47 protein-coding genes and 1 pseudogene (2 of these 48 only partly in view) are annotated in these 57,671 nt (G+C 71.7%); 23 read left to right on the plus strand and 25 right to left on the minus strand.

Going from position 1 to position 57,671, the window contains the following annotated elements:
- Nucleotides 1–3,368 carry the 3' portion of a glycosyltransferase gene (locus tag ACFC1R_RS11235; RefSeq protein WP_375936261.1) on the plus strand. 1,039 nt of this gene lie to the left of the window's left edge, so only the last 3,368 of its 4,407 coding nucleotides appear in the window; its start codon lies off the left edge, out of view; the stop codon is at nt 3,366–3,368.
- 28 nt (nt 3,369–3,396) lie between these two features.
- On the opposite strand, the gene ACFC1R_RS11240 is transcribed toward ACFC1R_RS11235, so the two are convergent.
- The 10 genes from ACFC1R_RS11240 to ACFC1R_RS11285 all read right to left on the minus strand — a co-directional run bounded on the left by ACFC1R_RS11240 (nt 3,397) and on the right by ACFC1R_RS11285 (nt 15,961).
- Nucleotides 3,397–5,082, minus strand: a complete 1,686-nt coding sequence (locus ACFC1R_RS11240) for an accessory Sec system protein Asp2 (RefSeq protein WP_375936264.1) — start codon at nt 5,080–5,082, stop codon at nt 3,397–3,399.
- 146 nt (nt 5,083–5,228) lie between these two features.
- Nucleotides 5,229–6,536 (minus strand): phosphodiester glycosidase family protein, encoded by a 1,308-nt coding sequence (locus ACFC1R_RS11245; protein WP_375936267.1) that lies wholly within the window; start codon nt 6,534–6,536, stop codon nt 5,229–5,231.
- A 41-nt stretch (nt 6,537–6,577) separates the two neighbouring features.
- Nucleotides 6,578–7,288, minus strand: a complete 711-nt coding sequence (locus ACFC1R_RS11250) for a peptidase inhibitor family I36 protein (protein WP_375936270.1) — start codon at nt 7,286–7,288, stop codon at nt 6,578–6,580.
- 14 nt (nt 7,289–7,302) lie between these two features.
- A complete protein-coding gene (locus tag ACFC1R_RS11255) occupies nt 7,303–8,061 on the minus strand; it encodes an Ig-like domain-containing protein (protein WP_375936273.1) in 759 nt (252 codons plus the stop codon).
- 43 nt (nt 8,062–8,104) lie between these two features.
- Nucleotides 8,105–8,818: a hypothetical protein gene (locus ACFC1R_RS11260; RefSeq protein ID WP_375936276.1), complete on the minus strand. Its 714-nt coding sequence runs from the start codon at nt 8,816–8,818 to the stop codon at nt 8,105–8,107.
- Between the two features lie 301 nt (nt 8,819–9,119).
- The gene (locus ACFC1R_RS11265; RefSeq protein WP_375936279.1) at nt 9,120–11,249 is read right to left on the minus strand and encodes a 3-hydroxyacyl-CoA dehydrogenase NAD-binding domain-containing protein; all 2,130 of its coding nucleotides are present in this window, start codon (nt 11,247–11,249) and stop codon (nt 9,120–9,122) included.
- A gap of 2 nt (nt 11,250–11,251) precedes the next feature.
- The gene (locus ACFC1R_RS11270; RefSeq protein ID WP_375936282.1) at nt 11,252–12,469 is read right to left on the minus strand and encodes a thiolase family protein; all 1,218 of its coding nucleotides are present in this window, start codon (nt 12,467–12,469) and stop codon (nt 11,252–11,254) included.
- 319 nt (nt 12,470–12,788) lie between these two features.
- Nucleotides 12,789–14,039, minus strand: a complete 1,251-nt coding sequence (locus ACFC1R_RS11275; protein WP_375936286.1) for a ribonuclease D — start codon at nt 14,037–14,039, stop codon at nt 12,789–12,791.
- Between the two features lie 237 nt (nt 14,040–14,276).
- The gene (locus ACFC1R_RS11280) at nt 14,277–14,993 is read right to left on the minus strand and encodes a LuxR C-terminal-related transcriptional regulator (RefSeq protein ID WP_375936289.1); all 717 of its coding nucleotides are present in this window, start codon (nt 14,991–14,993) and stop codon (nt 14,277–14,279) included.
- A gap of 323 nt (nt 14,994–15,316) precedes the next feature.
- A complete protein-coding gene (locus ACFC1R_RS11285; RefSeq protein WP_375936292.1) occupies nt 15,317–15,961 on the minus strand; it encodes a DUF3000 domain-containing protein in 645 nt (214 codons plus the stop codon).
- Between the two features lie 145 nt (nt 15,962–16,106).
- Between ACFC1R_RS11285 and hemE the strand changes: the two genes are divergently transcribed.
- Nucleotides 16,107–17,207: a uroporphyrinogen decarboxylase gene (gene hemE / locus ACFC1R_RS11290; RefSeq protein WP_375936294.1), complete on the plus strand. Its 1,101-nt coding sequence runs from the start codon at nt 16,107–16,109 to the stop codon at nt 17,205–17,207.
- 135 nt (nt 17,208–17,342) lie between these two features.
- Here hemE and ACFC1R_RS11295 read toward each other — a convergent pair whose 3' ends face one another.
- Nucleotides 17,343–18,116: an SDR family oxidoreductase gene (locus ACFC1R_RS11295; RefSeq protein WP_375936297.1), complete on the minus strand. Its 774-nt coding sequence runs from the start codon at nt 18,114–18,116 to the stop codon at nt 17,343–17,345.
- A 271-nt stretch (nt 18,117–18,387) separates the two neighbouring features.
- Here ACFC1R_RS11295 and hemG point away from each other — a divergent pair, with 271 nt between their 5' ends.
- Together hemG and hemQ are read left to right on the plus strand one after the other, a co-directional pair.
- Entirely contained in the window at nt 18,388–19,791 is a 1,404-nt protein-coding gene (hemG, locus tag ACFC1R_RS11300) for a protoporphyrinogen oxidase (protein WP_375936300.1), read from the plus strand.
- On the plus strand, nt 19,788–20,501 hold the full coding sequence (gene hemQ, locus ACFC1R_RS11305) for a hydrogen peroxide-dependent heme synthase (protein ID WP_375936303.1): 714 nt from the start codon (nt 19,788–19,790) through the stop codon (nt 20,499–20,501). The genes hemG and hemQ overlap by 4 nt, the downstream gene beginning before the upstream one ends.
- 122 nt (nt 20,502–20,623) lie before the next feature.
- Here the strand turns inward: hemQ and ACFC1R_RS11310 are convergent, their stop codons facing one another.
- The 3 genes and pseudogenes from ACFC1R_RS11310 to ACFC1R_RS11320 all read right to left on the minus strand — a co-directional run bounded on the left by ACFC1R_RS11310 (nt 20,624) and on the right by ACFC1R_RS11320 (nt 23,980).
- Nucleotides 20,624–21,379 carry a TIGR04222 domain-containing membrane protein gene (locus tag ACFC1R_RS11310; protein ID WP_375936306.1) on the minus strand — a complete coding sequence of 252 codons (756 nt, stop codon included), beginning with the start codon at nt 21,377–21,379 and terminating at the stop codon, nt 20,624–20,626.
- A gap of 80 nt (nt 21,380–21,459) precedes the next feature.
- Nucleotides 21,460–22,542: a TIGR04222 domain-containing membrane protein gene (locus ACFC1R_RS11315; RefSeq protein WP_375936309.1), complete on the minus strand. Its 1,083-nt coding sequence runs from the start codon at nt 22,540–22,542 to the stop codon at nt 21,460–21,462.
- Nucleotides 22,543–22,704: 162 nt separating this feature from the next.
- Nucleotides 22,705–23,980, minus strand: a pseudogene (locus tag ACFC1R_RS11320) (DUF692 domain-containing protein).
- 214 nt (nt 23,981–24,194) lie between these two features.
- Between ACFC1R_RS11320 and ACFC1R_RS11325 the strand changes: the two are divergent.
- Nucleotides 24,195–24,317 (plus strand): hypothetical protein, encoded by a 123-nt coding sequence (locus ACFC1R_RS11325; RefSeq protein ID WP_375936312.1) that lies wholly within the window; start codon nt 24,195–24,197, stop codon nt 24,315–24,317.
- Nucleotides 24,318–24,451: 134 nt separating this feature from the next.
- On the opposite strand, the gene ACFC1R_RS11330 is transcribed toward ACFC1R_RS11325, so the two are convergent.
- From ACFC1R_RS11330 to ACFC1R_RS11350, 5 genes are all read right to left on the minus strand, one after another.
- Nucleotides 24,452–26,632, minus strand: coding sequence for a restriction endonuclease (locus ACFC1R_RS11330; RefSeq protein ID WP_375936315.1), 2,181 nt, complete (start codon nt 26,630–26,632; stop codon nt 24,452–24,454).
- Between the two features lie 124 nt (nt 26,633–26,756).
- Entirely contained in the window at nt 26,757–27,161 is a 405-nt protein-coding gene (gene msrB, locus ACFC1R_RS11335; protein WP_375936318.1) for a peptide-methionine (R)-S-oxide reductase MsrB, read from the minus strand.
- Nucleotides 27,162–27,192: 31 nt separating this feature from the next.
- Nucleotides 27,193–28,596 carry a UDP-N-acetylmuramate--L-alanine ligase gene (gene murC, locus ACFC1R_RS11340; RefSeq protein WP_375936321.1) on the minus strand — a complete coding sequence of 468 codons (1,404 nt, stop codon included), beginning with the start codon at nt 28,594–28,596 and terminating at the stop codon, nt 27,193–27,195.
- A gap of 124 nt (nt 28,597–28,720) precedes the next feature.
- Nucleotides 28,721–29,179, minus strand: coding sequence for an indole-3-glycerol phosphate synthase (locus ACFC1R_RS11345; RefSeq protein WP_375936324.1), 459 nt, complete (start codon nt 29,177–29,179; stop codon nt 28,721–28,723).
- Between the two features lie 112 nt (nt 29,180–29,291).
- Nucleotides 29,292–30,089, minus strand: a complete 798-nt coding sequence (locus ACFC1R_RS11350) for a pyrimidine reductase family protein (protein WP_375936327.1) — start codon at nt 30,087–30,089, stop codon at nt 29,292–29,294.
- Here ACFC1R_RS11350 and zapE point away from each other — a divergent pair.
- From zapE to ACFC1R_RS11370, 4 genes are all read left to right on the plus strand, one after another.
- Nucleotides 30,088–31,218 carry a cell division protein ZapE gene (gene zapE / locus ACFC1R_RS11355; RefSeq protein WP_375936330.1) on the plus strand — a complete coding sequence of 377 codons (1,131 nt, stop codon included), beginning with the start codon at nt 30,088–30,090 and terminating at the stop codon, nt 31,216–31,218. The genes ACFC1R_RS11350 and zapE overlap by 2 nt on opposite strands.
- A 171-nt stretch (nt 31,219–31,389) precedes the next feature.
- The gene (gene uvrB, locus ACFC1R_RS11360; protein ID WP_375936333.1) at nt 31,390–33,483 is read left to right on the plus strand and encodes an excinuclease ABC subunit UvrB; all 2,094 of its coding nucleotides are present in this window, start codon (nt 31,390–31,392) and stop codon (nt 33,481–33,483) included.
- Nucleotides 33,484–33,728: 245 nt separating this feature from the next.
- Nucleotides 33,729–34,310, plus strand: coding sequence for a TerD family protein (locus tag ACFC1R_RS11365; RefSeq protein WP_375936336.1), 582 nt, complete (start codon nt 33,729–33,731; stop codon nt 34,308–34,310).
- 243 nt (nt 34,311–34,553) lie between these two features.
- A complete protein-coding gene (locus ACFC1R_RS11370; protein ID WP_375936339.1) occupies nt 34,554–35,528 on the plus strand; it encodes a TerC family protein in 975 nt (324 codons plus the stop codon).
- Nucleotides 35,529–35,603: 75 nt separating this feature from the next.
- Here the strand turns inward: ACFC1R_RS11370 and ACFC1R_RS11375 are convergent, their stop codons facing one another.
- Both ACFC1R_RS11375 and ACFC1R_RS11380 read right to left on the minus strand, forming a co-directional pair.
- Nucleotides 35,604–36,257 carry an MBL fold metallo-hydrolase gene (locus tag ACFC1R_RS11375; protein ID WP_375936342.1) on the minus strand — a complete coding sequence of 218 codons (654 nt, stop codon included), beginning with the start codon at nt 36,255–36,257 and terminating at the stop codon, nt 35,604–35,606.
- Between the two features lie 101 nt (nt 36,258–36,358).
- Nucleotides 36,359–37,111 (minus strand): maleylpyruvate isomerase family mycothiol-dependent enzyme, encoded by a 753-nt coding sequence (locus tag ACFC1R_RS11380; RefSeq protein WP_375936345.1) that lies wholly within the window; start codon nt 37,109–37,111, stop codon nt 36,359–36,361.
- Nucleotides 37,112–37,459: 348 nt separating this feature from the next.
- Here ACFC1R_RS11380 and uvrA point away from each other — a divergent pair, with 348 nt between their 5' ends.
- The 14 genes from uvrA (at nt 37,460) to ACFC1R_RS11450 (ending at nt 53,271) form a co-directional block, all read left to right on the plus strand.
- Nucleotides 37,460–40,372, plus strand: a complete 2,913-nt coding sequence (gene uvrA / locus ACFC1R_RS11385; protein ID WP_375936347.1) for an excinuclease ABC subunit UvrA — start codon at nt 37,460–37,462, stop codon at nt 40,370–40,372.
- Nucleotides 40,373–40,672: 300 nt separating this feature from the next.
- Nucleotides 40,673–41,176 carry a Rieske (2Fe-2S) protein gene (locus ACFC1R_RS11390; RefSeq protein ID WP_375936350.1) on the plus strand — a complete coding sequence of 168 codons (504 nt, stop codon included), beginning with the start codon at nt 40,673–40,675 and terminating at the stop codon, nt 41,174–41,176.
- 95 nt (nt 41,177–41,271) lie between these two features.
- Entirely contained in the window at nt 41,272–43,269 is a 1,998-nt protein-coding gene (uvrC, locus tag ACFC1R_RS11395) for an excinuclease ABC subunit UvrC (protein WP_375936353.1), read from the plus strand.
- Between the two features lie 124 nt (nt 43,270–43,393).
- The gene (gene rapZ, locus ACFC1R_RS11400) at nt 43,394–44,299 is read left to right on the plus strand and encodes an RNase adapter RapZ (RefSeq protein WP_375936356.1); all 906 of its coding nucleotides are present in this window, start codon (nt 43,394–43,396) and stop codon (nt 44,297–44,299) included.
- Nucleotides 44,300–44,344: 45 nt separating this feature from the next.
- A complete protein-coding gene (yvcK, locus tag ACFC1R_RS11405; RefSeq protein ID WP_375936359.1) occupies nt 44,345–45,436 on the plus strand; it encodes a uridine diphosphate-N-acetylglucosamine-binding protein YvcK in 1,092 nt (363 codons plus the stop codon).
- Nucleotides 45,427–46,407, plus strand: coding sequence for a DNA-binding protein WhiA (whiA, locus tag ACFC1R_RS11410; protein ID WP_045300574.1), 981 nt, complete (start codon nt 45,427–45,429; stop codon nt 46,405–46,407). The genes yvcK and whiA overlap by 10 nt, the downstream gene beginning before the upstream one ends.
- A gap of 337 nt (nt 46,408–46,744) precedes the next feature.
- On the plus strand, nt 46,745–47,749 hold the full coding sequence (gene gap / locus ACFC1R_RS11415; protein ID WP_375936363.1) for a type I glyceraldehyde-3-phosphate dehydrogenase: 1,005 nt from the start codon (nt 46,745–46,747) through the stop codon (nt 47,747–47,749).
- A gap of 142 nt (nt 47,750–47,891) precedes the next feature.
- Nucleotides 47,892–49,097 (plus strand): phosphoglycerate kinase, encoded by a 1,206-nt coding sequence (locus ACFC1R_RS11420; protein ID WP_375936366.1) that lies wholly within the window; start codon nt 47,892–47,894, stop codon nt 49,095–49,097.
- Between the two features lie 4 nt (nt 49,098–49,101).
- Nucleotides 49,102–49,887: a triose-phosphate isomerase gene (gene tpiA / locus ACFC1R_RS11425; protein ID WP_375936369.1), complete on the plus strand. Its 786-nt coding sequence runs from the start codon at nt 49,102–49,104 to the stop codon at nt 49,885–49,887.
- An 88-nt stretch (nt 49,888–49,975) separates the two neighbouring features.
- The gene (gene secG / locus ACFC1R_RS11430; protein WP_045300667.1) at nt 49,976–50,209 is read left to right on the plus strand and encodes a preprotein translocase subunit SecG; all 234 of its coding nucleotides are present in this window, start codon (nt 49,976–49,978) and stop codon (nt 50,207–50,209) included.
- A gap of 203 nt (nt 50,210–50,412) precedes the next feature.
- The gene (locus tag ACFC1R_RS11435; protein ID WP_082119361.1) at nt 50,413–50,748 is read left to right on the plus strand and encodes an RNA polymerase-binding protein RbpA; all 336 of its coding nucleotides are present in this window, start codon (nt 50,413–50,415) and stop codon (nt 50,746–50,748) included.
- Between the two features lie 134 nt (nt 50,749–50,882).
- The gene (locus tag ACFC1R_RS11440) at nt 50,883–51,317 is read left to right on the plus strand and encodes a GntR family transcriptional regulator (protein WP_375936374.1); all 435 of its coding nucleotides are present in this window, start codon (nt 50,883–50,885) and stop codon (nt 51,315–51,317) included.
- Nucleotides 51,314–52,267 carry an ABC transporter ATP-binding protein gene (locus tag ACFC1R_RS11445; RefSeq protein ID WP_375936377.1) on the plus strand — a complete coding sequence of 318 codons (954 nt, stop codon included), beginning with the start codon at nt 51,314–51,316 and terminating at the stop codon, nt 52,265–52,267. The genes ACFC1R_RS11440 and ACFC1R_RS11445 overlap by 4 nt, the downstream gene beginning before the upstream one ends.
- Nucleotides 52,264–53,271 carry an ABC transporter permease gene (locus tag ACFC1R_RS11450; protein WP_375936380.1) on the plus strand — a complete coding sequence of 336 codons (1,008 nt, stop codon included), beginning with the start codon at nt 52,264–52,266 and terminating at the stop codon, nt 53,269–53,271. The genes ACFC1R_RS11445 and ACFC1R_RS11450 overlap by 4 nt, the downstream gene beginning before the upstream one ends.
- Before the next feature lie 78 nt (nt 53,272–53,349).
- On the opposite strand, the gene pgl is transcribed toward ACFC1R_RS11450, so the two are convergent.
- The 4 genes in view from pgl to tal are tightly spaced (at most 39 nt apart) and all read right to left on the minus strand, a layout consistent with a single transcriptional unit that may run on beyond the window.
- Entirely contained in the window at nt 53,350–54,135 is a 786-nt protein-coding gene (gene pgl / locus ACFC1R_RS11455) for a 6-phosphogluconolactonase (protein WP_375936383.1), read from the minus strand.
- Nucleotides 54,132–55,238, minus strand: coding sequence for a glucose-6-phosphate dehydrogenase assembly protein OpcA (gene opcA / locus ACFC1R_RS11460; protein ID WP_375936386.1), 1,107 nt, complete (start codon nt 55,236–55,238; stop codon nt 54,132–54,134). Before opcA ends, pgl begins: the two co-directional genes overlap by 4 nt.
- Complete coding sequence (gene zwf, locus ACFC1R_RS11465) at nt 55,235–56,800, minus strand: glucose-6-phosphate dehydrogenase (RefSeq protein ID WP_375936389.1); 1,566 nt, start codon at nt 56,798–56,800, stop codon at nt 55,235–55,237. Before zwf ends, opcA begins: the two co-directional genes overlap by 4 nt.
- A 39-nt stretch (nt 56,801–56,839) precedes the next feature.
- A protein-coding gene (gene tal / locus ACFC1R_RS11470) for a transaldolase (RefSeq protein ID WP_375936392.1) crosses the window boundary here: on the minus strand, nt 56,840–57,671 show its 3' portion. 284 nt of this gene lie beyond the right edge of the window; the window shows 832 of its 1,116 coding nt (coding positions 285–1,116); the start codon falls outside the window, past its right edge; its stop codon occupies nt 56,840–56,842.

The raw sequence follows: 57,671 nt of genomic DNA on the forward strand, positions 1-57,671 counted from the left end.
CCAGCGACGTGGTCGAGCGCGACGGCAGGGTCTACTGGACCGCCGCCGGGCTGCACCTGCCGGGGGCCGAACAGCAGCTGGACGCCACCCTGCTCGGCCTGCACACCGCCGCGTTCGCCGACGCGAAGCTGTTCAACCGGGTGACGCGCCTGGAGGTGGACGGCCAGCGGGTCGAGCTGGAGGGGGAGATCCTCAACCAGTTCGGCCGGATCGGCGCCAAGGACCAGCTGAGCCTCAAGGGCGTGGTCCGCAAGGGCAAGAGCGTCGCGCACGAGTACCCGGTCGAGCTGGTCTCGGTCGACCCCCGGGTGATCCGCTACCGGGCCGTCGTCGACATCGACGCCGTCGGCAGGGCACTCAAGGCCGGCGGCCGGTGGAACTTCCTGATGCAGGTGCTCTGGAACGGCAAGCGCCACACCACCGCGCTGTGCATCCGCGGACACGAGGTCGACGAGTACCGCTTCGAGGTCGGCAAGGCGCTCTTCGAGGCGTACGAGACGGTCAGCGGCAACCTCTGCATGCGCACCGCCGCCGAGCACCTGGAGCTGGTCGCGGCACGCAAGCGCTCCACCGTCGACTGGCAGTGGTTCACCCGCGAGCCGGGCGTCCCCGCGGTGCCGGAGGAGCCGGCGAAGTACACCGCGGCCATCGTGGTGCCCTGCCACAACGCCGAGGCCACCCTGCTGGACTGCCTCTGGTCGATCGGCGTGCAGCGCGGAATCGAACGGGCCCAGGTGATCCTGGTCGACGACGGCTCCACCGACGGCACGGCCGGACTGCTGCACGCCTTCGCCGCCTACCGGTCCAACGTCACCGTCGTCACCCAGGCCCGCCAGGGCGCCGGCGCGGCCCGCAACGCGGGCCTCGGCAAGGTCAGCGCGCCCTGGGTGATGTTCGTGGACGCCGACGACATCCTCGCCAGGAACGCCCTGCACACCCTGTTGATGGCCGCCCGCCAGGACGTCGCCGACGTGATCGTGGGCGATGTCGCGCAGTTCCCGGTGCAGTCCACCACCCAGGCGCCCTGGCAGCGCTACTTCGGCAACGGCGACCGGGTGATCCGGAGCCTCACCGACACCCCCTTCCTGCTCTTCGCCGACGGCATCGGCGGCAAGCTCTTCAAGACCCTCAAGCTGGCCGAGTACGGGCTGCGCTTCGGGGAGGGCCTGCACTTCGACGAGGCGTGGCTGGCCCTGCCCGCCCTGCTGCGGGCCCGCAAGATCAGCCTGGTGGACCGGGTGGTGCACCTGGAGCGGGTGGAGGAGAAGCGCGGGTCCTTCCTCGACTCACCGTGGAACCACCCGCAGCGCTCCCGCGACCTGCTCCAACTCCACCTGGGGCTGCTGGCGTTCACCGACCAGGACGAGCCGAAGGTCCGCGAGACGGTCTTCCGGATGGTGGTCCGCAACTACCAGCCGTACCTGCGCAGCCTGCACCGGATCATGAGCCGTCAGGCGCTCGCCGAGATCTTCCCCGCCGTCTGCGCCCAGTACGCGCCGATCCCCGACGAGCTGATCAGGCAGTACGCGCTCCAGCCGCAGTCCAGGCTGCTGCACTACGCCGCCAAGACCGGCAGCCTGGAGGTCTTCTGCGACCCGACCGAGCCGCCGAAGGACCGTCCGCAGCTCTACGCGGACGAGCACGGGCTCTACCGGCAGCTGTCCGGGACCGGTACCGAGTGCGCCCTGCTGCGGGTCGACAAGCAGAGCGCGATCCTGGAGGCCGCCGAATCCGTCGACGGGGTCCTGCACTTCGAGGGCCTGCTGTCGATGACCGGCGTGGACCTCGCCGAGCCCCTGCTCAACCGCCTGGAACTGGTGCTGCGTTCGGCGCGCGGCGAGGTCACCGCCCCGCTGGAGCAGGACTACCGGCGCGACCGCTGGCACGTCCGCAAGGAGAAGGACCTCTACGCGGGCTTCCACGCCCGGGTGCGGGACAGCCACCTGGCCCAGGCGGGCACGGGCCGGCAGGAGCTCTTCGTCCGGATCGACGACGGCGAGCACCGGGTGGACATCCCGGTCACCGCGCGCATGTCGCTGTACCGCTACAAGGGCGTCCACCGGGTGGGCCGGCGCAAGTACGAACTGACCGTGGACGCGCACGGCACCGTCCGCCTCGACGTCCTCGCCGGTTCGGCCTTCGGCCGCGTGCCGGGCGCCCTGAGGCGCGGGGCGAGCCAGCTGCGCAGGAGCCTGCCGGGACGCAAGGGCTGGCGCACCAGGCTCGGCTACTGGCTGACCTACCCGCTGCTGCACCACCGCAACATCTGGATCATCGGCGAGCGCCAGGACACCGCGCAGGACAACGGCCTGCACTTCTTCCGCTGGATGCGCAGCAACAAGAAGCGCCGCAACGCCTACTACGTGATCGAGCGGACCAGTCCGGACTGGGGCAAGGTCAAGCGGTACGGCAAGGTGCTGGCCCACGGGTCCACCCGGCACCGGCTCTACATGCTGCACGCCACCAACCTGATCAGCCCGTACGACCTGGAGGCCTACCTCACCCCGCGCGGCACCCACAAGCGCGCCTACCTGTCCACCTACGGCGACCTGCTGCGCTACAAGCGGGTCTTCCTGCAGCACGGCGTCATCTACAACGACGTCTCGCAGTCCGCCCAGCGGCACGTCACCAGCGTGGACATGTTCGTCACCTCGGCCGCCGCCGAGAACCGCTACATCGCCGAGGAGTTCGGCTACGGCACGAAGCGGGTGGCGCAGACCGGTCTGCCGCGCTTCGACGCGCTGGAGCAGGTGCGCAAGGACCGGCGGATCCTGCTGATGCCCACCTGGCGCCGGGACATCGTGGCACCCTCCTACAACCGGGCGGCCCAGCCGAAGATCCCGTTCGCCTCCTCGGAGTACTACCGCTTCTTCTCCGAGTTCATCAAGCACCCGCGCCTGCTCGCGGCGCTCGAACACTTCGGCGTGACGCTGGAGTTCTTCCCGCACTACGAGATCCGGCCGTACCTGCACCACTTCAGCACCGACCACCCCTCGGTCGAGGTGGCCGACCCGGCGACCCGCGACGTGCAGGACGCCATCAAGGAGTGCTCGCTGATGGTCACCGACTACTCGTCGGTGTTCTTCGACGTGGTCTACATGGGGACGCCGCTGGTCTACGTCCCCTTCGACTTCGACGAGTTCTACAGCAAGCACTACCGGCTCGGGTACCTGAACATCCTCAGCGAGGGCTTCGGACCGGCCTGCCGCACGGTCGAGCACGCGGTGGACGAGGTGATCGCCTCGATGGCCGGAGGCTTCGTGATGCAGAGCCCGTACCGCGAGCGGGTGGAGGCCTTCTTCGGCCCCCGGGACACCCGCAACAGCGAACGCGTCTTCAACGCGATCGAGGCGCTCAACAGGCGCTGAGGGCGGCGCGCCCCGGGGCGCGCCGCCCTCAGGCCAGCGTGATCGCGCCGGCGGCGACCGAGAAGAGCGAGCCGCCCCGGCTCATCGAGATGTGCACCTCGTACTCCCCGGCGGCGGCGTTCTTCAGGTCGATGCCCTTGTAGCCCGAGGTCGCGAAGTAGCCGAACTCGTAGTTGCCGAAGTCACCGCGCCGCACATGGGCCCGGACCACGGGCGCCTTGCGCGAGATCCCGAGCCGGTAGGAGTACGTCGCCTGGGCGTTGCGCAGCACCAGGTAGTACGTCGAGTGCCCGCGCTCGGCGGCCTCCAGGCCGTGGACGAAGAACACGCCCTCGACGTGGAAGATCCGTCCCTTCTGCCAGCTCTTCTCCATCGAGAAGGCGGTCTCCTGGGAGAAGTGGCCCACGATCGGCCGGCGGATCAGCCGCACGCCCTGCTCGTCCCCGAGCAGGCAGACCTCGACCCCGCCGGCGGGCCGGCGCAGGTCGAAGGGCCGCTGGGCGACCAGCGGGGTACGGCGGTCGATCCCCTCGGCCGGACTGCTGACCCGCACCGAGAGCTCGTAGGAGCCGCCGGGCACGCCGTTCAGCGGTATCCCGGCCTTGTTCTCCGGCTCGAACCCGGCGTCGGGGTAGTCGCAGGCGTAGCGGTCGTAGTAGCGGCTGTAGGTGTACTTGGCCTCGGCCGCCGCGAGCGGGAACTCCAGCACCCGTCCGCCGCTCTCCAGGACCAGCTGCTTCACCGTCTGGACCGGCCCGCAGCCCGCGTCACCGGGGATGAAGGCATGGCCGCTGAGCTGGAGGTTGTTGCCGCGGATGTCCTGCTTCTGGAGCACCGCCAGCAGGGTCTCGGACCGGCGCAGTTCGGCCAGGTGGTGGTGCCGGCTGTGCTCGTCGACCGCCTGGTCGCCGTTCTCCAGGAAGCCTATCCGCGGCTGCGCCCCGTCGGTGAGGGCGGCCAGGACGCCGGAGATGATCGGCAGGTTGTAGCCGGAGACCTCGCCGTGCTGGCGGACCATCGGGGAGTTGGTCCGGATGAGGTTGAAGTTGGCGCAGTTCCAGAACAGGTTGAGGTGGGGGCTGATCTCGGTCTCGTACTGCTCGTCCGCCTCGGAGGTGAACAGGTAGACGTTGTGCCCCTGGGCGCCGTAGGCCTTCAGCTGTTCGGTGATGGCGCCGTTGAGGACGTCGACGTGCTGCTGCGGCATGTCGGTGCCCAGCATGTAGCGGCCGGTCACGGCGCGGTCCCTGACGTAGTCGCCGATCAGGAACTGCGGGACGACGGTGACGATGTTCCGGAAGCCGTGCTTCAGCCCGTAGTACAGGGCCGCGCTGCCACCCTTGGACACGCCCAGCAGACTGGCCTGGTCACGGGTCAGGCCGAGTCCGGCCAGCGTGCGGTCGATGAGGTTCAGCACCGAGAACTCGATGTCGAACGACATGTCCCGGCACATGTAGTAGCTGTAGTGCTCGTCGAAGTGGTCGCGGATCCAGAGGACGTTGGCGCGCAGGTCGTTCAGCGAGCGGCCGGCGAAGTGGTAGCCGTTGGGGGCGTTGAAGCCGGAGAAGACGACGATCAGGTGCCGGGCGTCGCCGTCGGCGGGGCGGAACTTGTACTCCACCGGCACCGGCCCCGAGGTGTCGGTGCCGGACACCACCGCGCGCCGGTCGACCGTCGCCATGTTCGGCACGGGTGTGGGAAGTGCTGAGTTCATGGAGTTCGCCGGCCTGCCCCTGGTAGATGTCCGCCTCCCCCCGGGAAGCCCCAGAAGTCTAACCAGCGCCCGCTCGTACGGTCGACTCCGGAACCCGTGTACCGGGGGCTACGCCTGACGCTCCGCGGGCCCCGGCTCGGACCGTCCTAGGCGGGGACGCCGTAGCCGCCCGGACCGACGTAGACCGAGTCGGCGACCGGGCGTTCGACGCCGTCCGACGGCTTGTTCACCAGCGAGCCGTCGACCACCAGGGTGGTCGAGCCGCCGCCGTCGATGTTCAGCGCGTCGGTCGCGTCGAGCGCCTCCAGCAGGGTGCCGAGCTGCTTGTAGTCCATCCCGGGGTGGTCGTCGTCGGCGTCGACGGTGACGATCAGGACCTTCCCCCCGCCGTCCACCCCGACCACCGTCCTGGCGTGCCGGTCGCCGCCGGACCCGGTGTAGGCGTTCCTGCCGTCCTGACGCATGATCAGCCGCCCGGAGACGGCGAAGAGCGAGCGGCTGAGCGGGATCTCGTCGCCGAACCGGACGTCGGTCACCTTCTCGGTGAGGGTGAGCTGCTGGCCCGGCCGGGCGTGCCTGGTCAGCCACTCGGCGCCCTGGCCGATGCCCTGGAGCACCTTGCCCCCGGCCGGGACGTCGGTGCCGCCGCGCCCCTGCCGGAAGGAGAGCACCGTGCCGCTGTGGTCCAGCACCACCTCCACGCCCGGGTCGGCGGCGGCCGGCGCCTCGGAGCCGGTCAGCGGAGCCGGGGTCGGGATGCCGAACTCCGGGGTGAAGAGCACGATCTCGTCCGGGTCGGTGAAGACCTGGCTGCCCGGGTCGGCCTCCAGGTCGCCCTGGAAGCCGACCGCGCGGTCGCCCTTGCGGGAGACCGGCATCTCCCACGGGATCCGCCCCGGATGCCGGTTGATGCCGTGCACCTCGGTGGTCGCACCGGGAGCCGCCAGCGTGATGTCGGTCTTCAGCGTGGTGATGTACGGGCGGCCGTGCTGCAGCAGCAGCACACCGCCACCGCTCGCCTCGCTCAGCAGCGCGCCGCCCTGGATCGAGACGCCCTCCGGGTCGCCCTCGGGGAGGTTGTACTTCTTCATCAGGTCGTCGTCGAAGAAGCTGCCGTTGACCCCGGCGAGCGCGGGCGGCTCCAGGTCGGGCCGGGAGAGCTGCCGGCTCACCGGCTCGGCGCTGCCGGCGGCCTCGCCCACCGTGCTGCGCAGGGTCAGCGGTGCCGCGTCCGGGTCGATCCGCAGCACGTTGACGGCCAGCCAGCTGTTGCCGCCGCCCGGGTAGGTGGTGCGGGTGAGGCCGGGCGCGAGCACGGTGACGGCGGACGGCCGGCCCAGCAGGTCCTCGGCCTGGGCCGCCGAGGCGGGCGGTGGCGGCAGCACCCCGACCGTCGCCACCGCCGCACCGGCCACGGCGAGTCGGCGCAGCCCGGCGAGAAAACGCGTGCTCATCGGATCCTTATCGACAGGGTCGGCAGGCGGGGCGGACGGGGTCAGCAGGCGTCCGGGTCGGTGACCAGCTTGTGCGAGCCCACCGCCTGGGCGTACGGACCGGTGAGGGTGACGCTGTTGCCGGGCGGGACGACGAAGGCGGCGTACCGCTTCCCGTCGACCGTCCACTGGCCGGTGTAGCCCGCACTGCGGTAGAGACAGGCGGTGGAGACGGAACGGTTCCACACCGAGGCCGCGTGGCCCGGCCAGTCGTTGCCGTACCGGGAGGCGTCGTCGGTCCAGGACTTCATCGGGCCGCGTCCGCTGGGTTCCTGGAAGAGGCAGAGCGAGCGTTCGGGGCACCGCTCGTAGCCGTTCAGGCAGCCGGCCTGGGACTTGGCGGGCTTGACCGAGCCGAACCCGCCGCCGGAGGTGCGGCCGAATCCGTCCCAGCTCTCCTCGGCCCCGGGGGCGAAGGTCTTCACCGCCCCGCCGAAGGCGGCGTTCTGGTACAGGCAGGCCCAGTACGTGCTGCGGTTGAGCACGGAGTGGACGGCACCGTCGCCGGCCCCGGCGCGGTCCTCGTGGGCGGCCAGGGGACCGCCGGAGAGCACCGGGCCGTGCGCGTCCTTGCCGCCGTACAGGCAGAAGGAGCCGTCCGGGCAGTTGGTGGCCGCGTCGTCGGCGGAGTACCGGACGCCGAGGTAGGCACAGAGGATCGCCAGGGCGACCGCGACGGCGGCGACCGCGATTCGGCCGCGATGGGTGGTCACGTAGGGGTTGCTTCCTACCTGGCCGTGGGCCCGGGCTGCAGGTACCCGGTCGGTGCCGCGAGCAGGCCGGGCATCTCGTACGGGTGCCCGACGAAGACGGTGATCTCGCCCCGGGCGATCCCGCGCGAGCCGTTCTCCACGGTGTAGAAGAGCCGGTCGTAGCCGACGAAGCCCTGCTCGGGGAAGTAGGTGACGCTTCCGTCCGGGGCGACGCCGACCATGCCGCGCCGCGGCGGGGAGACGCCGACCAGCCGGGCGTCCGGGCCGAACTCGTGCGCCAGACCCGGCAGCATCCCGTTCATCCCGGGCGCGACCACCAGCAGCTTCGGCGGCGCGAGGGCCGGGACGACCCGGTAGGCCCGCTGCGCGATCGGCTGGCAGCCGCTCAGCTTCTGGCCCTCGGCGGCGATCACTCCGGCGGAGATGGCGGGCAGCAGCACGCCGTCGCCGGGGACGGCCTGCTTGATCTCGAGGGTGAAGGTCAGGGTGCGCGGGGTGTTCGCCCGGGTGTAGGTGCCGTACTTCTGCGCCTTCTCCATGTGTCCGAACCCGCGCATCGACTTCAGTGCGGCGAGCTCGGTGAGCGGCTCCTCCATCACGTAGGCGTAGTAGCGGAAGCCGTGCCCGACCGGGGTCACCGTCAGACTGAAGTCGACCCGCTGCCCGGGGAGCAGCGGGAGGGCCGGGTCGGCCTGCGAGGTCAGGTCGGCCGTCATCGACAGCTCGGGGCGGGTCTGGTGGACGGCCTGGACGCGGGCTATCAGATGCTCCATCGGCGGGACTCTCCTCGGATCGGAGCCGGGCTGCACAGGACGCTCACCGTACGGCTCCGGTCGGCACCGCACGGGCGTGCGCCAGGGCCTCGTACGTCGCGTCGTCGAGCCAGCCCAGCGCCTCCGGCGGGAACTGCGGCTGCTCCAGGTTGACCACCCAGTGCGGTGGCACGATGCCCTGTTCGGCGAGCGACCGGGTGACGAAGCGGGAGCACTCGACGGCACCCACCGGACGCAGCTGGGTGTCGTCGCTGACGCCCTCCGGGTGGTTGGGGTGCTCGCCCGGCTCCAGCTGGAGGAAGATCTGCTTGGTGCCCTCGGGGCCCAGCTGGTTCCACCAGTCGAGGCTCTGGGCGTGCAGGTCGACGAGCGGCGTGCAGGTCTGGGCCGCGAGCTCACGCATCGCCATCGCGTACTGGCCCAGTGACCAGCGCAGGTTCCCGTGCGGGTCGAAGGTCCGCCGTTCGTGGCCGGTCACCAGGACGGGGTGGGCCAGTCGGTCGCGCGCCCCCTCGACGTACCGGCGCAGGTGGTCCTGGTACGAGCCGAACGGCTTGGTGTGCCGCTCCGGGTCGGTCTTCTTGTCGCCCAGCGCGAAGGAGACCAGCAGGTAGTCGCCCGGTATCAGCTGGTCGAGGATCCACTGCAGGCGGCCCGAGTCGCCGAAACTCCTGGAACTGGAGTCGTGCCGGGCGCAGTTCACCACTTCGATCTCGGGGTGCAGGAACAGCTGCATGGTCTGGCCCCAGCCGGTCATCGGAACGAGGCTCGCCGGGCGGGTCGCCACACCGGAGTCACCTGCCAGAAACACCTTGGGGTGGCGAGGCGCTCCGTACTGCATACCGAATTCCCCTGCAGGTTTGATCGTGATTGGGCAAACAGACGGTCAACCCTAGCCGAAGGCCGCCTTACCGTCCACGAGTTCGGTACCGGCGCACGGGTACGCCACCGGGCCGGGACCGCAACTGCGGTCCCGGCCCGGTGGGTTGGCTGCCCAGGCGGTGTCGTCCTCACCCGCCCACGGGCGCCGGAGTCCCGTCCTTCGGCCCGTGAGGGTGTCAGACGGCCGGCACCGAGGCCACGCCCTGAGCCAGGAAGCGCTTGCCGTTGACGCGCTCCGAGACGCCCTCGCGGTCCAGGTACGGGGTGATCCCGCCCAGGTGGAAGGGCCAGCCGGCGCCGGTGATCATGCACAGGTCGATGTCCTGCGCCTCGCCGACGACGCCCTCGTCCAGCATCAGGCCGATCTCCTGCGCGACGGCGTCCAGCGCCCGCTCGCGGACCTGCTCCTCGGTCAGCACGGTGTCGCCGAAGGAGAGCAGTTCGAGCACCTCGGGGTCGAGGACCTGCTGGCCGTCTACCCAGGTGTAGAAGCCGCGCTTGCCGGCCTTGACCAGCTTGCTGAGGTTCTCGGAGACGGTGAACCGCTCCGGGAAGGCCCCGGCCAGGGTCTCCGAGACGTGCAGCGCGATGGCCGGGCCGACCAGCTCCAGCAGCACGATCGGCGACATCGGCAGGCCGAGCGGCAGCACGGCCTTCTCGATCGTCTCGATCGGGGTGCCCTCGTCGATCGCGCCCTGGATCGCGTCCATGAAGCGGAGCAGGATGCGGTTCACCACGAACGCCGGGGCGTCCTTGACGAGCACCGCGGTCTTCTTCAGCTTCTTGGCCACGCCGAAGGCGGTGGCCAGCGAGGCGTCGTCGGTCTTCTCCGCGCGGACGATCTCCAGCAGCGGCAGGATCGCGACCGGGTTGAAGAAGTGGAAGCCGACCACGCGCTCCGGGTGCTGGAGCTTGGACGCCATCTCGGTGACCGACAGCGAGGAGGTGTTGGTGGCCAGGATCGTGGTCGGCGAGACCACGGCCTCCAGCTCGGCGAAGACGTTCTGCTTGACGCCCATCTCCTCGAACACGGCCTCGATCACGAAGTCCGCGTCGCCGAAGGCGACCGCCTTGTCCAGGTGACCGCTGACCAGGCCCTTGAGCTTGTTGGCCTTGTCCTTGCCGATCCGGCCCTTCTCCAGCAGCTTGTCGATCTCGCCGTGGACGTAGCCCACGCCCTTGTCGATGCGCTCCTGGTCGATGTCGGTCAGTACGACCGGCACCTCCATGCGGCGGGCGAACAGCAGCGCCAGCTGGGAGGCCATCAGGCCCGCGCCGACCACGCCGACCTTGCTGACCGGACGGGCCAGCGACTTGTCCGGCGCGCCGAACGGACGCTTGGCCCGACGCTGCACCAGGTTGAACGCGTAGATGCCGCTGCGCAGTTCGCCGCTCATGATGAGGTCGGCGAGCGCCACGTCCTCGGCGTCGAAACCGGCCTGCAGGTCCTGGTCCTTGACCTGGGCGATGATGTCCAGCGCCTTGTACGCGGCCGGAGCGGCCCCGTGCACCTTGGCGTCGGCGACCATCCGGCCCCAGGCGACGGCGTCGTCCCAGGCCTTGCCGCGGTCGATCTCCTCGCGCTCGACGACCGTCTCGCCCTTGAGGACCTTCGCGGCCCACAGCAGCGACTGCTCCAGGAAGTCGGCCGGCTCGAAGATCGCGTCCGCGATGCCGAGCTCGAACACCTCCTTGCCCTTGAGCTGCTTGTTCTGGGCCATCGAGTTCTCGATGATGACCTTGACGGCCTTGGCCGGGCCGATCAGGTTCGGCAGGATGCTGCAGCCGCCCCAGCCGGGAACCAGGCCGAGGAAGACCTCGGGCAGCGAGAACGCCGGGACGCCCGAGCTGACGGTGCGGTAGGTGCAGTGCAGGCCGACCTCGACACCGCCGCCCATCGCCGCGCCGTTGTAGAAGGCGAAGCTGGGGACGGACAGCGCGGCGATCCGCTTGAAGACCTCGTGGCCGCCCTTGCCGATGGCCAGCGCGTCCTCGCGCTCCTTGAGGATCTCGACGCCCTTGAGGTCGGCGCCGACCGCGAAGATGAACGGCTTGCCGGTGATGGCGACCGCGGCGATCCTGCCCTCGGCGACCTCGGCCTCGACCTGGTCCAGCGCCTCGGACAGCTTGATCAGCGAGCCCGGGCCGAAGGTGGTCGGCTTGGTGTGGTCGAAGCCGTTGTCCAGGGTGATCAGCGCCAGCTTCCCGGCCTGCAGCGGCAGGTCGAGGTGGCGGACGTGCGCGGTGGTGACGACCTCGCCGGGGAACAGCTCGGCGCCGCGCTGCAGCAGCTCAGTGGTGCTCATGGTCACTTACCACCCTCGAAGTGCGGGTTCTCCCAGATGATGGTCCCGCCCATGCCGAAGCCGATGCACATGGTGGTCAGGCCGTAGCGGACGTCGGGGCGCTGCTCGAAGCGCCGGGCCAGCTGGTTCATCAGGCGCACGCCCGAGGAGGCCAGCGGGTGGCCGAAGGCGATCGCGCCGCCGTACGGGTTGACCCGCTCGTCGTCGTCCGCGATGCCGTAGTGGTCCAGGAAGGACAGCACCTGCACGGCGAACGCCTCGTTGACCTCGAACGCGCCGATGTCGTCGATCGTCAGACCGGCCTTGGCCAGCGCCTTCTCGGTCGCCGGGACCGGGCCGATGCCCATGACCTCGGGCTCGACACCCGCGAAGGCGTACGAGACCAGGCGCATCTTGACCGGGAGGCCGAGCTCCTCGGCGACGTCCTCGGCGGCCAGCAGCGAGGCGGTGGCGCCGTCGTTCAGACCGGCCGAGTTGCCCGCGGTGATGTTGCCGTGCGGACGGAACGGGGTCTTCAGGCCGGCCAGGCTCTCCATCGTGGTGCCCGGGCGCATCGGCTCGTCCGTGGTGGCCAGGCCCCAACCGGTCTCGCCGACCTCGGGGTTGGTGTTGCGGATCGCGATCGGCACCAGGTCCGGCTGGATGTCGCCGTTGGCGTACGCCTTGGCGGCCTTCTCCTGCGAGCGCACGGCGTACGCGTCGCAGCGCTCCTTGGTCAGGTGCGGGAAGCGGTCGTGCAGGTTCTCCGCGGTCATCCCCATGAACAGGGCGGACTCGTCGACCAGCTTCTCCGAGACGAAGCGCGGGTTCGGGTCCACGCCCTCGCCCATCGGGTGGCGGCCCATGTGCTCGACGCCACCGGCGACCACGATGTCGTACGCGCCGAAGGCGATGCCGCCGGCGGTGGTGGTCACGGCGGTCAGCGCGCCGGCGCACATCCGGTCGATCGCGTAGCCCGGGACGGACTTCGGCAGGCCGGCGAGCAGGGCGGCGGTACGGCCGATGGTCAGGCCCTGGTCACCGATCTGCGTGGTGGCCGCGACGGCGACCTCGTCGATGCGCTCGACGGGCAGGTTCGGGTTGCGGCGCACGAGCTCGCGGATGCACTTGACCACCAGGTCGTCGGCACGGGTCTCGTGGTAGATGCCCTTCGGGCCGGCCTTGCCGAACGGGGTGCGGACGCCGTCAACGAAGACGACGTCCCTCGCGGTACGAGGCACGGGGGCTCTCCTCCCAGGGGACATGACGTTTAACGCAGTCGACGTCCCAAGGTTTGGAGCGGCGCTGCTTCACGGTCATGCTACCCGCCGGTAACTACCTTGCCCAGGGGCAGCGCCCGGATCACCCCGTGTGTCCCGCACCACGTCCGATCTGCGCAGCCCGTCGGCCGGCCGGGTGAAACCGGCAGGGGCGCGGGGAACGGCGCGAATCGGTCGGTACCGGCGGGCACCGGCCCGAAGGCCGCTGCACCACCGCTGTCCGTGATTTCGTGCGGTTCCCCGCGCCCCTGGAGGGCGGCCGACCCGATCGGCCGTGGGTTCAGCCCTGTGCCGTGCCGTTGGCCGCCTTGACGAAGGCGGCCGAGATGGCGGGCGCCACCTGGTCGACCTGCCACTGGCGGGCGCCCAGCGCCCGCAGCGCCGTGGCGACGGCCTCCGGGGTGGCCGCGGCGGGCGGCTCCCAGGAGACCCGGCGGACCAGGTCCGGCGTGATCAGGTTCTCGGCCGGCAGCCGCCTGGCCTCGGCCAGCTCGGTGACGGCAGCCCGGGCGCCGGAGAGCCTCGCGGCGGCCACCGGGTCCTTCTCGGCCCAGGCCCGCGGCGGCGGCGGTCCGTCGTGCGGCGCGGTCGCCGGCGGCAGCTCGGCCTCCGGAATCTCCCTGGCCCGGTCGAGCGCGGCCAGCCACTGCTCCAGCTGCCTGCGGTTCACCCGCGGCCCGAAGCCCTGTACGGCCTGCAGGGCCGGCACGCTCTGCGGCATCGCGAGCGCCGCGTTCACGATCGCCGCGTCCGACAGCACCCGTCCGGGTGAGACGTCCCGCTCCCGCGCGGTCCGGTCCCGGGCCTGCCAGAGCTCACGGACGGCGGCCAGCTGGCGCCGGCGGCGCACCTTGTGCAGCTGCGAGGTGCGGCGCCACGGGTCGACCCGGGGGGCGGGCCGGGGTGCGTCGGCGATGGCGGCGAACTCCTCCAGGGCCCAGCCCAGCTTGCCCTGGGCGTCCAGCTCCCGTTCGAGTGCGTCCCGCAGCTCGACCAGCACCTCGACGTCCAGAGCGGCGTACCGCAGCCAGGGCTCCGGCAGGGGACGGGTCGACCAGTCCACCGCCGAGTGCTCCTTGGCCAGCGAGAGGCCGAGCACGCTCTCGGTCATCGGTCCGAGACCGACCCGGGGGAAGCCCGCGATCCGGCCGGCCAGCTCGGTGTCGAACAGGCGGCGCGGCCGCATGCCGACCTCGGCCAGACAGGGCAGGTCCTGGCTCGCCGCGTGGACCACCCACTCGGTGTCGGCCAGCGCGGAGCCGAGCGCACCGAGGTCCGGGCAGGCGATCGGATCGATCAGCGCGGTACCGGCGCCGGAGCGCCGCAGCTGGATCAGGTACGCGCGCTGCCCGTAGCGGTAGCCGGAGGCCCGCTCGGCGTCGACGGCGACCGGACCGCTGCCGGCGGCGAAGGCTGCGATCGTCTCGGCAAGCACCCTCTCGTCCACCACAACGGGCGGGAGCCCCTCCCTGGGTTCAAGGAGCGGGACCGGGGCTGTCTCTTCTGGGATGGCTGCTACGGCGTCGGTCACCCCCCAAGGGTACGACGGCACCCGCAACCGGGAGTGTTGTCGGACTGGTCAGACCGTATTCGGACATATGCCAGCGCCCCCCGGGCCCGTCAGATGGGGCCAGGGAGGCCGTTTCGGCCCGTCACCCGAAAGCCGAGCCGGAGAGGCGGCAGCCCGGAGGAAACGTTCCTCCGGGCTGCCACGTGGCCTGTTGTTGCTGTCGGCTGCTGAGGTACGGCACGCGGATACCGGTGGACGTCAGTGGATGATGCCGGTCCGCAGCGCGACCGCGACCATCCCGGCCCGGTCTCCGGTGCCCAGCTTGCGGGCGATCCGGGCGAGGTGGCTCTTCACGGTGAGGGCGGACAGACCCATGGCGACGCCGATCGCCTTGTTGGACTGCCCTTCGGCGACCAGCCGCAGCACTTCCACCTCGCGGCCGGAGAGCTCCCGGTAGGCGGCGGGCTGCACACCGGGAGCGCCGGGGGCTCCGGGGGCACCGGGGGCGCCGACCGCACCGGGCATGCCTGGCATCCCGGGACGCCGCATCCGGCCGCCCAGCCCGGCGGCTCCGAGCGGCATCCCGGGACGGCCGGGCATGGCGATGTTGGTCCGGGTACCGGTGACCACGTAACCCTTGACGCCGCCGGCGAGCGCGCTGCGGACCGCGCCGATGTCGTCGGCGGCGGAGAGCGCCAGGCCGTTGGGCCAGCCCGCCGCACGGGTCTCGGCCAGGATGGTCAGCCCGGAGCCGTCCGGGAGGTGGACGTCGGCGACGCAGATGTCGCGCGGGGTGGCCACCCGGGGGCGGGCCTCGGCGATCGAGGAGACTTCGATGACGTCACGGACACCGAGCGCCCAGAGATGCCGGGTGACGGTGTTTCGGACACGGGGATCAGCAATGACCACCATTGCGGTGGGCTTGGTCGGGCGGTATGCGACCACGTTTGTGGGGTGCTCAAGAAGGACCGACACCAGGGGCCTCCTGCGGGGAGTGGCGGACGGAACCCCGAGGGGGCGGTCGGAGTGTTCCGCGTTTGGAAAGGGTCACAGACACCTTCGGCATCAACCGTGCCCGGCTTTAGCGAAAGATCACGATCTAGTGAGTAACAATACGGACAAATCGCGCAGATGACTGATGCGACATGCCTTGAAATCGCACAGATTCGATCCAAAGTAGCGCGTGTCGATCAGGACCGGACGGCGAATTGACACAGACCAGGAGTGAAGTCACACGCCGTCAGTCCTGCGGGTGGCTTTGGCCCCGCGCAGGACTCGAACGGGCCGCCCGTCGCTCCTCAGTGGGAGCGCGGGCGCCGTCGGGCGGGCATCGGGACCACCCCGCCGAGTGACGGGGCGTCCGGCAGCGGGGCCACCGTGCTCGGTGGCAGGCCGGCGCAGGCGCAGAGCAGGTCGCCCCAGGCCGCCAGGTGCCGTTCGAAGCGGCCGTCCGCAGGGGTCCAGGACGCCCGGATCTCGATCTCGGTGGACGGCTCCCGGTCGGCGAGCGCGCCGAAGTAGTGCGAGGAGGCGTGGGTGACCGTGCCGCCGGGCTCGGCGTAGCCGGCGCCGTGCGTCTGCAGGGCGTCCAGCAGCCAGGACCAGCCCACCTCGGAGAGCATCGGGTCGTCGGCGATCTCGGGCTCCAGCTCGGCCCGGGTCATGGTGACCACCCGGAAGTCGCCGTGCCAGGCCTCCTGCCCGGCCGGGTCGTGGAGCAGCACCAGGCGGCCGTCCGCCAGTTCCTCGCCCTCCACCTCGACGGTCGCGGTGAGCGCGTACGCGTACGGGGCCAGGCGCCGGGGTGCCGGGGCGGCCGAGAGCTGCAGCTCGGGCCGCAGCCGCGCCGTGCCGAGTGCCTCGACCGCTGCGCGGAACTCGATCGGCGCCGACTCCTTGCCCGTTCCACCACCGTGTGCGGGGTGCCCGCCGACCGCTGCCATGAGCGGAAGCCTAGGTCGGTCGGCGCCGCAATCCGAGCACATTTCGCACCTGCGGCGTGCCGGGGCGGGTCCGCTCGAAGATCTTGGAGGAACGCACGACTCGCCGCCGAGGGGCCGGTCCGGGGCGCATGCGAAGATTTGGACCGTGAGTGAGACTTCCGCGGCGACCCCGCCAGCCCAGACCGGTCAGCAGCCCCCCGCGCGCCGGGGCGCGGCGTACGACTCCCCGCTCCTGCGCGCCGCGCGCCGCGAGCCGGTGCCGCACACGCCCGTGTGGTTCATGCGCCAGGCCGGCCGCTCGCTGCCCGAGTACCTCAAGGTGCGCGAGGGCATCCCGATGCTGGACTCCTGCATGCGGCCCGAGCTGGTGAAGGAGATCACCCTCCAGCCGGTGCGGCGGCACAAGGTGGACGCGGCGATCTTCTTCAGCGACATCGTGGTGCCGCTGAAGGCGGTCGGTATCGACGTCGACATCAAGCCGGGCGTCGGCCCGGTGATCGCCGACCCGATCCGCACCCTCGACGACCTCCAGCGGCTGCGCCCGCTGGAGCCGGACGACATGCCGTACATCACCGAGGCCGTCGGCCTGCTGGTGGACGAGCTCGGCTCCACCCCGCTGATCGGCTTCGCCGGTGCGCCGTTCACCCTGGCCAGCTACCTGGTCGAGGGCGGCCCGTCGAAGAGCCACGAGAAGACCAAGGCCATGATGTACGGCCAGCCCGAGCTGTGGGCCGCGCTGGTCGACCGGCTGGCCGACATCACCTCCGCCTTCCTCAAGATCCAGATCGAGGCGGGAGCCTCGGCGATCCAGCTCTTCGACTCCTGGGTCGGCGCGCTCGCCCCGGACGAGTACCGCCGCTCGGTGATGCCCGCCAGCGCCAAGGTCTTCGACGCCGTCGCCCCCTACGGCGTGCCGCGGATCCACTTCGGCGTCGGCACCGGTGAGCTGCTCGGGTTGATGGGCCAGGCCGGTGCGGACGTCGTCGGCGTGGACTGGCGGGTTCCGCTGAACGTCGCCGCCGAGCGGGTCGGCCACGGCAAGGCCCTGCAGGGCAACCTCGACCCGGCCGTGCTCTTCGCGCCCACCCAGGTGGTCGAGACCAAGGCCCGCGAGGTGCTGCACGCGGCCCAGGCGCTCGGCGGCAGCGGCCACATCTTCAACCTCGGCCACGGCGTCATGCCGAGCATGGACCCGGACGCGCTGACCAAGCTGGTCGAGTTCGTGCACGAGACCAGCGCCCGCTGACCCACCGGGGGCGCGGCGAGCCGAGCGAGTGGGGTCCTGCGCAGGCGCAGGACCCCGTACGCGGCTCCCCGCGCCCCTGCCGGCTGCCCGGTGGTGCAGGTCCGCTGCCGGGCGGCCCGGACGGCGGGTGCGCGGTCAGCGGGCGACCCGTTCGGCCAGGTACTGCTCCCAGGTGCGCCGGCCCACCGCGCGGTCGGGGGCGGTGTGCGCACCGGCGCGGAAGCCGGCGCCGACCTTCCCCGGGATGCGCACCGCCAGCACCGGACGGCGCTTGCCCGCGGCCCGCAGCCAGCTTCTGGCCAGCTCGGTCGCCGGGTGCACCTGCGGGCCGGCCAGGTCCGGCACCCGTCCGGCCGGTCCGGCGAGCGCCAACTCGACCAGCCGGTCGGCCACTTCGCCCTGGTCCACCGGCTGGAACCCGGTCCCGGACGGGGCCAGGACCACCGGGAGCCTGGCGAGGAAGCCGAGCGCCGTGTTGAGCAGTTCCGGGAACTGGGTGGCGCGCAGGTTGCTCCAGCCGAGCCCCGACGCCTCCAGCATCCGCTCGCCCTCCAGCTTGACCGCGTAGTACGGGTACGTGATCCGGTCGACGCCGACGATCGAGATGTTGACGACGTGTTCGACTCCGACGCGCCTCGCCGCGGTGATCAGGTTCCGCAGGGCGGGGAGGTCCTGCCTGAAGTGCCGGGCGTCGCTCGCGCAGTGCACGACCGTGCGGACGCCGTCGACCGCCGCGTCCACCCCGGTACCGGTCGCCAGATCGCCGGTGAACCACGCCACCCCCGGGTCCTCGGGCAGCTCCGTCCGCCGGGTCAGAGCGCGGACCGGCACCCCGGCACCCCGCAGCCGTGTCACCACCTCGCGCCCCAGCACTCCGGTCGCCCCGGTCACCAGCACGGTGTTCTCCACTGCCTCGCCCTTCCGTCCGTCCCCCGCCACCTCGGCGGCACACCAGGCAGACGGGACAGCAGGGCCGGATGTGACGGCCCGGCCGGGAAAATCCTTCCGCGGGTGCGCGGGTGCGCGGGTGCGCGGGTGCGCGGGTGCGCGGGTGCGCGGGTGCGCGGGCGCGACGGGCGCGACGGGCGGCACCGGACGCCCCGGAAACGCGGCCGGTCCGGAGGGACGTCGGCGGCGCACCGGTCGAGGCCGCGGGTGTGAGCTCTGCAAGACTGCGAGCATGGTTGAACCTCATGTCGTGGTGATCGGTGGCGGCATCGCCGGCCTGACGGCCGCGTTCGCGGCCTGCGCGGATGCCCGGGTCACGCTGCTGGAGGCGTCGGCGCGGCTCGGCGGGAAGCTGCGGGCGGGTGAGGTCGGCGGAGTACGGGTCGATCTCGGGGCCGAGTCGATGCTCGCCCGGCGTCCCGAGGCGGTGGAGCTGGCCCGGCAGGTCGGCCTGGCCGGGGCACTGGAGCCGCCGAGCACGGCGAAGGCCGCGATCTGGACCAGGGGCGCGCTGCGGCCGCTCCCCGGTGGACAGGTGATGGGCGTGCCCGGCGACCTGGACGCGCTGGCCGCCTCCGGGGTGCTCTCCGACCCGGGGCTGGAGCGGGTCCGGCACGAGCAGGCCACCGCCCCCGTCGACGGTGACGTCCCGATCGGCGCGTACGTCGCCGCGCGACTCGGCCGCGAGGTGGTCGACCGGCTGGTGGAGCCGCTGCTCGGCGGCGTCTACGCCGGGCACGCCGACGAGATCTCGCTGCGCGCCGCCGTCCCCGCGCTGCTGCCGGTGGCCCGGAGCGGCGGCTCGCTGCTCGACACCGTGCACGAGCTGGCGACGCGGCCCACGAGCGCCGGACCGGTGTTCCAGGGGATCGAGGGCGGTATCGGCACGCTCCCCGAGGCGGTCGCCGCCGCCTGCCGCGAGGCCGGCGCCGACCTGCGCACCGACAGCCCGGTGGACGAGCTGCGCCGCACCCCCGGGGGCTGGCGGGTCGTCACCGGCGGCGAGAGCCTGCACGCCGACGCGGTGGTACTGGCCGTCCCGGCCCCGCAGGCCGCCCGGCTGCTGCGCACCGACGCACCCGGTGCGGCGGCCGAACTGGACGCCGTCGAGTACGCGGGCATGGCCCTGGTCACGCTGGCCTTCCGGCGGGCGGAGCTGGACGTGCCGCTGACCGGCAGCGGCTTCCTGGTGCCGCCGGCCGACGGCCGGGCGATCAAGGCGTCCACCTTCTCCTCCAACAAGTGGGGCTGGCTGGACCGCGGTGCGCCCGACACCTTCGTGCTGCGCACCTCGCTGGGCCGCCACCGCGAGGAGCACGCCCTGGACCTGCCGGACGAGGAGCTGGTCGCCCGTTCGCTGGCCGACCTCGGGGCGGCGGTGGGCCTGCGTGCGCGGCCGTACGACACCGCGGTGACCCGCTGGCGGGGCGGTCTGCCGCAGTACCCGGTGGGCCACCTGGAGCGGGTGGAACGGATTCGCGCGCAGGTGGCGCGGGTCGGCGGCCTCGCGGTCTGCGGTGCCGCCTACGACGGGGTGGGGATTCCCGCCTGCATCGCCAGTGCCCGCCGGGCGGTCGACGAGGTGTTGACCCCGGCGCCCGGCGCACACGTCACGGAAGGGACAATGGGCGCATGACTGAGTCCACTGAACAGCAGCCCGAGAAGAAGAAGGCCCGCGACCTCAACAAGGTCATCCGCTACACCATGTGGTCGGTGTTCAAGCTCAAGAGCGAGCTGCCCGAGGACCGCGCCGCGCTGGCGGCCGAGGTCGAGGAGCTCTTCGAGCAGCTGGCCGCGAAGGACGTCACGGTGCGCGGCACCTACGACGTGTCCGGCCTGCGTGCCGACGCCGACGTGATGGTCTGGTGGCACTCCGGGGACTCGGACAACCTGCAGGAGGCGTACAACCGCTTCCGTCGCACCGGCTTCGGCCGCGCCCTGGAGCCGGTCTGGTCCAACATGGCGCTGCACCGCCCGGCAGAGTTCAACAAGTCGCACATCCCGGCGTTCCTCGCCGACGAGGTCGCCCGCGAGTACGTCTGCGTGTACCCGTTCGTGCGCTCCTACGAGTGGTACCTGCTGCCCGACGAGGAGCGGCGCGCGATGCTCGCCGAGCACGGCAAGATGGCGCGAGGCTACCCGGACGTGCGGGCCAACACGGTGGCGTCGTTCGCGCTCGGCGACTACGAGTGGCTGCTCGCCTTCGAGGCGGACGAGCTGCACCGGATCGTCGACCTGATGCGCGACCTGCGCCCGTCCCGCGCCCGGCTGCACGTCCGCGAGGAGGTCCCGTTCTACACGGGCCGCCGCAAGCCGGTCGCCGAGCTGCTGAACGGCCTGGTCTGAACGGCCTGGTCTGAACGGCCTGGTCTGAGCGGTCTGGTCCGGGCGGGCCCGGGCTGAGCAACCACCGGGCGCGGGGCCGCTGCTGCGGAGCCCCGCGCCCGGCGGGCGTCGTCGGACCGGCCTCAGTTGCGCAGGGCTGCGCGGAGCCGGGCGTCCGGCAGGGCGGCGGGGCCGACCATGGCGACGGCCGTGAGCAGTTCCTGTTCGGTGCCGCCCGGGGCCGAGTGGACCGCGTGCAGTGCCTGCTGCCCGGCGTGGGTGGCCCAGCGGGTGTAGGGGTGGACGTCGACCCGGGCCATCAGCAGCGTCCCGCTGGTGAGGACCAGGGGCAGGGCGAACCAGGCGACGGCGGCCCCCGCGTCCCCCGGGTCGGGCGCCAGCGCAATGGACGTCCCGAGCAGGAGCAGGCTCAGCAGCAGTGCCTGCCGCACCTGGCGGACCGCCGTCGAGGTGGCCTCCTGGACGATCGCCGGGGTGGCCAGGCCCGCCAGTACCAGCCGTCCGCCGATCTCCAGCACGGCCGGGTGGGTGGCGAGTTCGGCGCGGAGCCCGGAGGTCCGGCACTGGCCCTCGGGGCCGATGCCCTCGATCAGCGTGCGCTCCAGCCGGTTGCGGCCCTGCGGGTCCACCACGCTGGTCCAGCCGGTGTGCGCCAGGTGAAGCCGCCCCTGGGCGGCCATCAGCACCAGCGCCAGATCGACCACCCGCGCCGGGCCCCCGGCCAGGTACGCGGTCTCGTACAGGCCGATCCCGGTGGCGTCGGAGGGCCGGCCGGTCTCGGCCCCGGAGAGTGCGTCTGCGGTTGCTGTCACCCTGACCAGCCGGAGGCAGGAGAGCGCGGCAGCCAGGAAGGCGGGTATCAGAAAGAGCAACCACATGGGGCTGTTTCTAGACCTGACCGGCCGTTCGGGGAAGTGAATTTCCGGTTCGTGATATCGAACTGTGACCGCCGGGCGGCTCACGAACCGCAGCTGGAGCCGCAACTGCTCCCGGACGAACAGCTGCTGGACGAGCAGCCGCTGTGCCCCGACGAGCAGCTGTGACCGGACGAGCAGCTGTGGCCGTGCGAGCCGCCGCTGTGGCCCGAGGAGGAACCGCAGCCGCTCGACGAGCCGCAGGAGGAGCCGTGCGAGCCGCCGTGCGAGCCGCCGGAACCGCTGTCGGGCGAGGAGGACGAGCACCAGGCCACCGCCGCCCCCGCGTCGGCGCCGAAGGCGGCTCCGTAGAGGGGGTCGTTCGAACCGCCGCCGACCGCCGAGCGGGACCGGTCCTTCAGCACGCTGCGCAGGTCCTCGTCCTCCAGTGTCTCCACGCCGTCCAGCGCGACCGCGCCCAGGAGCACCGCGGTGGCCGCACTGGCCCCGACGGCCGGCCGCCACGGCGAGGAACCGGTCTTCATCAGGCTCAGCTGGCGCAGTCCGGCCGGGGTGACCCGGCTCCTGCCCGGCCTGGTCGCGGTCAGCCAGACCGCCCCGAGCAGCAGCAGCCCGAAGAAGGCGAAGAACGGCGGCGTACTGGTGTCCCGGTCCGGTGTGGGCTGGGTGGCCCAGAGGACGGTGGTCAGCACCCCCAGCACCACGGTGACCAGCAGCGAGAGCTGGAGCACCCGCCGGGCCCGGACGACGGCGCGGTACAGCTCGGGCCGCCGCATCAACCCGCGTTCGGCCAGCCGGTCGCCGATCTGCTGGATCTCCGGGCTGCGCATCACCGCCCGCCGCAGCAGGGCCAGTTCACGCTGCCGGTTCGGGCCGGCGGCCTCGATCAGCACGACCTCGGCCGGGTCCTGCGGATGCGGGTCGGTCACGGTGGCCAGCCCGTCCCTGGAGACGATCAGCCGGCCCTCCTGCTGCATCCGGACGATCACCACCTCGGCGGCCCGGGCGGGGCCGCCCGCGAGGAAGGCGGCGTCCGGCAGCGGCAGGCCGCGGCCGGGCAGTCCCTGCGGCTTCGGTACCCGGCGCATCCGCTGCAGCGCGCTGGACGTCCACAGGCCCGCGCCCACCAACAGGGCGGTGGCGGCGGCGAACTCGGTGTACCACATCTCGGTTCCCCCGTACGTGAGTCGAACCACCGGGCCGGGTGAGGCGGTCCGGTGCTGGTGCTGGTGCTGGTGCTGGTGCTGGTGCTGGTGCTGGTGCCGGCGCCCGCTGCCTGCGGCGGGTGCGGGTGCGGGTGCGGTGGTCGGCCGGCTGTGCGGGCCCGGTCAGCCGTGGAAGCGGCGCCGGCGGCGGCGGGGCGGTTCGGCGGGCCGCAGCCAGCGCTCCAGGGCGGGGCGCCAGGGCGTGTCCGGTGCGCCGACGGCAGCCCAGTCGACCGCCCACTCGGCGAAGGCCCGCGCATCCGCCCGGTAGCCCCCGACGGCCGGCCCCTGCTGCGCGTACCTGCGGAACAGCGGACGGTACTGGGTGCCGAGGATCCGCGGGACCTCCGGCGCCACCCTGGCCACGGTGTCCCGGCGCTTGACGAGCAGGCCCTGGGCCTGGATCCGGACCTGTTCCCGGTCGAAGCCCTCCGGCACCGGGCCGCCCGCGACCAGCGCGGACAGCAGCTCGGCCTGGCGCCGCGCCAGCTGTGCCCGGGCCACCACCAGCTCCGGGTCGCCCCCCTCGGCCAGGTACTCGAAGTGCTCAGACATGCTCCAACTCCCCGTCGAGTACTGCGCGGATCGCGTCGAGCTCACCCGCCAGTTCGGCGGGCGGCGGGTAGTGGTCGTCCCGTTCCAGCAGGACGCCGGGTGGCACGGCCCGCTCGCAGAGCTGGGCCAGGACGTCCAGCACGGGCCCGGTCACCGGGTGGGCGTGGGTGTCGTGCCAGACCCCGTCGACCTCGATCCCGCCCGCAACATGGACGTAGGCGACGGCCTCCAGCGGCAGCCGGTCGAGTTCGGCGGCGACGTCCAGGCCCAGGTTGACCCGGTTGGTGTGCAGATTGGCGACGTCGACCAGGAGCCGCACACCGGTCCGCTCGACGAGTTCGGCCAGGAACTCGCCCTCGGTGAACTCGTCCTCGGGCCAGGCCAGATGGGCGGCGATGTTCTCCAGCGCCAACGGCACCGGGAGCTCCTGCTGGGCGATCCGGACGTTCTCCGCGATCACCCGCAGCGAGTCCCGTGAGCGCGGCACCGGCAGCAGGTGGCCCGCCTCGACCCCGCCCGCCCGGACGAACGCCAGGTGCTCGGTGACCAGCGGGGCATCCAGGGCCAGGGCCGCCGTGGCCAGCCGCGACAGGCGGTCGGGATCGGGCGGTTCGGCGCCGCCGAGGCCCAGTGCCACCCCGTGCGGGACGGCGGTCACGCCGCGCTCCCGCAGCACCCGCAGCGACTCGGGCAGCTCACCGGCACGCAGGTGGTCGAGGCAGAGGTTCTCGGCGACCACCTCGACCCAGTCCAGGCCGGGCAGCCGCTCCACCACGGTGTCGATCTCTGCCCGCCAACCGATCCCGACTCCCAGTCGGGGCAAGGTACTTGCAGAAGACGTCATAAGGATCCGCCCCCTTTCGGAGGGCTCGCCGAACAGCGTCGGACAGAACAATTGAGTCAGAGAATGGGATGTACGTGTCATCAGACCGGAGAGAGGGCGTCGTTGCGCTCTCACGTCCCCCTTGCAGAGGGTCTATCCGGGGCGGCCGGTTGCCAACCCGCACCCGGCAAACTCAGAGCTGAACTTGAGCTTTCCACCACCCGGTGAGAACCGGATGCGCGCGGTCGCGGCCGATGGCCACCGTGACCGGCATGCGACCCTGATGATCCGTGACGTCCGTCCCGCCGACGCCGAGGCGGCCTCCGCCGCGTACAGCGGGGCCGCCCGCACCTCCTGATGACTCCCGACGCCGTCCGCCGGACCGTCGCCGACGCCGCCTTTGGCCGGCACGACCGCCTGCTGGTCGCCGAACCGGTCGGCCGGCCGCCTTCGCCGCGGTCCACCCGGACGGCGCCCGCAGCCGGACGCCGCTCAGGACACCTGCACCCCGTGCGCCCGCGCGAGACCGGCCAGGCCGTCCGACCAGCCCTGGCCGACCGCCCGCAGCTTCCAGACCTCGTCCGGCGTGCCCGCCCGGTGGCGGTACAGCTCGGCGACCAGCATCGCCGAGACCGCCGGGTCGGCGGGCGGCCGGAAGGCCCAGGCCGAGCCCGCGGCGCCGCGCACCTCCAAGGTCGCCCCGAGCAGCTCGGCGCAGCTCGCGCCGGTGTCGGTGTCCATGTTCACCGACACCGCGACCCGGTGGACCGCCGCCGGGAGGGCGAGCAGCCGTACGGTGGCGCTCTCGGTGGTCCGGTCGCCGCCCGCGCCCTGCTTGGGGTGCAGGACCACGGCCCCGCGTTCGGCACCGGGCTGGTGGTAGAAGACGAAGTCCTCGTCGCCGCGGACCGTGCCGTCGGCCGTGAGCAGCAGCAGCGTCAGGTCGGCCTCGGCCCCGGCGGAGCCGAACCGCACCGACAGCTCGGCGAGTTCGGCGGCCGGCAGGACCACGTTCGCGCCGGGGGTGAGCGGCACCGGCTCGGTGCCGGGCGCGGCGGCCCCGGCCGGTGCGGCCTGGGCGGGGAGGGGGAGGGTGGCGGGACCGAGCCGTCCGGGCAGCCCGTTCTCCTTGAGCAGCTGGACCAGCATCGGCCCGTCGATCAGGGTCAGCGGCTTGCCCTCGACCCACCGGCGGGAGCCGGGGCCGAAGCCCGAGGTGGTGACCAGGATGCCCTTGTTGGCGCCGAAGTGGGCCATGGTCGCGTCGAGGTCGCGGACGGCGGTCGGGCTCACCGTCTTGCGGTAGCGCTTGGCCTGGATCACGAACAGGCCGCCGGTGATCGGGTCCGGGTTCTCGGCGATGACGTCCACGCCGTCGTCCCCGCTGCGCTCGGTGGTGCGGGTCTGGTAGCCGAGCCGGCGGAACAGCTCGGCGAGCAGCTTCTCGAAGTCCAGCGGGTCCATCGCGAAGAGGTCGGGGTCCTCGTCGGAGCCGTCCGTCCCGAAGCTGCCGACCTCCTCGGCGAGCCGCTCGGTGCGTACCGCCTCGGGCTTCTCCGGCCGGGCCGAGAGCCGTCCCTGCAGGCCGTCCACCAGGCAGTCGATCGCCTCGACCCGGTCGAGCGCGACCGCGCCGAAGACCGCCCGCTCGACCGCCACCGAGACCAGGTAGCGCTGCTCCTCGCGCCCGGTGGCCGGGTCGACCGCCTCCACGAAGCCGTTGAAGACCACCGAGGCGAGGCGCCCGTCGGCGTCCGCCAGGAACAGTTCGGCGAGCACCCGCAGCGCGCACTGGGCCAGCACCTCGCGGTAGACGGCCTTCCGCTCGGTGGCGGACCGGGCGACCTCGGCCTCCTGGTCGGTGGACTTCACGTAGCGGTACCTGGCGATCTCCGGGACCACCTCGAAGCCCGGCAGCCGCCAGTCCACCACGAGCTGCCCGGCGGCCTCGTCCCAGGCGGTCACGCAGTCCTGCGGGAACCCCTCCGGCCAGTCCTCGCGCCAGCCCAGCGCGGTCTCGAAGAACTCGGCCACCGCGGCCGCCGAGCCGCCCCGCAGCTCGGCGGCCAGCCGGACGGCCTGCTCGGCGTGGCCGGTCGCGGCCCGGCGTCGGTCGGCGGCCCAGGCCTCGTACTGCGCCCGGTACTGGTCGAGTTGCTGCCGCCGCTGCTGGTCGGCGGCCTGGGCGGCGTGCCAGTCCTGCTCGAACCGGGCCCGGGCGTGCGCGGACTGCTCGTCGTACTGGCGCCGGGCGGTCGGGTTCGCCGCCTGCAGGCCCGTCAGCGGCGGCACCAGGTAGCGGGTCTGGTCCGGCATCGGGACCGGGACGCCGAGCGGCCCGGGGTCGAACGGCGGCACCACGGCCGGGCGTTGCAGGTTCGCCAGTGCGAACACCGGCCCGCCCAGGCCGCTCTGGAGCACTCCGCGCAGCGCGGCCACGCGCTCCTCCAGCTCGGCGGTGCGCCGGGCGGCGTCCGCCTCCCGGCCCTGCTGGTAGGCGCGGAGCGCCTCCTTCTGGCCCTGCGCGGCGGCCCGTTGGGCTTCGCGCTGCTCCCGCTCGTACTGCCGCTGGGCGGCCACCGCGGCCCGCCGCTGCGCCTCCTGCTGCCGGGCCTGCTGGCGCTGCGCCTCAGCCAGTATGGTCAGTACTCCTGAGCTGCGTCGCCGTGCCACCCCTGGTCCCTCTCTCGCCCGTTCTGACAGATGATCAGTCTGGCAGATGAGCCGGGCCCGCCGGCACGTGTCCGGCAACGCCCCCGCGGGGGCGCCCCGGCTCGGAGCGCCCCCGGGCAGCCGGCTACGGGGCGGGCTTCAGGGTGAGCGAGATGCTGTTGATGCAGTACCGCTGGTCGGTCGGGGTGCCGTAGCCCTCGCCCTCGAAGACGTGCCCGAGGTGGCCGCCGCAGCGCGCGCAGCGGACCTCGACCCGCCGCATGCCGTGCGACTCGTCGGCCAGGTACTCCACCCGGTCCTCGGCCAGCGGTGCGTAGTACGAGGGCCAGCCGCAGTGGCTGTCGAACTTGGTCTCGCTGCTGAACAGTTCGGCTCCGCAGGCCCGGCAGCTGTACACGCCCACCGTCTTGGTGTCGGTGTACTCGCCGACGTGCGGCGGCTCGGTGCCGGCCTGGCGGAGCACGTGGTACTCCTCGGGGCTGAGCTGGGCGCGCCACTCGGCGTCGGACTTCTCGATCTCGTAACTCATCGCGGGCTCCTCGGCGACGTCAGGGCTCGGTTCAGGCGTTGGTTGCAACGCTCGCGAGGTGCTCGAGGATTTCCGGGCCGAGGTTGGTGACGTCGCCCGCACCCATGGTGAGCAGCAGGTCGCCCGGCCGGGTCAGTCCGGCCAGCAGCGCGGGCGCGGCGGCGAAGGCGTGCTCGGCGCGGACGTCGGCACCGGCCCGGCGGGCGGCGTCGATGATCAGCTCGCTGGTGACGCCGGGGATCGGGTCCTCGCGGGCGGGGTAGATGTCGAGCACCACCGAGGCGTCGGCCAGCGCCAGGGCCCGGCCCATCTCCTCGGCCAGCTGCTGGGTCCGGCTGAACAGGTGCGGCTGGAAGACCACCAGCACCCGCCCGGTGGCCGCCTCGCGGATCGCCTCCAGGTCGGCGGTCATCTCGGTCGGGTGGTGGGCGTAGGAGTCGATCACCTGGACGCCCGCGGCCTCGCCCTTGAGCTGGAGGCGCCGGCGGACGCCGGTGTAGCTGCCGATCGCCTTGGCCAGGTCCTGCGCGGGGATGCCCAGCGCGACACCCGCGGCCAGCGCGGCGACGGCGTTGTGCGCGTAGTGGCGGCCGGGGACGGAGACGGTGAAGGTCAGCTCGGCGCCGTCGAGCTCCACGGTGACCTCGCTGGTCATGCCGCGCGGGGCCACCGAGAGCACCCGGACGTCCGCGTCCTCGGCGGAGCCGACGGTGACCAGGTTCAGCCCGCCTCGGCCGCGCACCCGGGAGGTCAGCTCGCGGGCACCGGCGTGGTCGGCGGAGATCACCAGGGTGCCGCCGGACACGATCCGGCCGACGAAGGTCTCGAAGGACTCGTAGATCTCCTCCATCGACCCGTAGTTGGCGTGGTGGTCGAGCTCCACGTTGAGGATGATCGCGACCTCGGGGGCGTACTTGTGGAAGCTGCGGTCGCTCTCGTCCGCCTCGGCCACGAAGATGTCCCCGGCGCCGTGGTGGGCGTTGGAGCCGGGGGCGTCCAGGTCGCCGCCGATCGCGTACGAGGGTTCCAGGCCCAGCTCGGCGAGGCTGACGGCGAGCATGCTGGTGGTGGTGGTCTTGCCGTGCGTCCCGGCGACGGCGAGCGCCCGGCGGCCGCCCATCAGCGCGGCCAGCGCGTCGGAGCGGTGCACCACCGGGATGCCGCGCAGGTGGGCGGCGGCCAGCTCGGGGTTGTCGGAGCGGATCGCGCTGGAGACCACGACGCTGCTGGTCCCGGTCGGGAGGTGCTCGGCGGCGTGGCCGACGTGGACGTCCGCGCCGAGGGCGCGCAGCGCCAGGACGGTCTCGGACTCCTTGGCGTCGCTGCCGGAGACCTTGGCGCCGCGGACCGCGAGGATCTTCGCCAGTCCGGACATGCCGGCGCCGCCGATTCCGATGAAGTGCGGGGCGTGCAGGTCGTGCGCGGCGTCGTTCAAGGCGTGCTCCGTACGAGGTCGGGCCGGCGGGCGTGGCCGAGTGGGGCGGTCGGGCGTGGTGAGACGCGAATCGTCCTTGCGGGCGTTCCGCAAGGACGATTCTGCACTACCGGGACGGGGACCTTCAGGAGTCGCTGGCGAACAGCTTGAGGACCGGGACGCCGACCTTGTGTCTCGCCTGGGAGGCCCAGTCGCGGTGGAAGAACTCCTCGACGAAGTGCGGGGAGGTCAGGACCAGGACCTCGTCGGCGCTGCTGTGCTCGACCACCTCGCGCAGCCGGTCCAGCGGATTCTCCTCGACCACCTCGCCGCTCGCCTCGGCCCCGGCGGTCCGCAGGTGGCGCAGGCTGTGCTCCAGGGACTCGCTCGCGACGGTGGGGGCCCCGGACTCCTCGTGCTCGTGCACCGCCTTGTCGAGGTGGCCCAGGGCCACGTCGTCGAGGGCGCGGAGCAGCTCGTCCTGCTTGCCGCGGGGCTGCATCAGGACGACGAACGAGACCTGCTCGTCGCCGTGGAGCGTGGTGACCAGTTCCACATCGGCGTCGGAGAGCGCCTTTTCGATCATCAGTACCGTCTTGAACACGTGAGTCCCTTCGCAGTCGCAGGCCCCCGGGTCCGGTGTCCCCTCCCATAGTGCCCGGCGGATGCTTTCCTCACGCTGCACACGCGCCACATGAGCCACGGGTGGGGCGGGGTCACCGGGCCGGATCCCGAACGGGCGGGGAGGACGGGGCCGCCGGGCGTAGATACCGGGTGAAGAGGAAACCTTTCTGCTCCAGCAATGACACCAGTCGCATCCGCTGCACGCCAGGGATTTCCGCGCCCTGGGCGATCCGCGGCGCCCCGCCCCCGGTGAGCAGCGGCGCCAGCGAGAGGCAGAGCTCGTCCAGCAGCCCGGCCGCCACCAGCTCGCCGAGCAGCCGGGGGCCGCCCTCGGTCAGCTGGCGGGTCCAGCCCCGCTCGGTGAGCGCGGCCACCGCCCGGGTCACGTCGACCGAGCCCTCGCCCGCGACGACCACGTCGGCGACCTCGGCCACCGCACGGCGGGCGTCGGCGGGGGAGTCCTCGGTGGTGATCACCACCGTGCGCACCACGGGCTCGGTGAACAGCGGTGCCGACAGGTCGAGCGCCAGGCTGCGGGAGACGATCGCGACGGCCGGGGCCGGCGCCTGCCCGGCCTCCTTGCGGGCCGCCGCGAACTCCGCCCGGGCCCGGGCCGGCCGGTAGCCCTCGGCGCGGACCGTCTCGGCGCCGACCAGCACCACGTCCGAGAGCGCCCGCAGCACCCCGAAGATCCGCTTGTCGGCGTCCCCGGACAGGCCCTCGGAGAGCCCTTCGAGCCGGGCGCTGCCGTCCAGCGAGGCGACCATGTTGGCCCGCAGCCAGGCCCGGCCCTGCCCGACCTGTTCGGGGTACGCGTACACGGCGGCCAGCGACTCCAGGGACGAGACGTCCTGCCGGGGCGGGCCGAGCGGGCTGATCAGTTGATGCATGGGACCGAGTCTTCCACGGAGGCGCGTACCCTTTACTGACGTGCCCGCTGCCTCACACCCCGACACCACGGCCGCCCCGGCGTCCGCCGACGCCATAGCCGCCGCCGGACCGGTCGCCCTCGCCGACCGCCGGCCCCTCGTGCCCGCCGAGCGGCTGGTCGCCGAGATGGTGCCGCCACCGCGGTTCGCCGGCGTCAGCTTCGGCAGCTACCTGCCGGACTCCTCCCAGCCCAGCCAGTACGAGGCCGTCCAGGTCCTGGAGCAGTTCGCCGCCTCGCTCAACAGCGGGAGCACCACCCCCAGGCGGAGCTGGTTCCGCCGCGCCGCCCCCGCGCCCAGCGGGCCCGCCGGGATCTACCTCGACGGCGGCTACGGCGTCGGCAAGACCCACCTGCTCGCCTCGCTCTGGCACGCCACGCCGGGCCCCAAGGCGTTCGGCACCTTCGTCGAGCTCACCAACCTGGTCGGCGCGCTCACCTTCAAGGGCGCCGTCGAGACCCTGTCCGGGCACCGGCTGCTGTGCATCGACGAGTTCGAGCTGGACGACCCGGGTGACACCGTGCTGGTCTCCACCCTGCTCAGCCGCCTGGTCGAGAACGGCGTCAAGCTCTGCGCCACGTCCAACACCCTGCCCGAGAAGCTCGGCGAGGGCCGGTTCGCCGCCGCCGACTTCCTGCGCGAGATCCAGGGCCTGTCGGCCCACTTCCGCCCGCTGCGGATCGACGGCCAGGACTACCGCCACCGCGGCCTGCCCGAGGCCCCGCCCCCGTACACCGACGAGGTGGTCACCGAGCGGGCCGCGCGCACGCCGGGCGCCTCGCTGGACGACTTCGACGGTCTGCTGGAGCACCTCAAGGCCGTCCACCCCAGCCGCTACGGCGCCCTGCTGGACGACGTCCAGGCGGTCTTCCTGCGCGGTGTCCACCAGGTCGACGACCAGTCCACCGCCCTGCGCCTGGTCGTCCTCGCCGACCGGATGTACGACCGCGAGCTGCCCATCACCGCCTCCGGCCTCCCGTTCGACCAGGTCTTCACCGAGGAGATGCTGCGCGGCGGCTACCGCAAGAAGTACCTGCGCGCGATATCCCGCCTGGTCGCCCTGGCCCGGGACAGCGCCAAGTCCGCCTGACGCCGGCGGGCGGCCGCCCCGGTGCCCGGGGACGGGAGGGGGCGCGACTCGGCCGGCGCTGCCGCCGCCGGACCGGACCGGTGCCGCGCCTGCGTCCTTTGCGTGCCCTTCGCGGGCCGGGACCGGTACCGGCCGGTCCGCGTTGTCGGTGGCGGGTCGTACGGTGGACTCGTGCGACCCATCACGAGTATCGAGCGGTCAGTGGCGCCCTTCGAGGTCGTCAGCCCCTACCAGCCCAACGGCGACCAGCCGACGGCCATCGCCGAGCTGGAGCGCCGGATCCGGGCGGGCGAGAAGGACGTCGTCCTGCTCGGCGCCACCGGCACCGGCAAGTCGGCGACCACCGCCTGGATGATCGAGAAGCTCCAGCGTCCCACCCTGGTGATGGCGCCGAACAAGACCCTGGCCGCCCAGCTGGCCAACGAGTTCCGCGAGCTGCTCCCCAACAACGCGGTCGAGTACTTCGTCTCGTACTACGACTACTACCAGCCCGAGGCGTACGTCCCGCAGACGGACACCTACATCGAGAAGGACTCCTCGATCAACGAGGAGGTCGAGCGGCTGCGCCACTCGGCCACCAACTCGCTGCTGACGCGCCGCGACGTGGTCGTGGTGGCCTCGGTCTCCTGCATCTACGGCCTCGGCACCCCGCAGGAGTACGTGGACCGGATGGTCCCGCTCAAGGTCGGCGAGGAGATCGACCGGGACGCGCTGCTGCGCCGCTTCGTGGACATCCAGTACACCCGCAACGACGTCGCCTTCACCCGCGGCACCTTCCGGGTCCGGGGCGACACCGTCGAGATCTTCCCGGTCTACGAGGAACTCGCCGTCCGGATCGAGATGTTCGGCGACGAGATCGAGGCGCTCTACACCCTGCACCCGCTCACCGGCGAGATCATCAGCCAGGACGACTCCGTCTACGTCTTCCCCGCCTCGCACTACGTGGCGGGCCCGGAGCGGATGGAGCGCGCGATCACCGGCATCGAGAAGGAGCTGGAGGAGCGCCTGGCCACCCTGGAGAAGCAGGGCAAGCTGCTGGAGGCCCAGCGCCTGCGCATGCGCACCACGTACGACATCGAGATGCTCCGCCAGATCGGCAGCTGCTCCGGCGTGGAGAACTACTCGATGCACTTCGACGGCCGCGAGCCCGGCACGGCCCCCAACACGCTGCTCGACTACTTCCCGGAGGACTTCCTCCTGGTGATCGACGAGTCGCACGTGACGGTGCCCCAGATCGGCGCGATGTACGAGGGCGACGCGTCCCGCAAGCGGACGCTGGTCGAGCACGGTTTCCGGCTGCCCTCGGCGATGGACAACCGTCCGCTGAAGTGGGAGGAGTTCCTCGGCCGGATCGGGCAGACGGTCTACCTCTCCGCGACACCCGGCAAGTACGAGCTCTCGCGCGGCGACGGCGTGGTCGACCAGATCATCCGTCCGACCGGCCTGATCGACCCCGAGGTGATCGTCAAGCCGACGGAGGGCCAGATCGACGACCTGGTGCACGAGGTGCGCAAGCGGGTCGAGAAGGACGAGCGGGTCCTGGTCACCACGCTGACCAAGAAGATGTCCGAGGACCTGACCGACTACATGCTCGGCCTCGACATCCGGGTCCGCTACCTGCACAGCGACATCGACACCCTGCGCCGGGTCGAGCTGCTGCGCGAGCTGCGGGCCGGCGAGTACGACGTACTGGTCGGCATCAACCTGCTCCGCGAGGGCCTCGACCTGCCCGAGGTCTCCCTGGTGGCGATCCTGGACGCGGACAAGGAGGGCTTCCTGCGCTCCGGGACGTCGCTGATCCAGACCATCGGCCGCGCCGCCCGCAACGTCTCGGGCCAGGTGCACATGTACGCGGACCGGATCACCCCGGCGATGGAGCTGGCGATCGAGGAGACCAACCGCCGCCGCGCCGTCCAGCAGGCGTACAACGAGAAGCACGGCATCGACCCGCAGCCGCTGCGCAAGAAGATCGGCGACATCCTGGACACCCTGGCCCGGGAGGACATGGACACCGAGGAGCTGCTCGCCACCGGCTACCGCGGCAGGGAGAAGGGCAAGGCCGCTCCGGTGCCCGCGCTGGGCGCCGACCGCAAGCCGGCCAAGAGCCTCCCGGCGGCGGAACTCGCGGATCTGATCCAGCAGTTGACGGACCGGATGCACAACGCCGCGGCGGAGCTCCAGTTCGAGGTCGCGGCCCGCCTGCGGGACGAGATCGGTGAGCTGAAGAAGGAGCTGCGGCAGATGCGCGAGGCCGGGATGGCCTGACTTCTGCGCGGTGCCGAGGTCTCGTCCCCGGTGCGAGCGGGTAGGCCATCGACAGACGTGTACCCGCAGGCCCTAGGCTGGCCTGCGGGTACTCCCTCGCAGGTGCGGGGCCTGTCCGGGCACCGGCGCCGACGGGGGAGGCGCGCACCTTGGGGGCCTCAGCCGGGGGACGGCAACGGGGTGATCCGCCGTGCAGCCGCAGCGGGCGACCCGCCCGCCGGGCTGAGGAGAGAGAGGACAGCACCGTGTCGGTGAATCTGGCCAAGGGCCAACGAGTCAGCCTGCAGAAGGGCTCGGGCGAGTCGCTGAGTCTGGTCCGGATGGGCCTGGGCTGGGCGGCGGCGCCCAAGCGCGGGCTGTTCGGCCTGCGCAGGCGGGAGATCGACCTGGACGCCTCCGCCCTGCTCTACGCCGAGAAGACCCCGTCCGACGTGGTCTTCTTCCAGCACCTGATCAGCAACGACGGCTCGGTCCGGCACACCGGGGACAACCTGGTCGGCGGGTCGGGCGCGGGTGACGACGACGAGTCGATCCTGGTTGATCTGACGCACGTCCCCGCGCACATCACCCAGATCGTCTTCACCGTCAGCTCCTACACCGGCCAGACCTTCACCGAGGTGCAGAACGCGCACTGCCGCCTGGTGGACGAGAGCACCGGCCAGGAGCTGGCCCGCTACGAGCTGACCGGCGGCGGCCCGCACACCGGCCAGATCATGGCCAAGGTGTTCCGGGAGCCCGGCGGCGGCTGGGGCATGCAGGCCATCGGCGCCCCGGCCAAGTCCCGGACGTTCCAGGACCTGCTGCCCGCGATCGAGCCCTATCTGTAGGGGCGCCCCGCGGTCCCCCCTGACGGTCCTTTACCTTCTTTACCTTCTCTTGGAAATCCTGTTAGTGTTGACGGCAGCGGAGGGGAGTATTCCCCCGCAGTTGTCCCGTCAGCACGGGCGCCCCCTTTCTGTGGCGGTGCGCCCCGGGGCGCTGGCCCGTGTGTTCTCGCGTGGGGGCACACGGGCGGAAGAGACCTCCGGCAGTGACGTGCATGACTCGCCTACTTGCCGGAGGAGCAGAAAGTGGACGTTTCCGTGGGCCTGTGGGTCGGCACCATCGGTGTGCTGATCGCACTGGTCGTGGCCGATTTCTTCATCGGCGGCCGCAAGCCGCACGAGGTGTCGATCAGGGAGGCCGGAACCTGGACGGTGGTCTGGGTCGTCCTGGCGCTGCTGTTCGGCGGTTTCCTGTGGTGGCACTCCGGCTCGCAGCCGGCCGGTGAGTTCTTCGCCGGGTACATCACCGAGAAGTCGCTCAGCGTGGACAACCTGTTCGTGTTCATCCTGATCATGAGCAAGTTCGCGGTGCCCAGGATCTACCAGCAGCGGGTGCTGATGGTCGGCGTGATCATCGCGCTCGTCCTGCGTGCGGTCTTCATCGCCGGCGGCGCCGCCCTGGTGACCACCTTCTCCTGGGTCTTCTACATCTTCGGCGCCTTCCTGATCTGGACCGCCTGGAAGCTGATCAAGGAAGCCCGCGCCGACGAGGAGGACGCGGAGTTCGAGGAGAACCGCCTGCTCAAGTCCATCGAGCAGCGCTTCCCCTCGACGGACAAGTACCACGGCACCAAGCTCTTCATCCGGGAGAACGGCAAGCGGCTGATGACGCCGATGCTGATCGTGATGCTGGCCATCGGCACCACCGACGTGCTGTTCGCGCTGGACTCGATCCCCGCGATCTTCGGCCTGACCCAGGACCCGTACATCGTCTTCACCGCCAACGCCTTCGCGCTGATGGGTCTGCGCCAGCTGTACTTCCTGATCGGCGGCCTGCTGAAGAAGCTGGTCCACCTCTCGTACGGCCTGTCGGTGATCCTCGGCTTCATCGGCGTCAAGCTGGTGCTGCACGCGCTGCACGAGAGCGGTGTGCACGTGCCGGAGATCGGCATCCCGTTCTCGCTGGGCTTCATCGTGCTGGTCCTGGCCGTCACCACGACCACCAGCCTGGTCGCCTCCCGCAGGGCAGCGCAGGAGAGCCCCGCGGAGGTGGAGGGCTAGCCGGGGCCGGGGCCGGGTTCGAGGTCGAGGTTCGAGGACGGGGCCGGGGCGCGGGGAACCGCGCCCCGACCGCGCTCACCAGCCGCGCTCGCGCCACTCCTCGAGGTGCGGGCGCTCGGCGCCGAGGGTGGTGTCACCGCCGTGGCCGGGGTAGACCCAGGCCTCGTCCGGCAGTGCGTCGAAGATCTTCTCCGTGACGTCCCGGAAGAGCCGGGCGAACCGCTCCGGGTCCTTCTGGGTGTTGCCGATCCCGCCCGGGAAGAGGCAGTCGCCGGTGAACACGTGCGGGTGGCCCTGCGGGTCGTCGTAGACCAGCACGATCGCGCCCGGGGTGTGGCCCGCCAGGTGGCGGACCCGCAGCTCGACCTGGCCGACCCGCAGCACGTCCCCGTCGTCCAGCAGCAGGTCGGTGGGCACCGGGATGCCCGGGGCGTCGATCCGGCCGGCCGCCGTCCGCGCACCGGTCGCGGCGACCACCTCGCCGAGCGCGGCCCAGTGGTCGTGGTGCTGGTGGGTGGTGACCACGGTGGCCAGCTGCTCGCCGACCGACTCCAGCAGCAGCGGCGCCTCGGCGGCGGCGTCGATCAGCAGCTGCTCGTCGGTGGCCCGGCAGCGCAGCAGGTACGCGTTGTTCTCGAACGGGCCGACCGCGATCTTGGTGATGATCAGGTGGGCGAGCTCCCGCACGGCCGGCGGGCCGCCGACCTTCACCGCTCCGTGGTACGTCATCGCGTCGCTGCTCCTCGTCAGTCCTGGGCCGGTGCCGGGCACTCGTACCGAGCGACCGGCACCGGCCACTGGTCGTGCCGGTCAACTGAATCATGGCCCGCTCAGCCCAGCGGCGGAAGCTGTGGCAGTGCGCGGACGGCGTCCGGCAGCAGCTCGCCGCCGCGCCCAAGCCGCAGGCCGGCCCCGGCCGAGCGGCCGGAGACCCAGGCGGTGAGTGCCCGGAGGGGGCCCTCGGCGGTCAGCCCGGGTTCGGCACCGAGCGGACCGAGCTGCGCCCGGGTGCCGGTGTCCTCGGCGAGAAGCAGCACGGCCGGGACCTGTGCCACGGCGAACTGCCCCGCGAGGCGGACCAGTTCGGCGGCGGCGAAGTCCTCGGGCCAGTGCTCGGGGGTGTAGCCGGCGGCGAGGTCGACATGGTGGTACTCCACCTCCTGGCGGCGCTTGGCGAGGAGGTGCAGGGCCGGGAAGACCGCGCCGCTGCGGTGCCGGACCGGGGCGCTCCAGTCGGCGTCGGACAGCTTGGCGGCGGCCTCGGCGAACCGTGCGCCGCTGGCCTCCAGGTCGACGAGCTGCTCGGTGAGCGGGCGGGCGGCGCCGGACCGGATGCCGTCCTCGCGGTCCGTCTCGCTCGCGTACTGGGGGATGTCCCGGCCGGTCCGGGCGCCGTCCAGCAGGTTGACCAGGGAGTCGGCGTTCCGGGAGAGGTGGGCCAGCACGTGGCCGCGGCTCCAGCCGGGCAGCGCGGACGGCTCCCCGACGCTCCCGGGGTCCAGCTCGGTGACGGTGTGCAGCAGCCGGTCGGTGGACTCCGCGACGGCCTTCAGTGCGGCGGTGACGGTCTCGGCATCGGCCATGGTTCCTCCAGTGCGGGGCCCGGCCGGAGCGTTGCCCGGACGGGTGCGTGCTCGTTGACACCGGTGACGGACACCGGCATCGGCGACGGACACCGGTGACGCTACCGGCCCGCAGGGTTCATGAGCAGGGGGTTTCTCCCACCGGGGGAGGGGCTCGGGGGCGGCCCTTCACTCGTTCGGGTGGTCTCGGCTGGACAGGCTCGATAATCGAACGTCTGAGCTAGTAGGCTGACTTGCGGCAAGCTGGAAGAAATCACTCGATTGCTCACTTGACTATGGAGCCGGCCCCATCGCCGGCCGGCTGCGCAGTCGTCGAAGCCATCTCCCCCGGGAAAGGCGCCAGAAGCAGTGGCAGACCGCCTCATCGTCCGCGGTGCTCGCGAGCACAACCTCAAGAACGTCTCGCTCGACCTGCCGCGGGACTCCCTGATCGTCTTCACCGGCCTCTCCGGGTCCGGCAAGTCCTCGCTGGCCTTCGACACGATCTTCGCCGAGGGCCAGCGGCGGTACGTCGAGTCGCTGTCCTCGTACGCGCGCCAGTTCCTCGGCCAGATGGACAAGCCCGACGTGGACTTCATCGAGGGCCTCTCCCCGGCGGTCTCGATCGACCAGAAGTCCACCAACCGCAACCCGCGCTCCACGGTCGGCACCATCACCGAGGTGTACGACTACCTGCGTCTGCTGTTCGCCAGGATCGGCAAGCCGCACTGCCCGCACTGCTCCCGCCCGATCGCCAAGCAGTCCCCGCAGGCCATCGTCGACCGGGTGCTCGAACTCGCCGAGGGCACCCGCTTCCAGGTGCTCAGCCCGGTGGTGCGCGAGCGCAAGGGCGAGTTCGTCGACCTCTTCGCCGACCTCCAGTCCAAGGGCTACGCCCGTGCCCGGGTGGACGGCGTCACCGTCCAGCTGACCGAGCCGCCCACGCTGAAGAAGCAGGAGAAGCACACCATCGAGGTGGTCATCGACCGCCTCACCGTCAAGGAGAGCGCCAAGCGGCGCCTGACGGACTCCGTCGAGACGGCCCTCAAGCTGGCCGGCGGCATGGTGGTGCTCGACTTCGTGGATCTGCCGGAGGACGATCCCGAGCGCGAGCGGATGTTCTCCGAGCACCTCTACTGCCCGTACGACGACGTCTCCTTCGAGGAGCTGGAGCCGCGCTCCTTCTCCTTCAACTCCCCGTTCGGCGCCTGTCCGGACTGCTCGGGCCTGGGCAACCGGATGGAGGTCGACCCCGAGCTGGTCATCCCCGACCCGGAGCGCTCGCTGGAGGACGGCGCGATCCACCCGTGGTCCCAGGGCCACACCAAGGAGTACTTCCAGCGCCTGGTGGACGCCCTCGCAGGCGAGCTGGGCTTCCGCACCGACCTCCCCTGGGCCGGGTTGCCCGCCCGCGCCAGGAAGGCGCTGCTGTACGGGCACAAGACCCAGATCGAGGTCCGCTACCGCAACCGCTACGGGCGCGACCGCTCGTACACCACCTCCTTCGAGGGCGCGATCCCGTTCGTCACCCGCCGCCACTCCGAGGCGGAGAGCGACAGCAGCCGGGAGCGCTTCGAGGGGTACATGCGCGAGGTGCCCTGCCCGACCTGCCGGGGCACGCGCCTCAAGCCGGTGATCCTCTCGGTCACCATCCAGGACAAGTCGATCGCGGACGTCTCGGCGATGTCGATCAGCGACTGCGCCGAGTTCCTGGGTGCGATGAAGCTGACCGCGCGGGACAAGCAGATCGCCGAGCGGGTGCTCAAGGAGGTCAACGAGCGGCTGCGCTTCCTGGTCGACGTCGGCCTGGACTACCTCTCGCTGAACCGGGCCGCGGGCACCCTCTCCGGCGGCGAGGCCCAGCGCATCCGGCTCGCCACCCAGATCGGCTCCGGCCTGGTCGGCGTGCTGTACGTGCTGGACGAGCCGTCCATCGGCCTGCACCAGCGGGACAACCACCGCCTGATCGAGACCCTGGTCAGGCTGCGTGACATCGGCAACACCCTGATCGTGGTCGAGCACGACGAGGACACCATCAAGACCGCCGACTGGGTGGTCGACATCGGCCCCGGCGCCGGTGAGCACGGCGGCAAGGTGGTGCACTCCGGATCGCTGAAGGAGCTGCTGGCCAACAAGGAGTCGATGACCGGCCAGTACCTCTCCGGCAAGCGCTCCATCCCGATCCCGGCCGCCCGCCGCGACCGGGACAGGAAGCGGCAGATCACCGTGCACGGCGCCCGCGAGCACAACCTCCAGGACGTCACGGTCGGCTTCCCGCTCGGCACCTTCACCGCGATCACGGGTGTCTCGGGCTCGGGCAAGTCCACCCTGGTCAACGACATCCTCTACACCCACCTCGCCCGCGAGCTGAACGGCGCCCGCAGCGTCCCCGGCCGGCACACCCGGATCACCGGCACCGACCTGGTGGACAAGGTGGTGCACGTCGACCAGTCGCCGATCGGCCGCACCCCGCGGTCCAACCCGGCCACCTACACCGGCGTGTTCGACCACGTCCGCAGGCTCTTCGCGGAGACCCAGGAGGCGAAGGTCCGCGGCTACCTGCCGGGCCGCTTCTCCTTCAACGTCAAGGGCGGCCGCTGCGAGAACTGTTCCGGCGACGGCACCATCAAGATCGAGATGAACTTCCTGCCGGACGTCTACGTCCCCTGCGAGGTCTGCCACGGCGCCCGCTACAACCGGGAGACGCTGGAGGTCCACTACAAGGGCAAGTCCATCTCCGAGGTGCTGGACATGCCGATCGAGGAGGCCCTGCACTTCTTCGAGGCCGTCCCGGCGATCGCCCGCCACCTGCGCACCCTCAACGACGTCGGCCTCGGCTACGTCCGGCTCGGCCAGTCCGCGCCGACGCTGTCCGGCGGTGAGGCGCAGCGCGTCAAACTCGCCTCCGAGCTGCAGAAGCGTTCCACCGGGCGGACGGTCTACGTGCTGGACGAGCCCACCACCGGCCTGCACTTCGAGGACATCAGCAAGCTGATCAAGGTGCTCGACGGCCTGGTGGAGAAGGGCAACACCGTGATCGTCATCGAGCACAACCTCGATGTGATCAAGACGGCCGACTGGGTCGTGGACATGGGCCCCGAGGGCGGCAGCGGCGGCGGCACGGTGGTCGCCGAGGGCACGCCCGAGGAGATCGCCGCGACCACGGCCAGCCACACCGGCAAGTTCCTCCGCGACATCCTGGGCGACGGCCAGGTCGACGCCCCGGCCCCGGCCAAGCCGAGGAAGGCCGCCCCCCGCAAGCGGGCCGCCGCGAAGAAGTAGCGCCTTCCCCCGGGAGCCCGGGGGCCGAGCGCGATCGGGCCGGCACATCAGGGGCGCGGGGAACCGCGCGACCAGCCCTCCACGGAGGCGCGTGGTCCCGCGCACGGTTCCCCGCGCCCCTGGCGGTGCACGGCTGACCGGGTGCCCTGTGGCTCGGACCGTGCACGGTCGGTCGCGCGGCTCCCCGCGCCCCCGAGGGGTCTCCCCGTGCTCCCGAGGAGGCCGGTCGGGCGTTCAAAGGTTGCGGGCATAGACTGCCGCCGGTCCTGCCCCTACCCCGCCCCGAGGGAGACGCCACCGATGTCCGAGGCCGTCGAGAACCCCACTGCCGCCACGCCCGAGACCTCCCGCCGGACGCTGCTGTGCGGCGCGAGCGCCGTGCTGGCCGTCGGCGGTGCAGTCGCGGTCAGCGGCTGTTCCTCGTCCGCTTCCTCCTCGTCCACCGGCGACAGCTCGGCCACGGGCGCCGCCGGCGGCAAGTCGACCAAGGCCGCCGGCCAGCCGGCCAGTCCGGTCTCCGTCGGCCCGGCGACGGACGTCCCGGTCGGCGGCGGCGCGGTCTACCGCGAGAAGAAGATCGTGGTGACCCAGCCGACGGCCGGTCAGTACAAGGCGTTCAGTGCCGTCTGCACCCACGCGGGCTGCGTCGTGGACAAGGTCGCGAACGGCCAGATCCAGTGCCCCTGTCACGGCAGCCGCTTCGCGATCGCGGACGGTGCCGTCCAGGACGGCCCGGCGCCGAGCCCGCTGCCGGAGTACAAGGTCACCGTGCAGGGCGGCAGCCTCGAGGTCACACCCGCCTGACCGCCGGTCCACGCCGCTCCCATACAACACCGGTCACCGTGACCGGTGTTCGGGACGGCCTCCGGAGTGTCGGTGCGGATCGGTACGGTAGAGGCATGGCCGACCCCTCCACGTACCGCCCGGCGCCCGGTGCGATCCCGACCTCGCCCGGTGTCTACAAGTTCCGTGACGCGCACGGGCGGGTCATCTACGTCGGCAAGGCCAAGAGCCTGCGGCCGCGCCTGTCCTCGTACTTCCAGGACATCGCGGGCCTGCATCCGCGGACGGCGACCATGGTCACCACCGCCGCCTCGGTGGAGTGGACGGTGGTCGCCACCGAGGTCGAGGCGCTCCAGCTGGAGTACTCCTGGATCAAGGAGTTCGACCCGCGGTTCAACGTCAAGTACCGCGACGACAAGAGCTACCCGGAGCTCGCGGTCACCCTGGGCGAGGAGTTCCCCCGGGTCCAGGTGATGCGCGGGGCGCACAAGAAGGGCGTGCGCTACTTCGGTCCGTACGGGCACGCCTGGGCGATCCGCGAGACGGTCGACCTGATGCTGCGGGTCTTCCCCGTCCGCACCTGCTCCAACGGCGTGTTCAAGCGCGCCCGGCAGGTCGGCCGGCCCTGTCTGCTCGGCTACATCGGCAAGTGCGCCGCGCCCTGCGTCGGAAAGGTCTCGCAGGCCGAACACGCCGCGCTGGCCGAGGAGTTCTGCGACTTCATGGCCGGCCGCACCGGTGGCTACCTGCGCCGCCTGGAGCAGCAGATGCAGGAGGCCGCCGTCGCGATGGAGTACGAGCGCGCGGCCCGGCTGCGCGACGACATCGCCGCCCTCAGAAGCGCGATGGAGAAGAACGCGGTGGTCCTCGGCGACGGCACCGACGCCGACCTGTTCGCCCTCGCCGAGGACGAGTTGGAGGCCGCCGTGCAGATCTTCCACGTCCGCGGCGGCCGGGTCCGCGGCCAGCGCGGCTGGGTCACCGACAAGGTCGAGGACGTCGACACCGCCGCCCTGGTCGAGCACGCGCTCCAGCAGCTCTACGGCGGCGGCACCGAGTCCGTCCCGCGCGAGGTGCTGGTCCCCGAGCTGCCCCGGCCGCTGGAGCCCGTCCAGCAGTGGCTCACCGGCCTGCGCGGTGCCCAGGTCGACCTGCGGGTGCCGCAGCGCGGCGACAAGAAGGACCTGATGGCCACGGTCCAGCGCAACGCCCAGCAGGCGCTGGCGCTGCACAAGACCAAGCGCGCCTCCGACCTGACCACCCGCAGCCGGGCCCTCCAGGAGATCACCGACGCCCTGGAGTTGGACTCCGTCCCGCTGCGGATCGAGTGCTTCGACATCTCGCACCTCCAGGGCGACGACGTGGTCGCCTCGATGGTGGTCTTCGAGGACGGGCTGGCCCGCAAGAGCGAGTACCGCCGGTTCCAGATCCGGGGGTTCGCGGGCCAGGACGACGTCCGCTCGATGCACGAGGTGATCAGCCGGCGCTTCCGCCGCTACCTCCAGGAGCGAGAGCAGACCGGCGAGTGGGCCGTCCCGGAGGAGGACGACGAGACCACCGCGAGCGGCCCGGTCGACTCCGAGACCGGCCGTCCGCGCCGCTTCGCCTACCCGCCCCAGCTGCTGGTGGTCGACGGCGGTCAGCCCCAGGTCGCCGCCGCCAAGCGGGCGTTGGACGAGCTGGGCATCGACGACGTCGCACTCTGCGGGCTGGCCAAGCGCCTTGAGGAGGTCTGGCTGCCCGGTGAGGACGACCCGGTGGTGCTGCCGCGCAGCAGCGAGGGCCTGTACCTGCTCCAGCGGGTCCGCGACGAGGCGCACCGCTTCGCGATCACGTACCAGCGCAGCAAGCGCGCCAAGCGGTTCACGGCGGGGGAGCTGGACTCCGTCGCAGGTCTCGGCGAGACTCGCCGGAAAGCGTTGCTCAAGCACTTCGGCTCGCTGAAGAAACTGCGCGCGGCCACCGTGGACGAACTCTGCGAGGTCCCGGGCATCGGCAGGCGGACGGCGGAAACTGTTGCCGCAGCGTTGGCCTCCCGTACACCGGCCGCACCTGCGGTGAACACCGCAACCGGCGAGATCATTGAAGACGACGCACCGCAGGAGACGCCGTGACGGCCGACGCCGCCCGTCAGTCCTCGTGCTCCGGTTTCACTCCCGCGGGTGAGACAGGGATGCCCGGCGACGCCAGACGCGTTCTCCTCAGCAGAACCACCGAAAGCGGGGAACCGAAGTGACAGTGTCCGAGCAGGGGGGGACCTCCCAGCCGAAGGCCGGGGGAGAGAGCGCCCCAGAGCTGGTGATCATCTCCGGGATGTCCGGAGCCGGCCGCAGCACCGCCGCCAAGTGTCTGGAGGACTTGGGCTGGTTCGTCGTCGACAACCTCCCGCCGGCCCTCATTCCGACCATGGTCGACCTCGGCGCCCGCTCCCAGGGCGCGGTGCCCCGGATCGGCGTCGTGGTCGACGTCCGGGGCCGCAAGTTCTTCGACGACCTGCTGACCTCCCTGGACGAGTTGGAGAAGCGCGGCGTCCGGCTCCGGGTGGTCTTCCTGGAGTCCTCGGACGACGCCCTGGTGCGCCGCTTCGAGTCGGTCCGCCGCCCGCACCCGCTGCAGGGCGACGGCCGGATCGTCGACGGCATCAGCCAGGAGCGCGAGCTGCTGCGCGACCTGCGCGGCGAGGCCGATCTGGTGATCGACACCTCCAACCTCAACGTCCACCAGCTGCGCAGCAAGATGGACGCGCAGTTCAGCGACCACGACGAGCCCGAGCTGCGGGCCACCGTGATGTCGTTCGGCTTCAAGTACGGTCTTCCGGTCGACGCCGACCTGGTGGTGGACTGCCGGTTCCTGCCCAACCCGCACTGGGTGCCCGAGCTGCGGGCCCGTACCGGCACCGACGGTGACGTCGCCGACTACGTCTTCCAGCAGGCCGGGGCCAACGAGTTCCTCGACGGCTACGCCGAGCTCCTCAAGATCGTGACCGAGGGGTACCGCAGGGAGGGCAAGCGCTACATGACCCTTGCCGTAGGCTGCACCGGTGGCAAGCATCGCAGCGTCGCGATGTCCGAGCGTCTGACGAAACGTCTGATCGCGGACGGCGTTGAAACGGTGCTGGTCCACCGCGACATGGGCAGGGAGTGAGCCTGCGGGAGTGACAACACCGCCCCGCCGGCCGCTCACCGGGGTATGAAACAGGAACGTGGGGTCGGTGTGACGGGATACTCGCCAGTGCGGCAGCAGCTCCAGCACAGGTCTGCCGACCGGCGAGAACAGGCGGCACCCAGGCCTCGCCCAGGCGCGCCCAGAATCACCGCGCTGGGCGGGGGCCAGGGGCTGTCCGCCTCGCTCTCGGCGCTGCGCCGCCTGACCACCGAGCTCACCGCCGTGGTCACCGTCGCCGACGACGGCGGCTCCAGCGGACGGCTGCGCACCGAGCTCGGTGTGCTGCCGCCCGGGGATCTGCGCAAGGCGCTGGCGGCACTCTGCGGCGACGACGACTGGGGCCGCACCTGGTCCGAGGTGATCCAGCAGCGCTTCACCGGGGACGGCGAGCTCGGCGGGCATGCGGTCGGCAACCTGCTGATCGTCGCGCTCTGGGAGAAGCTGGGCGACCCGGTGGAGGCGCTCAACTGGGTCGGCCGCCTGCTCAACGTACAGGGCCGGGTGCTGCCGATGTCGGCCGTCCCGCTGGACATCGAGGCCGAGGTGCGCGGCCACGACCCGGAGCGCCCGGACGAGATCAGCTTCGTCCGGGGCCAGGCCGACGTCGCCGTCACCCCCGGCACGGTCCAGTCGATCCGACTGCTGCCCGAGGAGCCGCCGGCCGTGCCGGAGGCGGTGGAGGCGGTGCTGGAGGCGGACTGGGTGGTGCTCGGTCCGGGCTCCTGGTTCACCAGCGTGCTGCCGCACCTGCTGGTCCCCGAGCTGGCCAAGGCGCTCACCGAGACCCGGGCCCGTCGGCTGCTGACCCTCAACCTGGCCCCGCAACCGGGGGAGACCGAGGGCTTCACCCCGCAGCGCCACCTGGAGGTGATCGCCGACCACGCCCCGGAGCTGGCGGTGGATGCGATCCTGGTGGACGAGCAGGCGGTCACCGGCGGGGCCTTCGGGGTGGCCGACCTGGAGGGCCTGGAGAAGGCCGCCGAGCGGATGGGCGCCGCCCTGGTCCTCGGCAAGGTGGCCAGGACGGACGGGACACCGCGACACGACCCGGAGCTCTTGGCGGCTGCGTACGACCGGATTTTCCGGACACATGGAAGGATCGGCCCATGGCGATGACGGCAGCGGTGAAGGACGAAATCAGCCGGCTCCCCGTCACCCGGGCCTGCTGCCGCAAGGCGGAGGTCTCGGCGATCCTGCGGTTCGCGGGCGGTCTGCACATTGTGAGCGGCCGGATCGTGATCGAGGCGGAGCTGGACACCGGCATGGCGGCGCGACGGCTGCGCAAGGACCTGCTGGAGATCTTCGGACACTCCTCGGACCTGGTGGTGATGGCCCCCGGCGGCCTGCGACGCGGCAGCCGGTACGTGGTGCGGGTGGTGAAGGACGGCGAACTGCTGGCCCGGCAGACCGGGCTGGTGGACGGGCGCGGGCGGCCGATCCGGGGACTGCCCCCGGCGGTGGTCTCCGGGGCGACGTGTGACGCGGAGGCGGCCTGGCGCGGGGCCTTCCTGGCGCACGGCTCGCTGACCGAGCCGGGCAGGTCCTCCTCCCTGGAGATCACCTGTCCGGGTTCCGAGGCGGCCCTGGCGCTGGTCGGCGCGGCCCGGAGGCTCGGCATCCCGGCCAAGGCCCGCGAGGTGCGCGGGGTGGACCGGGTGGTGATCAGGGACGGCGACGCGATCGGTGCGCTGCTGACCAGGCTGGGCGCGCACGAGTCGGTGCTGGCCTGGGAGGAGCGCCGGATGCGCCGCGAGGTCCGGGCCACCGCCAACCGGCTGGCCAACTTCGACGACGCCAACCTGCGCCGCTCGGCCCGCGCGGCGGTCGCGGCCGGTGCCAGGGTGGCCCGCGCACTGGAGATCCTCGGGGACGAGGTGCCCGAGCACCTGGCCGCCGCGGGTCAGCTGCGGATGCAGCACAAGCAGGCCTCGCTGGAGGAGCTGGGGGCGCTCGCCGACCCGCCGCTGACCAAGGACGCGGTGGCCGGACGGATCCGCCGGCTGCTGGCGATGGCCGACAAGCGCGCCGCCGAGCTGGGCCTGCCCAGCACCGAGGCCAACCTGACGGACGAGATGGCGCTCAATTGACCGGATCCGATTGACGGAGTAGCACCGTTTCATCTTCCGAACGGCCGGTGTACCACATCGTGGACACCGGCCGTTCCGTGCCGGGGCCGCCGACCCCGGTTTCGCCCCCCGCGTCACCGGCGCAGGTAGCAGGCCGTCGGGCGGCCCGGATCAACTGCCCTGCCGGGGTGGGACCGAGGGGCCGGGGAGGGCCTGCGGGGCCGCCACGCCATGGGCTTGACGGAGAGGCGATGTGCCCAGGCGAGCCCGGGAGAGGTAGGGTCGTGGGTGGTCGGGGACATCCCAAATTCCACCCCGTCGGCAATAGGGCCGACGTACCTAATAAGGAGATCGGTTCGTGACGATCCGGGTAGGCATCAACGGATTCGGCCGCATCGGCCGCAACTTCTTCCGTGCGGTTAAGGCCCAGGGCGCGGACATCGAGATCGTCGGTGTCAACGACCTGACCGACACGAAGACCCTGGCACACCTGCTCAAGTACGACTCGATCCTGGGCACCTTCCCGGGCGAGGTCAGCCACACCTCCGACAGCATCACCGTCGACGGCAAGACCTTCAAGGTCATCGCCGAGCGCGACCCGGCCAACCTCCCCTGGGGCGAGCTGGGTGCGGACGTCGTCATCGAGTCCACCGGTATCTTCACCAAGGCCGAGGCGGCCAAGAAGCACGTCACCGCCGGCGCCAAGAAGGTCATCATCTCGGCGCCCGCCACCGACGAGGACGTCACCATCGTCATGGGCGTCAACGACGACAAGTACGACCCGGCGAACCACACGGTCATCTCCAACGCCTCCTGCACCACCAACTGCGTGGCGCCGCTGGCGAAGGTGCTGAACGAGAACTTCGGCATCGTCAAGGGCCTGATGACCACGGTCCACGCGTTCACCAACGACCAGGTCACCCTGGACTTCCCGCACAAGGACCTGCGCCGCGCCCGCGCCGCGTCGATCAACATCATCCCGACCTCGACCGGTGCCGCCAAGGCCACCGCGCTGGTCCTGCCGGAGCTCAAGGGCAAGCTGGACGGCACCTCGCTGCGCGTCCCGGTCCCGACCGGCTCGATCACCGACCTGGTCGTGACGCTGGAGCGCGAGGTCACCGTCGAGGAGGTCAACGCGGCCTTCCAGAAGGCGTCCGAGGGCAGCCTCAAGGGCATCCTGCAGTACACCGAGGACCCGATCGTCTCCTCCGACATCGTGAACTCGCCGTTCTCCACGATCTTCGACTCCCTGATGACCATGGTCCAGGGCAACCAGGTCAAGGTCTTCGGCTGGTACGACAACGAGTGGGGCTACTCCAACCGCCTGGTCAACCTGACCACCCTCGTCGGTGGCCAGCTCTGACCTGCCGGAGCTGACGTGATGTAAGGGGCAGGGCCCGGAAGGCAGTCGAGCCGTCCGGGCCCTTCCTCTGCGCACCCTCACTCTTCCTCATGGCACGGTGCTGTGCCGTCGCCAGGCGTCACCTTCCCCCGGGAGAACGAAGTTGAAGACCATCGAAGACCTGGACGTCGCCGGTAAGCGGGTGTTCGTCCGCGCCGACCTCAACGTCCCGCTGTCCGACGGCCGGATCACCGACGACGGCCGGATCCGCGCCGTCGCCCCGACCATCGCCAAGCTGCTGGAGCGCGGCGCCCGCGTGGTCGTCGCCTCGCACCTGGGCCGCCCGAAGGGCGAGCCCGACCCGCAGTTCTCCCTCGCCCCGGTCGCCGTGCGCCTGGGTGAGGTGCTCGGCACGTCCGTCTCGTTCGCCACCGACACGGTGGGCGAGAGCGCGAAGGCCACCGTCGCCGCCCTGGCCGACGGCGAGGTCACGCTGCTCGAGAACCTGCGTTTCAACGCGGGCGAGACCAGCAAGGACGACGCCGAGCGCGGTGCCTTCGCAGACCAGCTGGCCGCCCTGGCCGACGTCTACGTCGGCGACGGCTTCGGCGCGGTGCACCGCAAGCACGCCTCGGTCTACGACCTGCCGGCCCGACTGCCGCACGCCGTCGGCGACCTGATCGCCACCGAGGTCGGCGTACTCAAGCGCCTCACCGACGAGGTCGCCCGTCCGTACGTGGTGGTGCTCGGCGGCGCCAAGGTCTCGGACAAGCTCGGCGTGATCGACAGCCTGCTGGGCAAGGCCGACAAGATCCTGGTCGGCGGCGGCATGGCGTACACCTTCCTCGCGGCCCTGGGTCACGAGGTCGGCATCTCGCTGCTGCAGAAGGACCAGATCCCGACCGTCCTGGAGTACCTGGAGCGGGCGAAGGCCAAGAACGTCGAGTTCGTCCTGCCGGTGGACGTCGCGGTCTCCGCGCACTTCCCGGACACCAAGACGCACGCGCCGGTCGCGGACTTCGAGATCGTCGACGCGGACAAGATCCCCGCGACCAAGGAGGGCCTGGACATCGGCCCGAAGACGCGGGAGCTGTTCGCCTCGAAGCTGGCCGACGCCGCGACGGTGTTCTGGAACGGTCCGGTGGGCGTCTTCGAGCACCCGACGTTCGCCGAGGGCTGCAAGTCCGTCGCTCAGGCCCTGCAGGACAGCGACGCATTCACCGTGGTCGGAGGCGGCGACTCCGCCGCAGCCGTCCGCATCCTGGGCTTCGACGAGACGGAGTTCGGGCACATCTCGACCGGCGGTGGCGCGAGCCTCGAGTACCTGGAGGGCAAGACCCTTCCCGGACTCGCCGCCCTGGAAGGCTGATCGCATGACGACGCGTCTCCCGCTGATGGCGGGCAACTGGAAGATGAACCTCAACCACCTCGAGGCCATCGCCCACACCCAGAAGCTGGCCTTCGCGCTGGCCGAGAAGGACTACGAGGCGGTCGAGGTGGCGATCCTGCCGCCGTTCACCGACCTGCGTTCGGTGCAGACCCTGGTCGACGGCGACAAGCTGAAGATCAAGTACGGCGCCCAGGACCTCTCGGCGCACGACTCCGGTGCGTACACGGGTGAGATCTCCGGGCCGATGCTCGCCAAGCTGAAGTGCACCTACGTGGCCATCGGCCACTCGGAGCGCCGCCAGTACCACGGCGAGAACGAGGAGATCGTCAACGCCAAGGTCAAGGCGGCCTACCGCAACGGCCTGCTGCCGATCCTGTGCATCGGCGAGCCGCTGGAGATCCGCAAGGCCGGCACCCACGTCGAGTACACCCTGGCGCAGCTGGACGGTGCGCTGAAGGACGTCCCGGCGGCCGAGGCCGAGCAGATCGTCGTCGCGTACGAGCCGGTCTGGGCGATCGGCACCGGCGAGGTGGCGACCCCGGAGGACGCCCAGGAGGTCTGCGCGGCGATCCGCGTCCGCCTGGCCGAGCTGTACGACGCCGAGCTGGCCGACAAGGTCCGCATCCTGTACGGCGGTTCGGTGAAGTCCTCCAGCGCGGCCGGTCTGATGGCCAAGGCCGACATCGACGGTGCCCTGATCGGCGGCGCCTCGCTGGACGCCGACGAGTTCGTCAAGATCGTGCGCTACCGCGAGCAGGCAGTAGGCTAACGCCGCCGCAGCAACGTAGGCTTTGGGGCCGGACCGCTTCTGGCGGCCCGGCCCCTTCGCCGAAGATACGAGAGAGTTGGTCCCCGCCGTGGTTCTCGGGTTCTCGATTGCCCTGATCATCTTCAGTCTGCTGATGGTCCTCCTGGTGCTGCTGCACAAGGGGAAGGGCGGCGGCCTGTCCGACATGTTCGGTGGCGGCGCGATGTCGGCCGGCGGCGGCTCCGCGGTGGCCGAGCGCAACCTCGACCGCATCACCATCATCGTGGGCATCGGCTGGTTCGCCTGCATCGTGGTGCTCGGTCTGCTGCTCAAGTACAAGTAGTCCGGCTGCGGTTGCCCGCGGGCAACCGGTCCTTCGGCTCGGCCGAGTCGGCCGGGGAACTGACGGTCCGTCTCCCGGGCGCTTATGCTGAAATGCGCCCGGAGGCGGTGGTGGCAGATCCTTAACTCCCGCTTACACTGGGACGACTTCGCCACCGTCCGCAGATAGCGGCGGGCGGCAGTGGATACGCAGGGAGTCAGACCGTGGCAAGTGGCAACGCCATCCGTGGCAGCAGAGTAGGCGCCGGCCCGATGGGCGAGGCGGAGCGCGGCGAGTCCGCCCCCCGTAACCGGATCTCCTTCTGGTGCGCCAACAAGCACGAGACGCGTCCCAGCTTCGCGGCCGAGGCTGCGATCCCGGACACCTGGGACTGCCCGCGCTGCGGCTTCCCGGCCGGCCAGGACGAGCACAACCCGCCGGCGCCCTCGCGCAACGAGCCGTACAAGACCCACCTCGCGTACGTCCGCGAGCGCCGTACCGACGCGGACGGCGAGGCCATCCTGGCCGAGGCGCTCGCCAAGCTGCGCGGCGAGATCTGAGCGGGCGTCACCGCAGTAACCAGGGCTGGGCCGTTGGCCCGGCCCTATTTTTTTCACCTCGATGAGCCCCGTCGTCGGCCTCGGTTGACGAGCGGGGCTCTCTTGCACCACCATTCCACTAATTAACTAGTGGAATGGTGGTGCAAGTGGTCGACTATCGCATCGACCGGCGAAGTGGAGTCGCCACCTACCTCCAGATCGTGCAGCAGACCAAGCAGGCGCTCAGGCTCGGCCTGCTGGTGCCGGGGGACCGGCTGCCGACCGCCAAGCAGGTGGTGGAAGCCACCGCCATCAATCCGAACACGGTGCTGAAGGCCTACCGGGAACTGGAGCGCGAGGGGCTCGTCGCCCCCCGCCCCGGCCTCGGCACCTTCGTCCTGCGCACGCTCGCGCACGAGGAGGCGGCTCCCGACTCCCCGCTGCGGGCCGAACTGGCGGTCTGGGCCGCCAAGGCACGGCAGACGGGGCTGGACCGGGACGACGTCACCGCGCTGGTCGCGGCCGTGGTCGACGAGGAGTACACGGCCCGTCCCGGGGACGCGGCCGCGAAAGACAAGGGGAACCTATGACCGAGCTGTACTCCGGCGACCCGGGCGGGCACGCCGGGACCCGGATGTCCGCCCTGGAGGCCGACGGCCTCGGCAAGCGCTACCGGCGCGGCTGGGCCCTGCGGAACTGCTCCTTCCGGCTGCCCGCCGGGCGGATCTGCGCGATGGTCGGCCCGAACGGGGCCGGCAAGAGCACCCTGTTGTCCATCGCCGCGCACCTGCTGATGCCCACCGAGGGCACCGTCGAGGTCTTCGGCCGCCCGCTGGACGCCGCGGAGAACCGGGACCGGATCGGGTACGTCGCCCAGGACAAGCCGCTCTACAGCGGCTTCACCGTCGCCGAGACCCTGCGCCTGGGCCGCGACCTCAACCCCGGCTGGGACCAGGCGAAGGCGGAGGCGGTGCTGGCCGGCGGCCGGTTCCCGCGCTCCGCCAGGATCGGCTCGCTCTCCGGCGGCCAGCGCACCCGGGTCTCGCTCGCCGTGGCCCTCGGCAAGCAGCCCGACCTGCTGATCCTGGACGAGCCGATGTCCGACCTCGACCCGGTGGCCCGCCACGAGCTGATGGGCCTGCTGATGGCGGAGGCCGCCGAGCGCGGCACCACCGTCCTGATGTCCTCGCACGTGGTCGCCGAGCTGGAGGACGCCTGCGACTACCTGGTCCTGCTCGCCGACGGCAAGGTCCTCCTTGCGGGTGACATCGAGGAGCTCCTCGACGCCCACCTGCTCGTCACCGCGGCCGTCGCCGAGGACGGGACGCCGGCCGAGCTCGCCCCGCACCAGGTGATCGAGACCCGCCGCAGCGGGCGCCAACTCACCGCACTGGTCCGCCCGCGCGGGCCGCTGCCCGGCAGCTGGCACGCCGAGACACCCACCCTGGAGGAACTCCTGCTGGCCCACCTGCGCGCCTCCGGCGCGCCCGCCCTGCTCACCGACGAGGCCCGCCCGGCCGTTGCGGGGGAGGCGGCATGAGCACCCACCTGAGCACCGCCACCGAGGCCGGGACGCGTACACCGGTCCGTCCGCGGTCGGCCCGGCAGAGCCTCGGCTGGCTGATGTGGCGTCAGCAGCGGCTGACGATCGCCCTCTGGCTGGCCGTCATCGCGGTGGCCGTGGTGGCCTTCCCGTTCCTGCGCAGCGAGATGGTCGACTACATCGACACCAAGCACATCGCCGGCTGCGCCGAGATCAGCCTGGACCCCCGGTGCCAGGGGGTGGGCATGCAGCAGGCGGTGGAGCAGTTCCGGGAGAGCTACGGGCTGCTGATCAAGGGGATCGGCCTGCTGCTCCTGCTGCTGCCCGCGATGGCCGGAGTCTTCGTGGGGGCGCCGCTGTTCGCCCGGGAGCTGGAGAGCGGCACCTGGCGGCTGGTCCTGGCGCAGTCGGTCGGCCGGCGTCGCTGGACGGCCGCCAAACTGGTCACCGCCGGGCTGGTCGGGGCGCTCGGCTCCGCGACGCTGATGATGCTCTACCGCTGGCTCTGGCAGCCCTCCGCAAACGACGTCTCCGGGGTGGCCTGGTCCGCCCGCGTGTTCATCGTCTCCGGCGGGCCGGTACTGATCGCCACCGTGCTGCTGGCGCTGGCGGTCGGCGCGACCGTCGGGGCCCTGCTGGGCCGGGTGGTCCCGGCGATGGGCGTGACCCTCGCGGTGGTCGCGGCGCTCCAGTACGGGATGTCCGTGGTCCGCCCGTACCTGTGGAGTTCGGAAACCATGCTGGTCCCGCGGTCCTCGCTGCCCAACGACGTGTGGGGCTTCGGCCAGGGCTACCAGCTCCCGGACGGCACCCGGCTGGCCATCGACGCCTGTACGTCCAGCAGCGACTACGCGGCCTGCCTGGGCAACGCCAGGGAGTACAGCGAGGTGCACCGCGCCTCGGACTACTGGCCGCTGCAGGGCGTCGAGTCCGGCATCTGCCTGGTGCTGGCCGCCGCGCTGGTGGTGTTCCTGCTGGTCCGTACCCGCCGGTCGGTCTAGACGGCGCGCTCCGGACAGCGGAACGGGGCTGAACGGCGGTGCACCGCACCGCCGTTCAGCCCCGAATGCTCCCGACGGCTAGGCCGGCGGGTAGAGACCGGCCGGGATCTTCGTGGCCGCCGTGCGGTCGAGCAGCCACAGCGTGCGGCTGAGACCGCGGGCGCCGGAGGCCGGCGCCTGGATCTCGCCGGGCCCGGAGAGGGCCATCGCGACGGCGTCGGCCTTGTCCTCGCCGGCCGCGAGCAGCCAGACCTCGCGCGCCGCCCGGATGGCCGGAAGGGTGAGCGAGATCCGGGTGGGCGGCGGCTTGGGCGCCCCGCGCACGCCGATCACGGTCAGCTCGCGCTCCCGGACACCCGGGTGCTCGGGGAAGAGCGAGGCGACATGGGTGTCCGGGCCGACGCCGAGCAGCAGCACGTCGAAGGCCGGGACACCGGCGTGGTCGCCGGGGCCGGCCGCGTGGGCCAGCTCCTGGGCGTACCGCGCGGCGGCGGCCTCCACGTCGGAGCCGTCCACCCCGTCCGAGGCGGGCATCTCGTGCACCCGCGCCGGGTCGAGCGGGACGGCGTCGAGCAGCTCGGCCCGCGCCTGGACGGCGTTCCGGTCCGGGTCCGCGGCGGGGACGAAGCGCTCGTCGCCCCACCAGAGCTCCAGGTTGGCCCAGTCCACCGCGTCGCGCGCCGGGGAGGCGGCGATCGCGGCGAGCAGGGCGTTGCCGTTGCGCCCGCCCGTGAGCACCACCGAAGCGGTGCCACGGGCGGCCTGGGCGTCCACGATCCGGGTGATCAGCCGGGCGGCGGTCGCCTGGGCCATCAGCTCCTTGTCGCGGTGGACGACCAGCTGCGGGGTGGTGGCAGCCGTCACGATGCCGACCGCTTCCGGGGAGCGGCCTTCTTCGCGGCGCCCTTCTCGGCCTTGTCGTCCTCGGCCGCATCGGCCGCGCCGTCCGCTGCTGCGCCGTCCGCTGCTGCGCCGTCCGCTGCCGCGCCGTCCGCGCCCGCGGCCGACTGCGGGTCCGCGGACTGCGGGTCCGCCGGGGCGGGCTCCTGCAGCCGGTCGACCGGGGTGCGGACGGCGGTCGCGTAGATGTCGTCCGGGTCGAGGCGACGCAGCTCCTCGGCGATCAGCTCCGAGGTCTCCCGGCGCTTGAGCGCGACCTGGCGGTCGGGCGAACCGGGCATGGAGAGCGTGCCCATCAGGCCGTCCGGGCGGTCCAGGACGATGGCGCCGTCCTTGGTGCGCAGGGTGACCGAGGTGATCCCGGGCCCCGCCGTGACCACCCGCTCGACCGGGACGCGCAGCCGGGTCATCAGCCACAGCCCGAGCAGCTCGACGCTCGGGTTGTAGGGCTCGCCCTCGACCACGGCGGAGACGATCTTCGCCGGATGCTGGTCCAGGGCCGCGGCCAGCATGGAGCGCCAGCCGGTGATCCGGGTCCAGGCCAGGTCGGTGTCGCCGGGGGCGTAGCTCTCGGCCCGCTGGGCGAGCTGGCCGACCGGGGACTCCGCGGTGACCGCGTCGGTGATCCGGCGCTGGGCGAGCGCGCCCAGCGGGTCCTGGGCCGGGTGCTGGGGTGCGTTCTCCGGCCACCAGACCACCACGGGGGCGTCGGGCAGCAGCAGCGGCAGCACCACCGACTGGGCGTGCGCGGTGAGTTCACCGTGCATGCGCAGGATGACGGTCTCGCCCGAACCGGCGTCCGAGCCGACCAGGATCTCGGCGTCCAGCCGGGTCTCGGCCCGGGCCCGGGGCGAGCGTCCGGCGCGCTTGATCACCGCGAGGGTGCGGTTCGGGTGCTCGCGCGAGGCGTCGTTGGCGGCCTTGAGCGCGTCGTAGGCACTGCCCTCGTCGGTGACGATGACGAGGGTGAGCACCATGCCGGCGGCGCCGGCTCCGCTGGCCCGGCGGGCGTCCATCAGCGAAGCGTTGATCTTGCTGGACGTGGTGTTGGTCAGGTCGATCTTCATGGCCGACGCCAGCTCCTGCCGTCTCGTGCGAGCATCTCGTCCGCCTCGGCGGGCCCCCAGGTCCCGGCCGGGTACTGGGCGGGCTTGCCGTGGGTGTCCCAGTACTTCTCGATCGGGTCGAGGATCCGCCAGGAGAGCTCGACCTCCTGGTGCCGGGGGAACAGGTTGGCGTCGCCGAGCAGGACGTCCAGGATGAGCCGCTCGTACGCCTCCGGGCTGGACTCGGTGAAGGACTCGCCGTACTGGAAGTCCATGGTGACGTCGCGCACCTCGAAGGAGGTGCCGGGCACCTTGGAGCCGAACCGCACCGTCACGCCCTCGTCCGGCTGCACCCGGATGACCAGCGCGTTCTGCCCCAGCTCCTCGGTCGCGTAGGCGTCGAAGGGCAGGTACGGGGCGCGCTTGAAGACCACCGCGATCTCGGTGACCCGGCGGCCCAGGCGCTTGCCGGTGCGCAGGTAGAACGGGACGCCCGCCCAGCGGCGGTTGTTGATCTCCAGCTTGATCGCCGCGTAGGTGTCGGTCTTGGAGTTGGGGTCGATGCCGTCCTCGTCCAGGTACCCGAGCACCTCCTCGCCGCCCTGCCAGCCGGCCGCGTACTGGCCGCGCACGGTGTGCTTGCCCAGGTCGGCCGGGAGCTTGACCGCGCTCAGCACCTTGAGCTTCTCGGCGACCAGCGCCTTCGGGTGGAAGGACGCGGGCTCCTCGATCGCGGTGAGGGCCATCAGCTGGATCAGGTGGTTCTGGATGACGTCCCGGGCGGCGCCGATGCCGTCGTAGTACCCGGCCCGGCCGCCGATGCCGATGTCCTCGGCCATGGTGATCTGCACGTGGTCGACGTACGACCGGTTCCAGATCGGCTCGAACATCGTGTTGGCGAACCGGAGCGCCAGGATGTTCTGGACCGTCTCCTTGCCCAGGTAGTGGTCGATCCGGAAGACCTCGTCCCGGGGGAAGACCTCGTGGACGATCCGGTTCAGCTCCTGGGCGCTCTCCAGGTCGTGGCCGAACGGCTTCTCGATCACCGCGCGGCGCCAGGAGCCCTGCGGCGGGTCGGCCAGACCGTGCTTCTTGAGCTGCTGGACCACGATCGGGAAGGACTTCGGCGGCACCGACAGGTAGAAGGCGAAGTTGCCGCTGGTGCCCTGCGCGGCGTCCAGGTCCTCGATCGTCTTGCGCAGGCTCTCGAAGGCGTCGTCGTCGTCGAAGCTGCCCTGGATGAAGCGCATGCCCTTGGCGAGCTGCTGCCAGACCTCCTCCCGGAAGGGAGTGCGGGCGTGCAGCTTGACCGCGTCGTGGACCTCCTTCGCGAAGTCCTCGTCCTCCCACTCACGGCGGGCGAAGCCGACGAGCGAGAAGCCCGGCGGCAGCAGACCGCGGTTGGCGAGGTCGTAGATGGCCGGCATCAGCTTCTTGCGCGACAGGTCGCCGGTGACACCGAAGATGACCAGGCCCGACGGCCCCGCGATGCGCGGGAGCCGTCGGTCTGCGGGATCCCGCAGGGGGTTCGAGGGTACGAGCGGGGGTTCGCCCTGCTCGACCTCGGGGAAGTCAGTGCTCACTGGAGTGGCTCCGCTTTCGGTGGATGTGAGCGGGTGAGATCACTTCTCGGTGGCGAAGCCGGCCAGGCTGGCGGTGACGGTGTCGAGCAGCTCGTTCCAGGACTGCTCGAACTTGCTTACGCCCTCGTCCTCCAGCACCTGGACGACATCGTCGTAGTCGACACCGGCGGCGGCGATGGCGTCCATCACGGCCTTGGCGTCGGCGTAGTTGGTGGTGATGGTGTCACCGGTGACCTGGCCGTGGTCGTCGGTGGCGTCCAGGGTGGCCTCGGGCATGGTGTTCACGGTGCCGGGGGCAACCAGCTCGGTGACGTACATGGTGTCCGGCAGGGCCGGGTCCTTGACGCCGGTGGAGGCCCACAGCGGGCGCTGGGCCTTGGCGCCGGCGGCCTCCAGGGCCTTCCAGCGGTCACTGGAGAACACCTCCTCGTACGCCTGGTAGGCGAGGCGGGCGTTGGCCACCGCGGCCTTGGAGCGGAGCTCCTTGGCCTCGCCGCCGATCTTGTCCAGGCGCTTGTCGATCTCGGTGTCCACGCGGGAGACGAAGAACGAGGCGACCGACTCGATCTGCGAGAGGTCGAGGCCGGCGGCCTTGGCCTGCTCCAGACCGGTCAGGTAGGCGTCCATCACCGCGCGGTAGCGCTCCAGCGAGAAGATCAGCGTGACGTTGACGCTGATGCCCTTGGCGAGCACGGCGGAGATGGCGGGCAGCCCGGCCTTGGTGGCGGGGATCTTGATGAACACGTTCGGGCGGTCGACCAGCCACCACAGCTGCTTCGCCTCGGCGACGGTCGGCTCGGTCTCGTGCGCCAGGCGCGGGTCGACCTCGATGGAGACCCGGCCGTCGCGGCCGTTGGAGGCGTCGTAGACC

The organism is Kitasatospora sp. NPDC056138 (assembly GCF_042264695.1).
GTDB lineage: Bacteria > Actinomycetota > Actinomycetes > Streptomycetales > Streptomycetaceae > Kitasatospora.

Coding starts and splice junctions, on each gene's coding strand:
- ACFC1R_RS11325 (WP_375936312.1), top strand. CDS start 24,195: ATGCGCGCGGTCGCGGCCGATGGCCACCGTGACCGGCATGCGACCCTG.
- yvcK (WP_375936359.1), top strand. CDS start 44,345: ATGAAACAGGAACGTGGGGTCGGTGTGACGGGATACTCGCCAGTGCGG.
- ACFC1R_RS11240 (WP_375936264.1), bottom strand. CDS start 5,082: ATGAACTCAGCACTTCCCACACCCGTGCCGAACATGGCGACGGTCGAC.
- ACFC1R_RS11285 (WP_375936292.1), bottom strand. CDS start 15,961: ATGGCAGCGGTCGGCGGGCACCCCGCACACGGTGGTGGAACGGGCAAG.
- hemQ (WP_375936303.1), top strand. CDS start 19,788: ATGACTGAGTCCACTGAACAGCAGCCCGAGAAGAAGAAGGCCCGCGAC.
- ACFC1R_RS11350 (WP_375936327.1), bottom strand. CDS start 30,089: ATGCATCAACTGATCAGCCCGCTCGGCCCGCCCCGGCAGGACGTCTCG.
- ACFC1R_RS11245 (WP_375936267.1), bottom strand. CDS start 6,536: ATGAGCACGCGTTTTCTCGCCGGGCTGCGCCGACTCGCCGTGGCCGGT.
- ACFC1R_RS11440 (WP_375936374.1), top strand. CDS start 50,883: ATGGTGGTGCAAGTGGTCGACTATCGCATCGACCGGCGAAGTGGAGTC.
- zapE (WP_375936330.1), top strand. CDS start 30,088: ATGGGACCGAGTCTTCCACGGAGGCGCGTACCCTTTACTGACGTGCCC.
- ACFC1R_RS11265 (WP_375936279.1), bottom strand. CDS start 11,249: ATGAGCACCACTGAGCTGCTGCAGCGCGGCGCCGAGCTGTTCCCCGGC.
- whiA (WP_045300574.1), top strand. CDS start 45,427: ATGGCGATGACGGCAGCGGTGAAGGACGAAATCAGCCGGCTCCCCGTC.
- msrB (WP_375936318.1), bottom strand. CDS start 27,161: ATGAGTTACGAGATCGAGAAGTCCGACGCCGAGTGGCGCGCCCAGCTC.
- ACFC1R_RS11310 (WP_375936306.1), bottom strand. CDS start 21,379: ATGTGGTTGCTCTTTCTGATACCCGCCTTCCTGGCTGCCGCGCTCTCC.
- tpiA (WP_375936369.1), top strand. CDS start 49,102: ATGACGACGCGTCTCCCGCTGATGGCGGGCAACTGGAAGATGAACCTC.
- ACFC1R_RS11390 (WP_375936350.1), top strand. CDS start 40,673: ATGTCCGAGGCCGTCGAGAACCCCACTGCCGCCACGCCCGAGACCTCC.
- hemG (WP_375936300.1), top strand. CDS start 18,388: ATGGTTGAACCTCATGTCGTGGTGATCGGTGGCGGCATCGCCGGCCTG.
- ACFC1R_RS11380 (WP_375936345.1), bottom strand. CDS start 37,111: ATGGCCGATGCCGAGACCGTCACCGCCGCACTGAAGGCCGTCGCGGAG.
- uvrC (WP_375936353.1), top strand. CDS start 41,272: ATGGCCGACCCCTCCACGTACCGCCCGGCGCCCGGTGCGATCCCGACC.
- opcA (WP_375936386.1), bottom strand. CDS start 55,238: ATGAAGATCGACCTGACCAACACCACGTCCAGCAAGATCAACGCTTCG.
- ACFC1R_RS11375 (WP_375936342.1), bottom strand. CDS start 36,257: ATGACGTACCACGGAGCGGTGAAGGTCGGCGGCCCGCCGGCCGTGCGG.
- ACFC1R_RS11450 (WP_375936380.1), top strand. CDS start 52,264: ATGAGCACCCACCTGAGCACCGCCACCGAGGCCGGGACGCGTACACCG.
- ACFC1R_RS11255 (WP_375936273.1), bottom strand. CDS start 8,061: ATGGAGCATCTGATAGCCCGCGTCCAGGCCGTCCACCAGACCCGCCCC.
- ACFC1R_RS11260 (WP_375936276.1), bottom strand. CDS start 8,818: ATGACCGGCTGGGGCCAGACCATGCAGCTGTTCCTGCACCCCGAGATC.
- ACFC1R_RS11315 (WP_375936309.1), bottom strand. CDS start 22,542: ATGTGGTACACCGAGTTCGCCGCCGCCACCGCCCTGTTGGTGGGCGCG.
- ACFC1R_RS11445 (WP_375936377.1), top strand. CDS start 51,314: ATGACCGAGCTGTACTCCGGCGACCCGGGCGGGCACGCCGGGACCCGG.